The 42,064-nt window shown below is 33.1% G+C and carries 32 protein-coding genes and 1 tRNA gene; 20 read left to right on the top strand and 13 right to left on the bottom strand.

All coding sequences use genetic code 11. The annotated features are described in order from the left end of the window. The 3 genes from ACOYLP_RS01235 to accD all read left to right on the top strand — a co-directional run. A partial coding sequence (locus ACOYLP_RS01235; protein WP_422854351.1) for a BamA/TamA family outer membrane protein occupies window positions 1-974 on the top strand: 974 nt, incomplete at its 5' end. Between the two features lie 73 nt (window positions 975-1,047). Further along, complete coding sequence (gene fbaA, locus ACOYLP_RS01230; RefSeq protein WP_422854350.1) at window positions 1,048-2,115, top strand: class II fructose-bisphosphate aldolase; 1,068 nt, start codon at window positions 1,048-1,050, stop codon at window positions 2,113-2,115. 64 nt (window positions 2,116-2,179) lie between these two features. After that, the gene (accD, locus tag ACOYLP_RS01225; RefSeq protein ID WP_422854349.1) at window positions 2,180-3,034 is read left to right on the top strand and encodes an acetyl-CoA carboxylase, carboxyltransferase subunit beta; all 855 of its coding nucleotides are present in this window, start codon (window positions 2,180-2,182) and stop codon (window positions 3,032-3,034) included. 132 nt (window positions 3,035-3,166) lie between these two features. Here accD and ACOYLP_RS01220 read toward each other — a convergent pair whose 3' ends face one another. Continuing rightward, a complete protein-coding gene (locus tag ACOYLP_RS01220; protein WP_422854348.1) occupies window positions 3,167-4,423 on the bottom strand; it encodes an ABC transporter permease in 1,257 nt (418 codons plus the stop codon). A 196-nt stretch (window positions 4,424-4,619) separates the two neighbouring features. On the opposite strand from ACOYLP_RS01220, the gene purH reads away from it, so the two are divergent. From purH to rodA, 6 genes are read left to right on the top strand one after another with little or no spacing between them, the layout of a single operon-like run. After that, a complete protein-coding gene (purH, locus tag ACOYLP_RS01215) occupies window positions 4,620-6,146 on the top strand; it encodes a bifunctional phosphoribosylaminoimidazolecarboxamide formyltransferase/IMP cyclohydrolase (RefSeq protein ID WP_422854347.1) in 1,527 nt (508 codons plus the stop codon). A gap of 53 nt (window positions 6,147-6,199) precedes the next feature. After that, complete coding sequence (locus ACOYLP_RS01210; RefSeq protein WP_422854346.1) at window positions 6,200-7,228, top strand: rod shape-determining protein; 1,029 nt, start codon at window positions 6,200-6,202, stop codon at window positions 7,226-7,228. Between the two features lie 56 nt (window positions 7,229-7,284). Next, the gene (gene mreC / locus ACOYLP_RS01205) at window positions 7,285-8,112 is read left to right on the top strand and encodes a rod shape-determining protein MreC (protein ID WP_422854345.1); all 828 of its coding nucleotides are present in this window, start codon (window positions 7,285-7,287) and stop codon (window positions 8,110-8,112) included. Then, window positions 8,105-8,611 carry a rod shape-determining protein MreD gene (locus tag ACOYLP_RS01200; RefSeq protein ID WP_422854344.1) on the top strand — a complete coding sequence of 169 codons (507 nt, stop codon included), beginning with the start codon at window positions 8,105-8,107 and terminating at the stop codon, window positions 8,609-8,611. Before mreC ends, ACOYLP_RS01200 begins: the two co-directional genes overlap by 8 nt. Then, window positions 8,608-10,548, top strand: a complete 1,941-nt coding sequence (mrdA, locus tag ACOYLP_RS01195) for a penicillin-binding protein 2 (RefSeq protein ID WP_422854343.1) — start codon at window positions 8,608-8,610, stop codon at window positions 10,546-10,548. The genes ACOYLP_RS01200 and mrdA overlap by 4 nt, the downstream gene beginning before the upstream one ends. An 11-nt stretch (window positions 10,549-10,559) precedes the next feature. Continuing rightward, entirely contained in the window at window positions 10,560-11,819 is a 1,260-nt protein-coding gene (gene rodA / locus ACOYLP_RS01190) for a rod shape-determining protein RodA (protein ID WP_422854342.1), read from the top strand. A 35-nt stretch (window positions 11,820-11,854) separates the two neighbouring features. Here the strand turns inward: rodA and ACOYLP_RS01185 are convergent, their stop codons facing one another. Further along, window positions 11,855-14,125, bottom strand: coding sequence for a carboxy terminal-processing peptidase (locus ACOYLP_RS01185; RefSeq protein ID WP_422854341.1), 2,271 nt, complete (start codon window positions 14,123-14,125; stop codon window positions 11,855-11,857). Window positions 14,126-14,331: 206 nt separating this feature from the next. Here ACOYLP_RS01185 and surE point away from each other — a divergent pair, with 206 nt between their 5' ends. The 4 genes from surE to ACOYLP_RS01165 all read left to right on the top strand — a co-directional run bounded on the left by surE (window position 14,332) and on the right by ACOYLP_RS01165 (window position 18,996). After that, window positions 14,332-15,102 carry a 5'/3'-nucleotidase SurE gene (surE, locus tag ACOYLP_RS01180; protein ID WP_422854340.1) on the top strand — a complete coding sequence of 257 codons (771 nt, stop codon included), beginning with the start codon at window positions 14,332-14,334 and terminating at the stop codon, window positions 15,100-15,102. Window positions 15,103-15,174: 72 nt separating this feature from the next. Continuing rightward, window positions 15,175-16,296: a lipid-A-disaccharide synthase gene (gene lpxB, locus ACOYLP_RS01175; RefSeq protein ID WP_422854339.1), complete on the top strand. Its 1,122-nt coding sequence runs from the start codon at window positions 15,175-15,177 to the stop codon at window positions 16,294-16,296. A 39-nt stretch (window positions 16,297-16,335) separates the two neighbouring features. Continuing rightward, window positions 16,336-16,926: a C40 family peptidase gene (locus tag ACOYLP_RS01170; protein ID WP_422854338.1), complete on the top strand. Its 591-nt coding sequence runs from the start codon at window positions 16,336-16,338 to the stop codon at window positions 16,924-16,926. Between the two features lie 351 nt (window positions 16,927-17,277). Then, window positions 17,278-18,996: a ComEC/Rec2 family competence protein gene (locus tag ACOYLP_RS01165; RefSeq protein WP_422854337.1), complete on the top strand. Its 1,719-nt coding sequence runs from the start codon at window positions 17,278-17,280 to the stop codon at window positions 18,994-18,996. A 15-nt stretch (window positions 18,997-19,011) separates the two neighbouring features. On the opposite strand, the gene ACOYLP_RS01160 is transcribed toward ACOYLP_RS01165, so the two are convergent. The 7 genes from ACOYLP_RS01160 to ACOYLP_RS01130 form a co-directional block, all read right to left on the bottom strand. After that, window positions 19,012-19,476: a thioredoxin family protein gene (locus tag ACOYLP_RS01160; RefSeq protein ID WP_422854336.1), complete on the bottom strand. Its 465-nt coding sequence runs from the start codon at window positions 19,474-19,476 to the stop codon at window positions 19,012-19,014. A 52-nt stretch (window positions 19,477-19,528) separates the two neighbouring features. Continuing rightward, window positions 19,529-21,334 (bottom strand): peptide MFS transporter, encoded by a 1,806-nt coding sequence (locus tag ACOYLP_RS01155; RefSeq protein WP_422854335.1) that lies wholly within the window; start codon window positions 21,332-21,334, stop codon window positions 19,529-19,531. A 3-nt stretch (window positions 21,335-21,337) separates the two neighbouring features. Continuing rightward, window positions 21,338-22,837: a peptide MFS transporter gene (locus ACOYLP_RS01150; protein WP_422854334.1), complete on the bottom strand. Its 1,500-nt coding sequence runs from the start codon at window positions 22,835-22,837 to the stop codon at window positions 21,338-21,340. Window positions 22,838-22,908: 71 nt separating this feature from the next. Then, window positions 22,909-24,432 (bottom strand): peptide MFS transporter, encoded by a 1,524-nt coding sequence (locus tag ACOYLP_RS01145; protein ID WP_422854332.1) that lies wholly within the window; start codon window positions 24,430-24,432, stop codon window positions 22,909-22,911. Between the two features lie 26 nt (window positions 24,433-24,458). Continuing rightward, window positions 24,459-26,627, bottom strand: a complete 2,169-nt coding sequence (locus tag ACOYLP_RS01140) for a S9 family peptidase (protein ID WP_422854331.1) — start codon at window positions 26,625-26,627, stop codon at window positions 24,459-24,461. Window positions 26,628-26,779: 152 nt separating this feature from the next. Next, entirely contained in the window at window positions 26,780-27,268 is a 489-nt protein-coding gene (locus ACOYLP_RS01135; protein ID WP_422854330.1) for a hypothetical protein, read from the bottom strand. A gap of 441 nt (window positions 27,269-27,709) precedes the next feature. Next, window positions 27,710-27,782 (bottom strand) — tRNA-Phe (locus tag ACOYLP_RS01130). A 97-nt stretch (window positions 27,783-27,879) separates the two neighbouring features. Here ACOYLP_RS01130 and ACOYLP_RS01125 point away from each other — a divergent pair. From ACOYLP_RS01125 to ACOYLP_RS01095, 7 genes are all read left to right on the top strand, one after another. Continuing rightward, a complete protein-coding gene (locus ACOYLP_RS01125) occupies window positions 27,880-28,611 on the top strand; it encodes a type III pantothenate kinase (protein ID WP_422854352.1) in 732 nt (243 codons plus the stop codon). Then, on the top strand, window positions 28,604-29,872 hold the full coding sequence (locus tag ACOYLP_RS01120) for a hypothetical protein (protein ID WP_422854329.1): 1,269 nt from the start codon (window positions 28,604-28,606) through the stop codon (window positions 29,870-29,872). Before ACOYLP_RS01125 ends, ACOYLP_RS01120 begins: the two co-directional genes overlap by 8 nt. A gap of 12 nt (window positions 29,873-29,884) precedes the next feature. Further along, window positions 29,885-31,183, top strand: a complete 1,299-nt coding sequence (locus ACOYLP_RS01115; RefSeq protein ID WP_422854328.1) for a tetratricopeptide repeat protein — start codon at window positions 29,885-29,887, stop codon at window positions 31,181-31,183. After that, entirely contained in the window at window positions 31,183-31,734 is a 552-nt protein-coding gene (gene lptC / locus ACOYLP_RS01110) for an LPS export ABC transporter periplasmic protein LptC (protein ID WP_422854327.1), read from the top strand. Before ACOYLP_RS01115 ends, lptC begins: the two co-directional genes overlap by 1 nt. 5 nt (window positions 31,735-31,739) lie before the next feature. Further along, window positions 31,740-31,937 (top strand): LPXTG cell wall anchor domain-containing protein, encoded by a 198-nt coding sequence (locus ACOYLP_RS01105; protein ID WP_422854326.1) that lies wholly within the window; start codon window positions 31,740-31,742, stop codon window positions 31,935-31,937. Window positions 31,938-31,940: 3 nt separating this feature from the next. After that, the gene (locus ACOYLP_RS01100; RefSeq protein WP_422854325.1) at window positions 31,941-33,200 is read left to right on the top strand and encodes a hemolysin family protein; all 1,260 of its coding nucleotides are present in this window, start codon (window positions 31,941-31,943) and stop codon (window positions 33,198-33,200) included. A 107-nt stretch (window positions 33,201-33,307) separates the two neighbouring features. After that, window positions 33,308-35,407: a peptidylprolyl isomerase gene (locus ACOYLP_RS01095; protein WP_422854324.1), complete on the top strand. Its 2,100-nt coding sequence runs from the start codon at window positions 33,308-33,310 to the stop codon at window positions 35,405-35,407. Between the two features lie 56 nt (window positions 35,408-35,463). Here ACOYLP_RS01095 and ACOYLP_RS01090 read toward each other — a convergent pair whose 3' ends face one another. The 4 genes from ACOYLP_RS01090 to ACOYLP_RS01075 form a co-directional block, all read right to left on the bottom strand. Further along, the gene (locus ACOYLP_RS01090) at window positions 35,464-36,378 is read right to left on the bottom strand and encodes a GYDIA family GHMP kinase (RefSeq protein WP_422854323.1); all 915 of its coding nucleotides are present in this window, start codon (window positions 36,376-36,378) and stop codon (window positions 35,464-35,466) included. 46 nt (window positions 36,379-36,424) lie between these two features. Then, window positions 36,425-37,762: a hydroxymethylglutaryl-CoA reductase, degradative gene (locus ACOYLP_RS01085; RefSeq protein ID WP_422854322.1), complete on the bottom strand. Its 1,338-nt coding sequence runs from the start codon at window positions 37,760-37,762 to the stop codon at window positions 36,425-36,427. 116 nt (window positions 37,763-37,878) lie between these two features. Beyond that, complete coding sequence (locus tag ACOYLP_RS01080; RefSeq protein WP_422854321.1) at window positions 37,879-40,785, bottom strand: alpha-amylase family glycosyl hydrolase; 2,907 nt, start codon at window positions 40,783-40,785, stop codon at window positions 37,879-37,881. Window positions 40,786-40,856: 71 nt separating this feature from the next. After that, window positions 40,857-42,002, bottom strand: a complete 1,146-nt coding sequence (locus ACOYLP_RS01075) for a SusE domain-containing protein (RefSeq protein ID WP_422854320.1) — start codon at window positions 42,000-42,002, stop codon at window positions 40,857-40,859. Between the last annotated feature and the right edge of the window lie 62 nt (window positions 42,003-42,064).

Here is a 42,064-nt window from a genome sequence, read left to right as displayed (position 1 = left end):
TTGTAAAAAATATAAATCCGAGTAACTATTTTAATGTTTACCGTTCGTCTTATAAAGCTTTAAATCAATTAGCAATTATTTATGGCGCTGATCCAAGTTATTTCGACACCAATGGCAATTTAATAATTAATGATGGCGTCAATAGTTTCCTAAACGACGTCAAAACTGGTTTAATCGTTCCTTCAAACAATGATGCTAAATCTATTAACAGTATTGTTGAGCAAAAATCAAGATTGACCGAAGATAACTTAATTTTTGCTTCAAGTATTTCCTTTTCAAAAACTTCTCAAAAAGATTTATCAGACAATAATTTTTATGCAATCAAGGCAAAAATAGAATCAGCCGGAAATTTAATGTCGCTAGTAGCTGGCGCATCTAAACAAACACAAGAAGGTTCTAAAACCTCTTTTGGTGTAGCTTTTTCGCAATATATTAAAACCGAGTTTGAATTTGTCAAACATTGGGATTTAACACGTAAAAAAGTCCTGGCTGCTAGAGCATTTTGCGGGGTAGCCATTCCTTACGGAAACTCGAACAGCGTTCCTTTCTCCCGAAGTTATTTTGCCGGAGGAACAAACGACATAAGGGCATGGCAATCCTATGGTTTGGGGCCAGGAAAAACAGGCTCGATAAATGATTTTAATGAAGCCAATATGAAGCTGTTATTTAGCACAGAATTCCGTTTTAATATTTTTTTAAAGTTAAATGGAGCTCTTTTTGTCGACGCCGGAAATATTTGGAATGTGAGCGATATTGCAACAAATCCTGATGCTATTTTTTCGGGCTTGAAATCTTTAGAAAATATTGCAGTTGGTTCTGGATTTGGATTTAGGTATGACTTTAATTTTTTCGTAATCCGAATAGATTTAGGGTTTAAAACCTTCAATCCTGCCAATCCTGAAAATGAAAAATGGTTGAAAGAAATGCGTTTTGACAAATCCGTTTTAAATATTGGTATAAATTATCCTTTCTAAAATTAGAAATTATTATTTTTGTAGCCCAATCCCAAAACGTCGGATTGAGATTAACTTAGAAACAACACAATCAATGGCTCATAATATTAAACCCGGAGTAGCAACTGGAGATGAAGTTCAAGCAATTTTTGCTTACGCCAAAGCAAAAGGATTTGCCCTACCTGCGGTAAACGTAATAGGATCGAGCACTATTAATGGTGTTTTAGAGACTGCGGCTAAGCTAAACGCTCCGGTAATTATACAATTTTCAAATGGTGGCGCACAATTTAATGCCGGAAAAGGACTTTCAAATGTGGGCGAAAAAGCAGCAATTGCAGGTGGAATTGCGGGGGCAAAACACATTCATACCTTAGCTGAAGCTTATGGTGCAACCGTGATTCTGCATACTGACCATTGTGCTAAAAAATTATTACCATGGATTGATGGGTTGTTAGATGCCTCCGAAAAATATTTTGCCGAAACAGGAAAACCTTTGTATTCTTCTCACATGATTGATTTGTCTGAAGAGCCTTTAGAAGAAAACATTGAAATTTGTAAAATCTATTTGGCAAGAATGAGCAAAATGGGAATGACTTTAGAAATTGAATTGGGAATTACAGGAGGAGAAGAAGATGGCGTTGATAATTCAGATGTTGACAGTTCAAAACTATATACTCAGCCTTCAGAAGTATCCTATGCCTATGAAGAATTGTTGAAAATTTCACCCAGATTTACTATTGCCGCATCTTTTGGAAACGTACATGGAGTATACAAACCGGGTAATGTAAAATTGACTCCAAAAATCCTAAAAAATTCTCAGGATTATGTTCAAAATAAATTCAATACAGGTCACAATCCTGTAGATTTTGTTTTCCATGGTGGTTCCGGTTCTACAATAGAAGAAATTAGAGAAGCTATTGGTTATGGTGTAATTAAAATGAATATTGATACCGATTTACAGTTTGCATTTACTGAGGGAATTAGAGACTATATGTTGAATAAGATTGATTATTTAAGAACCCAAATCGGAAACCCAGACGGAGCAGATTCTCCAAACAAAAAACACTATGATCCAAGAAAATGGATACGCGAAGGCGAAGTGACTTTTAACAAAAGATTAGAACAGGCATTTGCTGATTTGAATAACGTTAACACATTATAATTAACAATTGATAATTGACAATTATTAAATATCCATTGTCAATTATCCATTATCCATTAAAATTATGGCTTGGTTTAAAAGGACAGAAAAAGGTATTACTACCGCAACCGAAGACAAAAAAGACGTTCCAAAAGGGCTTTGGTATAAATCGCCAACAGGTAAAATTATTGACCAAGACGAATTAGCTAGAAATCTTTGGGTTAGTCCTGAAGATGATTTTCATGTTAGAATTGGCAGTAAAGAATATTTTGAAATCTTGTTTGACAACAATGAATTCATAGAATTGGATGCTAAAATGACTTCCAAAGACCCATTGAGTTTTGTAGATACCAAAAAATACTCAGATAGATTAAAAGACGCTATCGACAAAACAGGATTGAAAGATGCTGTCAGGACAGGTGTTGGAAAATCAAAAGGAAAAGACTTAGTAGTTTGCTGTATGGATTTCGCTTTTATTGGAGGTTCTATGGGTGCTGTAGTAGGAGAAAAAATTGCTCGAGGTATTGACTATGCTATCAAACACAAAATTCCGTTTGTAATGATTTCAAAATCGGGTGGTGCTCGTATGATGGAAGCTGCTTATTCCTTAATGCAATTAGCAAAAACGTCAGCAAAATTGGCCCAATTAGCTGATGCTAAAATTCCTTACATTTCGCTTTGTACAGATCCAACAACCGGAGGAACAACCGCTTCTTATGCGATGCTTGGTGATGTTAACATTTCTGAACCTGGCGCTTTAATTGGTTTTGCTGGGCCAAGAGTTGTTCGTGATACTACCGGAAAAGATTTACCAGAAGGTTTCCAAACCGCTGAGTTTGTATTGGACCATGGCTTCCTTGACTTTATTGCACCAAGAAAAGAACTGAAAGACAAGATTAATTTATATCTCGATTTGATTTTAAATCAGGATATCAGATAACTATTTACCACAAAGGAAACAAAGAATAGAAAGACACAAAGTTTACGCTTTGTGTTTTTTTTAGGAATGAAGAAACTCTTGTCAATATAATTTATAAAAACTGAACACTGCGACAGCAAACTGAACACTCAATTACATCCCGCTTCTAATCGCTTCTACAGGATCTAATCTCGAGGCAGAAATAGCAGGCAGAATTCCGGCTAACAAACCTACTATCATAGACAGGCCAAAACCTATAAGAATATTCAGAAAACTTAAAACAAATTCAAATTCCAATACATTTGTGAGCAACATTGACAAAAGCCAAACTATCAGCAGTCCAATAATTCCACCTATTAAACATAGGATAATTGCTTCGAATAAAAATTGAAAAAGGATAAATTTATTTTTTGCGCCTAATGATTTTTGAATTCCTATTAAATTGGTTCTTTCTTTCACGGAAACAAACATAATATTAGCAATTCCGAAACCTCCAACTAAAAACGAAAAAAGACTTATAATAATTCCTCCGAATCGAATTTGGCTTATTAATCCGTCTAACAAATCGGTAAACCCTGAAAGCACACTGATAAAAAAGTTGTTAATATCACCTTCCTTTACACCTCTGAAAGATCGTAATTTTTGAGAGATTTCAGCTTTCAATTCGTCAATATCAATGTTTTTTTCAGGTTTTATTATTATCAAGGCAGATACTTTTGAGTTGTTATCGCCATAAATTCTTCTTAGAAAATTAGAAGGAAAAAAAGCAGAAACATCATCGCCTCCTCCAAATTCCAAAGTGGATTCACCTTTCTTTTTAGTAATGCCAATCACCGTAAACTGTTGCCCATACATACGAATCGATTTCCCAATTGGGTCAAGCTCACTAAAAAGCGATTTTGCTATTTCATGTCCAATCACTACCACTTGCTTTCCTGAATTGGATTCTGAATCATTAAAAAAACGCCCGGAGGAAAACTCCATTCGCTGGATATCTGTAAACTCAGAAGTTACGGGAACCATATTTACATTATCAACTGTATTAGCTTCAAATTTTAGAGTTTGGTTTAAAGTCATATACTGGTAACACAAATCTTCTACATTGTTCAACGAAGATTTTAAAAATTGGTATTCTTCATAACTGACTTTTGGAAATTGGTCCCTCTTCCATCTCGGAATATCACTTGGGCCAAAAGACCTATTGGTTAAATAAATCGTGTTTTTATCCAATGAACTCAAATCAGCTTTAATTTTTCTATCTAAAGAATCAACCGCTGCCAACACAGCAATGATGGAAAATATTCCAATAGTGACACCCAATAAAGAAAGCATCGTTCGCAATTTATTGATGCGTAGCGCATTCATAGCAAAAGTAAAACTTTCTTTGAGTAGTCTTAAATAAAGTAACATTAAGGTTGGTTTATGGTGTTATAAATTTTGATAAATATAATGAAAATCACCACTATTTTAAAGATTGCTTTATTGGTGTGGAAAAATAAAATATTGTTACACTTCTTACTTGAATTTTGCATTCAAAAAAACTACTTTTGTTCCTTATTCGAGGACGCTTTTGTCCGAACTGATCGAAGCTAAACACAACTACACAATGAGCACAACAAAAACCATCCAATCGGCTCTGATTTCAGTCTTTTCAAAAGACGGATTAGAACCGATAGTTCGCAAACTACACGAACAAAACGTAACAATTTATTCCACTGGTGGAACCGAAGAATTCATTAATGATTTAGGGATTCCGGTAGTTCCTGTTGAAGAAGTTACTTCCTACCCTTCTATACTTGGCGGCAGAGTAAAAACGTTGCATCCGAAAATTTTTGGAGGCATACTAAACCGTCAGGAGAATGAAACAGATGTACAACAAATGCGTGAATTTGAAATTCCACAACTCGATTTAGTAATAGTAGATTTATATCCGTTCGAAAAAACAGTGGCGTCAGGCGCAAGCGAAGCTGAAATCATTGAAAAAATTGATATCGGTGGGATTTCATTAATTCGGGCGGCAGCAAAGAATTTTAAAGACACCGTTATCGTAGCTTCAGTAAATGAGTATTCAACTTTACTAGATATTATTTCGGCACAAAACGGAAGCACAACATTAGAACAAAGAAAACTTTTGGCAACAAAGGCATTCCATGTTTCTTCACATTATGACACTGCAATTTTCAATTATTTTAATGAAGATGATACTTATTTCAAAACAAGTATTTCTGAAGGTCAGATTTTAAGGTATGGCGAAAACCCACATCAGAAAGGATTTTTCTTTGGCGAATTTGACAAAATGTTCAGCAAATTACACGGAAAAGAATTGTCATATAATAATTTGTTAGATGTTGATGCAGCGGTGAATTTAATTTTAGAATTCAAAAACAACGAACCGACTTTTGCCATTTTAAAACATAATAACGCCTGTGGATTAGCTACAAGAAGCACTATGGCAGCAGCATATTTAGCAGCTTTAGCAGGTGATCCAACTTCGGCTTTTGGTGGGGTTTTGATTGCTAATGGGAAAATAGATACAACTACAGCAAAAGAAATTAATTCACTTTTCTGCGAAGTGGTAATTGCGCCTGCATTTGATGAAGAAGCTGTTTCCATTTTATCTGAAAAGAAAAATAGGATTATTTTGGTGCAGTATGATGTTGAATTACCAAACAGTCAAGTGAGAACTTGTTTAAATGGATTATTAGTACAAGAAAGAAACAATATTACTGATGAAAAAGACCATTTAAAAGTGGTTACTAATTCGGCTCCAACCGCACAGGAAATAGACGATTTAATATTTGCTTCAAAAATTTGTAAAAATACCAAATCAAACACTATTGTATTTGCAAAAAATAGTACATTAGTAGCATCAGGAACCGGACAGACTTCAAGAGTAGATGCGTTAAAACAGGCAATTGAAAAAGCGACAACTTTTGGTTTTGATTTGAATGGTGCTGTGATGGCAAGCGATGCTTTTTTCCCTTTCCCGGATTGTGTTGAAATTGCTCATAATGCTGGAATTACTGCAGTTATTCAGCCTGGTGGTTCTATAAAAGATGAGTTGAGTATTAATTTTTGTAATGAAAATAAAGTTTCAATGGTATTTACCGGAACTCGTCATTTTAAACATTAATTTGTTTAACTTTGTATGTTAAATTTTTATAAACATTAACCCTAAATAAATCTATGGGATTTTTTGATTTCATGACTGAGGACATCGCCATCGACCTTGGTACCGCAAACACTCTGATAATACACAATGATAAAGTTGTAATTGACAGCCCGTCAATCGTTGCTAGAGACCGAATAACGGGAAAAATTATCGCTGTTGGTAAAGAAGCCAATATGATGCAGGGAAAGACACATGAAAATATAAAAACCATACGTCCTTTAAAAGATGGGGTTATTGCTGATTTTGATGCGTCAGAGAAAATGATTAGTATGTTCATCAAAAGCATACCGGCCTTAAAGAAAAAAATGTTTACACCAGCACTTAGAATGGTGGTTTGTATTCCATCCGGAATTACCGAAGTAGAAATGCGTGCCGTAAAAGAAAGTTGCGAGCGTGTAAACGGAAAAGAAGTATATCTTATTCACGAACCAATGGCTGCGGCAATTGGTATTGGTATCGATATTATGCAACCAAAAGGAAACATGATTGTAGACATTGGTGGAGGAACTACAGAAATTGCGGTTATTGCTTTAGGTGGAATTGTATGTGACAAATCTGTTAAGATTGCCGGTGACGTTTTCACTAATGACATTGTGTATTACATGAGAACGCAACACAACTTATTTGTAGGAGAAAGCACATCAGAAAAAATAAAGATTACTATTGGTGCTGCTACTGATGATTTAGAAACACCTCCAGATGATATGTCAGTTCAAGGAAGAGATTTATTGACTGGTAAACCAAAACAGGTTGAAGTTTCCTATAGAGAAATCGCAAAAGCTTTAGACAAATCGATACAACGTATTGAAGATGCGATTATGGAAACTTTATCGCAAACGCCGCCTGAATTAGCAGCCGATATATACAACACTGGTATTTATCTTGCAGGTGGAGGATCTATGTTGAGAGGATTAGACAAACGTATTTCTCAAAAAACAGATTTACCGGTATACATTGCAGAAGACCCTTTAAGAGCTGTTGTTCGTGGAACTGGAATGGCGCTTAAAAATATTCCGAAATTCAGAAGCATACTTATAAAATAGTTTTCAGTACTTCGTTTTCAGTATACAGTTTACATTTATATTTATACAGCTAAACCATGCAGCAAATAGTTAATTTTGTACTTAAAAACAGTAATCGCTTACTGTTTTTGCTGCTTTTGACACTATCTATTTCGCTGACAATTCAATCACATTCCTATCACAAAAGTAAAATCATAAGTTCGGCCAATTTCTTTACCGGCGGGATTTACGAAAGGATAAATAATATTGATGAATATTTTGGATTAAGAAAACAAAATGAAGAATTAGCTAAGGAGAATGCTCGTTTAAAATCGCTTTTATTTAATCTTAAAGACACTACTAAGCTCCCACAAATTGATTCTATCAAAGGAGTTAAGAAAACAGATATCATTATTTCCAAAGTAATTCATAACTCATATAGTATTCTTGAAAATTATATTACCATTAATAATGGTCAATCTTCAGGAATCAAACCTAATATGGGTGTAATTAACAGTGCTGGTATTGTCGGAATTGTAGACAAAACTTCGAAAAACTATTCCACCATCATCAGTGTTTTAAATGTGAAATCGCAAATCAATGCAAAAATCAAAAAATCAAATCACTTTGGTTCTTTAGTATGGAATGGCAAAAGTACCGGCTTTGTTCAATTGATAGATGTTCCAAGATTGGCCGGTGTTCGTAAGGGTGATACGATTGTAACAGGTGGTCAATCTATCATATTCCCTGAAAACATTGGTATTGGAACTATAGAAAAAGTATATATTGACAATGAAACCAATTACTATACTCTGGACATCAGACTATTCAATGACATGACCAACTTAGGACATGTATATATCATTAAAAATAAAGACACTGAAGAAATTATTAATTTAGAAAGTCAAAGTAAAAAAGATGAATAGTGCCTTATTAGGAAATATTACTCGTTTTATTTTGTTGCTTGCAGCTCAGATTCTGATATTCAATAGAATTGATCTTTTTGGCTTTATCAATCCGTTTCCTTATATCCTTTTTATAATTCTTTATCCCGTAAACGGAAACAAAAGTGGATTATTAGCAGCTAGTTTTTTGTTAGGATTACTAATGGATATGTTTTGGAATTCAGGTGGAGTTCATGCAGCTGCTTGTTTAGTACTTGCCTATTATAGACCTGCTATCTTTAAATTTTCTTTTGGTCTAAGTTATGAATATCAAACTGTTAGACTAAATGATGCACTAACACCAGAACGATTTTCATTTTTACTAATTGCTATCGTATTACATCACTTTGTGTTGTTTGTACTAGAAGTTTTTAAAGTAAGTTTCATTTGGGATATCTTGGTTCGAACTTTATTGAGTACCATTTTTACAATTATAACTTGTATTATCATTATCTATATTATTAAGCCAAGTAAGCGATGAGAAAGGTTTTGCTACCCACTATTATTTTTGTTGCTACTATTTTACTTGTTTTGCGTCTTTTTTACTTACAGGTAATTGATGATACGCTAAAATTAAAATCGGATAATAATGCCATTAAAATTGCTTATGATTATCCGGAGCGTGGTTATATCTATGATAGAAATGGGAAACTTCTAGTTGCCAATCAACCTTCCTATGACATTATGGTTATCCCAAAAGATGTCAAAGATTTAGACACAACAGAATTCTGTTCCTTATTAAAAATTACCAAAGAAGATTTTCTTAAAAAAATTGCTAAAGCTAAAGTTTACAGTCCTAGACTTCCTTCAGTTTTTCTATCTCAACTAAATAAAAAAGAATACGCTGCCTTTCAAGAAATTCAAAGAAAGTTTGTTGGCTTCTATATTCAAAAAAGATCTTTAAGAGATTATCAAGTGGCTTTTGGAGCTAATGTTTTTGGATTTATCACTCAAGTAAATGATAAAATCATTCAAAAAAACAAGTATTATAATTCCGGAGATTTAATTGGCAGACAAGGTGTTGAAGAAAGTTATGAAGATTTTTTACGCGGGATAAAAGGGGTAAAATATATTCAAAAGGATAAATACAATCGGGATATTGGCTCTTATAAAGAAGGGAGATTTGATACAATTGCTGTTCAGGGAAGCGACATTAATTTAAGTATTGATGCCGAACTTCAAAAATATGGAGAAGAATTAATGATTAACAAACGTGGTGGAATTGTAGCTATCGAACCAAAAACAGGTGAAATCTTAGCATTAGTAACTGCTCCATCTTATGATCCTGCAATTTTAGTTGGAAGACAGCGTTCTAAAAATTACACTACTTTATACAAAGATTCTATTGCAAAACCATTATATGACAGAGGTTTGTTAGCAGAATATCCTCCTGGATCACCATTTAAAATATTAACTGGATTGATTGGTTTACAAGAAAAAGTAATCGATGAACAAACTACTTTCATGTGTAATCATGGATTTAGTTATGCAAGAGGAAGGTTCATGAAATGCCATGGATCAGGACCTCATCAACTGCATAACGGAATTTATAATTCTTGTAATGCCTATTTTGGAAATGTGTACATGCGAATAATTAATAAGTATTTGAAACCGGAATCCGCGGTTAATATTTGGAGTAATCATGTGAAAAGTTTTGGATTAGGTCAATTTATGGGATACGATTTACCAACAGGGAAAAAAGGGAAAGTTCCAACGGGAAAAACTTATAATAGAATGTATCCTGGATGGCATTGGGATAGTAAAACCATTGTTTCCAACGCAATTGGTCAAGGGGAAGTTTTGATGACGCCTGTACAATTAGCAAATATGATGGCGGCAGTTGCCAATCGTGGTTATTATTACACGCCTCATATCATCAAAAAAATAAAAGGACATGTTATTGATAAAAAATTCACCACTAAACACGTAACTACTATTAATAAAAAATATTTTGAATCCATGATTAGTGGATTATTTGATGTTTATAATTTGGGGACAGCACATGGTTTAAATGTTGAAGGTATTGATATTTGTGGAAAAACAGGAACAGCAGAAAATTTTACCAAAGTAGATGGCAAAAGAGTACAATTAAAAGATCACTCTATTTTTGTAGCTTTTGCTCCCAAGGATAATCCGAAAATTGCTATTGCCATACTAGTAGAAAATGGTGGATTTGGAGCTACTATAGCAGGACCTATAGCCAGTTTAATGATTGAAAAATACATCAAACATAAAATAACACGCAAAGATTTAGAAACGAGAATTCTTGCAAAAGACTTACAACCCGAATATAACCGTTTTATTGCCAAACCCATAAAAGACACTTTGATAAATATCAAAGTTTCAATGCAGGAAAAAGTTAAAGTTACTGTGAAAGATACCAGTGAAATTAAAAAGAGAACTACTCTAAAACCTTAATTTCTCAAAAAATGAAAAATCAAAGTGTAACCAATAATCTAGACTGGATAAGCATAGTCATCTATTTCGCCTTAGTGATTATGGGTTGGCTAAATATCTATTCGTCTTCATTATCTTCAATTGAACAGGAAACTTCGATTTTTGACTTTAGTCAAATTTATGGGAAACAATTTATGTTTATCATCCTGACGATTCCACTAATTTTTATCGTTTTATCTGTTGAAGGAAAGTTCTACGAAAAATTTTCCAGTATCATATATGTAATCGGATTACTTTCTTTAGCGGGTTTATATGTATTTGGGAAAACCATAAAAGGTCAAGCCAATTGGTACTCTTTTGGTTCCTTTGGCATACAACCATCCGAATTTGTAAAAGTTGCAACTGCTATGGCTTTAGCCAAATATTTGAGTGATGTTCAAGTAAATCTGAAAGATTTAAATAGACAGATTCAAGCATTAGGAATACTTTTTCTGCCAATTTTGTTAATTGCTCCACATGATCCTGGAAGTGCCCTAATTTTTTGTGTCTTTATTTTGGTTTTATACAGAGAAGGTTTGCCTTCATGGTATGTTTTGACAGGATTTATTACCTTAATTTTATTTGTATTAGCATTAATTATAAAACCATTAATCCTAACTGTAATAGCTTTAGTTGTTATACTATTTGTTTATTATAGAAGTCGAATCATAAACAGAAATTGGATATTGAGTGCCTTAGTATTTGTGATGATTGGTGGTTTTGTCTTTTCAGTAGATTATGTTTTTGTAAATGTTTTTAAACAACATCATAGAGACCGATTTAATATTCTTTTAGGCAAAGAAGTCGATATGAAAGGTATTGGTTATAACACAAATCAATCTGAAATTGCAATTGGGTCTGGCGGTTGGTTTGGCAAAGGATATCTAGAAGGAACACAAACAAAAGGTGGTTTTGTGCCAGAACAACACACCGATTATATTTTTACAACAGTTGGCGAAGAATGGGGATTTTTAGGATGTCTTTTTATAATTGGTCTTTTCCTCTGTTTAATAATGCGGATTATCTATTTATCCGAAAGGCAAAAAACCAAATTCAGCCGAGTCTATGGGTATAGTGTTGCCGCTGTTCTGTTTATACACTTTTTTGTAAATATAGCCATGGTGGCAGGTATATTCCCTACCATTGGTGTTCCACTGCCATTTTTCTCATACGGAGGTTCCGGACTTTGGGGTTTTACCATATTACTTTTTATCTTCCTAAAAATGGATGCCAACAAAGTAAACGAGTGGTAATTTAAATAAATTACTTCTTTATTAGGTATTTAAAATTACGATTTAACAAGTTTTTCTTTTTTAACTTTTGATGTTAAACCTTTGGTATTTTCCAATTGTAAATCGTTTAGAATATGAATAGCTTCTTCAATATAAATGTCTTTTGACAAACTTTCATGCCATCTCTCACGTTTTTCTTTAAGCACTAAATCTTTGTTCATTTCATCAACTTCATAAGGAAGCGAATTAAAATCAAAATTGTTTTTATAGTCAACGATTGGCTTGTATTTTTTATTCTTTTCGTCTAATGCTTTTTGTTCCGCTTTGAATTTATCTATGTTTAAGCTATAAATGTTTTCTTTATTTCTTTCATCCAGCCATTTTGCATTATCATCAATCAGATTCAATTGAGCATTATTACTCATTCGTTCCTTGCTTTTAGAAATAGTTAAATCAAAATTGTTTTGTTTGTCCCACACTTTGTAATCAGCGGCATCAATCTTATCCCATGGCATGGCATTATCTATATCTCTTTCACCCATTTTTAGATAGGAATATCTATCTGGGATAGCGATATCACTTTTCACTCCTTCCAATTGAGTTGAGCCTCCATTTATTCTATAGAATTTTTGAGTTGTTGTTTTCAAAGCGCCCAAATCTCCGAAGGTATTACCGCGAACAAACTGATTTAAATCTATTACATTTTGTACGGTTCCTTTTCCGTATGATTGTTTGCTTCCAATAATTACACCTCGCTTGTAGTCTTGAATGGCTGCAGCTAAAATCTCTGAAGCCGAGGCTGAAAATTCATTAATCATTACTACCAACGGACCATCCCATTGTACTTTGGAGTCTCTATCATAAAGAACTTCCTTTTTACCCGCTGCCGATTTAATCTGAACAATTGGGCCTTGCTCAATAAACAATCCTGCAATATCAACGACAGTTTTTAAGGAACCTCCTCCATTATCTCTAACATCCATTACAATACCCTGAACGCCTGCTGCTTTTAATCTTTCAACTTCTTTAGCGACATCTTTTCCTGCATCGCGACTGTTCTGGTCATCAAAATCGATATAGAATTTTGGTAAATAAATTATTCCGTATTTAAAGCCGTCTTTTTCTACAATACTTGATTTTACATAGGTTTCTTCAATTTCAACCTCATCGCGAATAATTGTAATTACTTTAATCGAACCATCTGTTTTCTTTACAGTTAAACGAACTTCTGTCCCTTTTGGTCCTTTTATTTTTTTAACGACATCATCTAATCGCATGCCAACTACATCAACAGGTTCCGCATCTGCTTGAGCTACTTTTAAGACAATATCTCCAGCCTCAAGCTCTTTTCCTCGCCATGCCGGACCGCCAGAAATTAATTCTGTAATTTCTGTGAAATCATTTTTCTTTTGTAAACGAGCACCAATTCCTTCTAATTTTCCGCTCATGCTCACATCAAATTTTTCTTTATCATTTGGCGCAAAATAAGAAGTATGTGGATCAAAACGAGAAGCTATCGCATTTATATAAATCGAAAACCAATCCTCTCTATTCAAATCTTTAATGAAATTAAAGTTGTCATTCAAAGAATTTAATGTGCTTTCTCTAGTCTCCTTTTCTAATTGCTCATATGTTTTTGGCGCTTGATTTTTTCTTTTCTCAAAATCTGAAATAAATTTCTTTTCTGATTCAGGGCTTAGTTTGTCACCTTGAGTTTCTCTATACTCATTTAACCTTTGCTCTAAAGTTTTGCTTTTGTCTTTTACTAAATCCTCTTCTAATTTTTGTTTTTCAACTAAAGATGATAAAGTAGATAATTTAACTTGTAAACGCCATCTTTCCTTTAATTCTTGAATATTTTTCGAATATGGTAATTTCTCGTAATCAGTATTTATAGATTCTACTTTTTTGTAATCAAATGGATTTTCTAAAGCTAATTTATAATACGATTTGCTTTCTTCCATTCTTTTCATTAATCGAGTATAAGTCAAATCAAAAAAAGTCAAATCTTTACTTTTAATTTGGTCATCAATTTGAGTCTCATATTTGGCAAACTCATCCATATCTGATTGTAAGAAGAATCGTTTGGAAGGATCTAACGCATTCAAATAATCTTTATAAACCCCTTTTGAAAAAGCATCATCGATCATTGCAGGGCTATAATGTCCTTTTTCAATTACAAACGTCAATAATTCTATCAACATTTTATCTTTCTCAGGATCAGAAGATTTTTCTCTTGGTATAAAACTCCATAAACCTATACATAACGCTATTATTACAATTAGTATTTTGTAGTTCCTTCTCATAAATTGAATTATTTTATTCATTAATTATTTGGTCTAAAGTAAACAAAAAAATAGGCTTAGAATTTCTTGTCTAGATAAATTTTTGTTAAAATCATTAAAGTGTATTACATAAAATTGGTAACATTTTTCAAAGTTATAAAAATGTAGCTGTTTAAAACCTTAAAAATAGTTAATTTTGCCAGTGCATAAGACGCAAAAAAACTGTGCTAGTTACATAATTTCAAAATATGATATCCAAGCCAACAATTTTAATTACTAATGATGATGGCATAAATGCCCCAGGAATACGTGCCTTAATTTCAGTCATGGCAGAAATTGGCGAAGTAATTGTCGTTGCACCGGATAGTCCGCAAAGTGCAATGGGTCATGCAATTACTATCAACAGTACGCTTTATTTAAATAAAATTTCAGCCAAAAATGCTGCTATTACTGAATATAGCTGCTCAGGAACGCCAGTAGATTGTGTAAAATTTGCAGTTAATGAAATTCTAAAGAAAAAACCAGATTTATGTGTGTCAGGTGTTAATCATGGTTCTAATTCTTCGATTAATGTTATTTATTCCGGGACGATGAGTGCAGCCGTTGAGGCAGGAATAGAAGGAATTCCAGCCATTGGATTCTCTTTGTTGGATTATGATTGGAATGCTGACTTTGAGCAAATAAAACCTTATATCAAAAAAATTGCTTTAGAAGTTTTGGCAAAAAAACTATCGGAAGGAACTGTTTTGAATGTTAATTTTCCTAAACTAAAATTTGAAGAAATTAAAGGAATTAAAATTTGCCGTCAAGCGAAAGCGATTTGGATGGAGAAATTTGACAAAAGACAAACTCCTTATGGCAAAGATTATTATTGGTTAACAGGAGAATTTGTTAACCAAGACAAAGGAGAAGATACTGATGAATGGGCACTTTCAAATGGATACATTTCTATAGTTCCAGTACAGTTTGATTTAACAGCTCATCATGCTATTCAACAATTAAATTCTTGGGGTTTTTGATTTTAAATCTATAAAACTGACGCGAGCATTAGCGACTGCATTTTACACCAATATCAAACAAATACACGTAAAATGAAATATTACATCATTGCCGGAGAAGCTTCTGGAGATTTACATGGTTCGAATTTAATGAAAGCCCTTTTAAAAGAAGATGATGCTGCGGATATTAGATTTTGGGGTGGCGATTTGATGCAAAATGTTGGAGGAACTTTAGTAAAACATTACCGTGAATTGGCTTTTATGGGTTTTTCTGAGGTTGTTATGAACCTCAAAACCATTCTCAATAACATAAAAATTTGTAAAACCGACATTGAAAAATTTAATCCAGATGTAATAATTTTTATTGATTATCCAGGTTTCAATATGCGGATTGCCAAATGGGCAAAACGTAAAGGAATAAAAACGCATTATTATATTGCGCCACAAATATGGGCATGGAAAGAAAACCGAATCAAAGCCGTAAAAAGAGATTTTGATAAATTATTTGTCATTCTTCCTTTTGAAAAAGATTTCTTTGAAATAAAACATCATTTTCCGGTTGAATTTGTTGGTCATCCATTAATTGATGCTATTCACAATCGCATAAAAACTGATGAAGCAACTTTTCGAAAAGAGAATAATCTAAACGAAAAACCAATCATTGCAATTCTTCCCGGAAGCAGAAAACAGGAAATTTCCAAAATGTTAAGCGTTATGTTGAGCATAGTCTCTGATTTTCCTGAATATCAGTTTGTAATTGCCGGTGCTCCAAGTCAGGAATATCATTTTTATTCACCATTTTTGACCAACGAAAACGTGAAGTTTATTTCTAACAAAACCTATGATTTACTTAGTATTGCTACTGCAGCTTTGGTAACTTCAGGAACGGCAACTCTGGAAACTGCCTTATTCAAAGTGCCCGAAGTTGTTTGTTATAAAGGAAGTTGGGCATCGTATCAAATTGCTAAAAGGATTATTACCTTAAAGTATATTTCGTTAGTCAATTTGATTATGGATGAACTAGTTGTTACTGAACTCATTCAAGAAAAATTCAATTCTAAAAATTTAGAGCAAGAGCTTTCCAAATTATTAGAAGAAAATCACCGAAAAGTGTTGTTAAAAAAATATGACGACTTGGAGTCTAAACTTGGTGGCGTTGGTGCCAGTGAAAAAACCGCAAAAATAATTGTTAAAGTGTTAAAAAATTTGGCTTAAGTGTTTAAAACACTATATTTGCCCCCCTTACCTAAGTGAATGAAAAATATATTTAAAATAGCTCTTTTTTTGATTGTATGCGGCTGCACTTTTGCCTCAAACAATAGCATACATAATGTTATTTTAAACGAATTTTCTACTCTGGGCACATCGATAAATGGTTTTAATACCGACCCAAAGAAAAAAAATACTGTTCTCAATGACAATAATGCAACCGATATTTTTATCGAAAATAATACTGAGAGTTATCTTGCATTACAGCTCATTAATGTTGCATCAGATAAGTTAGGTACTGGTTATCGTTCTGGCGGAACAACTACAGCAGGTTTTGACTGCTCAGGTTTAATGTATTCCACATTCAAAAAATTTGACATTACGCTTCCTCGTTCCTCACACGAAATGGCTAAAATTGGCATAGAAATAAAACCTGAGAATGCCAAAAAGGGAGACCTTATTTTCTTTATCAATCGCGGGCAACATCGAATAAATCATGTAGGTATGATTGTCGAAGTAAATGGCGACGAGATTAAATTCATTCATTCTTCAACCCAAAGCGGTGTCATTATTTCTTCTTTAAAAGAATCGTATTACGAGAGAACTTTTAAACGAATCAACAGAATTATAGAATAATTTTCTTGCAGGAATTGAATTTTTACTTACTTTTATTATGTGAAAATCTTACAATTTCCTTTAGCGAGAATATTTATTGGATTTCTATTTGGAATACTTTTGTGTCGGATAGTAAGTCCGAATTCTATTTTTATATTTAGTTGCTTATTATTTGGTATAATTGTCTTATACATTTCTTCTCTTTACAGTCAAAAGAATAGTCTTTACAATATACTCTTTGGAATTTTTGTTTTTCTAGCATCTTTTTTACTAGGAATTTCAACATCTCTTATACATAAAGAAAACTCAAATCAATATCATTATACCAATCAAATTAAGTATTAAGATAAAGCTCATGTATTAGATTTACTTTTGGTTGAAAAGCTAAAAAGCACTCAAAAAAATAAACGATATATTACTGCCGTAAAAAATATTGATCTCGAAAGAAGTTTTGGAAAAGTTATTCTAAATATTCCTAAAGAAGATAATAGTAAAAATCTGAAAATCGGTTCTCGTTTAGAAGTAATTGGGATCGTTTTTAAAAACAAAAATCCATTAAATCCAAGCTTATTTGATTATGGTAAATACCTTGAAAATCAAGAAATATATGCGCAAGTATATACAAAACCAAATCAAATAAAAATTACAAATTACGAAGCAAGTTTGTGGGCAGGTTTCTCAAATTTTAGAGAAACTATAATTTCAAACTTAGAAAAATCTGCTATTTCAAATGAAGAATTAAATGTGCTAAATGCATTAATTCTTGGGCAGCAACAAGACATTTCCCCCGAAGTTTTGAAAGATTATCAATATGCCGGAGCGATTCATATTTTGTCCGTTTCGGGTTTGCATGTTGGTTTCATTTTGCTTTTTATTACTTTTTTACTAAAACCAATTAGTAATTCAAGAAAAGGCTCTCTGTTGAAATTAACTTTAGTTGTTTTGTCGCTTTGGTCATTTGCTATTTTGGCTGGTCTATCTCCATCAATCGTGCGTTCGGTAACTATGTTTTCCTTTCTGGCAATCGGAATTCACTTAAGAAGAACAGTCAATATTTTTCATACGCTAGTAGTTTCTATGCTACTGATTTTGCTTTTCAAACCGTCTTTTTTATTTGATGTAGGATTTCAATTGAGCTATCTTGCTTTGTTTTTTATACTTTGGTTACAACCTATTTTAGCTAACATTTGGCAACCAAAAAATAAAATCATTACCTACTTTTGGGATATTATCACCGTTTCTTTTGCAGCACAAATAGGCGCAATGCCATTAAGCATTTATTATTTTCATCAATTCCCGGGATTGTTTTTTGTAACCAATTTGCTTATTCTGCCTTTACTCGGTATAATTATGGCGGTTGGTGTTGTAGCTGTACTGATTACTACATTTCATACTGTTCCTGAATTCATTGCAAAAGCTATTGAGTTTTTGATTGCTCTTCTAAATAGTATTATTCATTGGGTTGCTTCATTTGATGTTTTTGTTTTTAAAAATATTTCGTTTTCGACAGCAATGCTGTGGAGTTCCTATTTGGTAATTATTCTAATTATTCTTTGGATTAAAAGACCCGCTTTTAAGCGACTAACAATAGTTTTTGCAAGCATTCTTCTAATGCAGATTATATTTATTATTAAAAAAAAAGAAAGTCAAAATAATGAAGAGTTAATCGTTTTTAATTATAAAAAGAACACAATAATTACAGAAAGAAATGGGAATGCAGTAACTGTTTATAGTAATGATAGCATTCGTAAAAACCTGTATTCTAATTTACTTATTCAATCGTATTTGGTTGACAATTTTTGTGAAGTTACAGCAAAAAAATCATTGCAAAATCTAATGTATTTCAAACATCAGAAAATATTAGTCATTGACAGTTCGTGTATTTATCAAAAGGAAATTTATCCTGATATTTTAGTAATTATTCAATCGCCAAAACTCAATATGCAGCGCTTGATCAAGACATACAAACCCAAAGAAATCATTGTTGATGGTTCAAACTTTAAAAGCTATATTCGGATTTGGGAGGCAACTTGTAAAAAAGAAAAAATCCCTTTTCACTATACCAATGAAAAGGGATTTTATAAGATTTAATGTTAGTTGAAATTACTATTTTTTATTACCTAAAATTTGATTTGCATTTGCTAACCAAGCAGATGGTCCGCCCGCAAGATATCCCGTACTTCCTAATTTTTCAAGATTAATTTTACCGTCTTTTTTGCTTGCATTAACAAACCAAACGGTTGGATATCCTTGAACGCCAAAAGTTTGTTGTAATTCAGCATTTTGTTTTTGAATTTCTGGTTCTTGAGGAGTTCGTCTTGGGAAATCTAGTTCAACTAGTACAACATTATTTTTAGCCCATTTTTCAAATTCGGGAGTTTTAAAAACTTCTTTTTGTAAACGAATACACCATCCGCACCAATCGCTTCCTGTGAAAAATAAAAATAATGGTTTTTTAGATTTTTTTGAAATCTCCATGGCTTTATTTATATTAGTTTGCCATGTTAACTCTTGCGCTTGTATTGTTAACGAACCCAAGATTAGAAATAAAGTAATTACTATTTTTTTCATCGTTTTAAATTTTTTTTCAAATATAACAAAAAGAATACCAACATAATGTCAATTACCTGACACCATGCATCAATTTTTTAATAATTGGAGACATGACTATGGATAATAGCGCGATAACTACAGAAATTATTGTCAAAATCCAAAAGAAATAACTCAACCCGTGTTCATCAGCAATCTTGTCGATGTTTTCCCCGAAAATTCCAGCTCCTTTCATACCTATTGCAACAGCCAAATACCATATTCCAAACATAAGGGCAATCATTCTAGCTGGAACTAATTTACTAACATAGGACAACCCAACAGGCGAAATACACAATTCTCCCATAGTATGAAAAAGAAATACTAAAATCAACCAAATCATACTTACTGATGCTGTTTTAGCTCCGGGCTCAATTCCGCTTGCTCCTATTGCAACACATGCCATTCCGATTCCAAGAAATAACATTCCGATTCCATACTTAACAGTAGCAATTGGATTGTATTTACTTTCCCACCATTTAGAAAACAATGGTGCTAAAGAAATAATAAATAACGAGTTTAAAGTTGAAAACCAAGTCGCCGGAACTTCGGTAAGTGGCGAAGTAACTTTATCAATTTTTAATAAATTCAGCGTACTGTCAGAAAGTGATAGAACACCAGCTGTGTAATAGTCTTTTGCCAACATCCAAATAGCTATGCTCCAAATAATGACAAAACTTAAGCTTAATATGATGTTTGCAACAGCATAATTTTTGAATGTCTGACTGAACATCTTTAACATTAACCAAGTAATAATGGCTAATGGTAAAATAGTAATTAAGGAATTGACAATTAAGAAAATTATGCTCCAATTTCCTTCCAAAACTCTGTTGGTATAATCTTTTGCGAAAATGGTTAAACTATTAGGCGATTGCTCAAATATGGCCCAAAAGAAAATGGCCAGGAAAGCAAAAAAAGTCACTGCCATTAATTTTTCACGGGTAATTTTAGAATATTGTGTTAAACGATAAATCAGTAAAATAATGAACAATCCTAAAGCACTCAAAATAGCGGTTGAATTTCCATTACTTCCCAAAAATCCGAAGACATCGATTTTTCCTCCTGATATTTTAGAAGCTGGAGCGTTGATTATCCAAAGTAATCCCAAAGTAACTGAAATAGCAATAACGACCAACTGCCAAGATGTAAATGGATTTCTTTTGTCGTCATCCAAAGTTTCCTTTTTAGCTTTGCTTTCTTTATTTGGTTTTAAACCAATTTCACCAAATATGCTTTGTGATAACCAAAATTGAATCATTCCGAAAAACATAAAAATACCTGCCAAGCCAAAACCATAACCCCAACCTACTTTTTCACCTAAATAACCGCAAAGTAAAATTCCAAAAAAAGCACCGGCGTTAACCCCCATATAAAAGAGCGTATAAGCTCCATCTTTTTTCTCTGGTCGGTCTTTATACATTTCTGAGATTATAGAAACCATATTGGGTTTAAAAAATCCATTTCCAAAAACCAATAAAACCAATCCTAAATAAATAGAAAAATGAGTTTCAACTGCCATGGCGGCATGACCCAAAGTCATTAAGAAAGAACCAAGCATAACTGCCCAGCGGAAACCAATAACTTTATCGGCAAAATAACCTCCAAGCATGGTTGACAAATAAACCAATCCAACATAGGATCCAAATAAGGAAGATGCATTTTCACGAGTCCATCCCCAACCACCATCAACAAATGAAGATGTTAAGAATAAAATTAATAAAGAACGCATTCCGTAGAATGAAAATCGTTCCCACATTTCTGTAAAGAATAAAACAAATAATCCAGAAGGATGACCTAAAACGGTACTTTTAAAAAACTGATCGGTTGAATTTTGACTCATAACTTATTTTACTTCTTGCATTAATTTTTTAATCAATGGCGTGAAAATTATTAATATTAATCCAGCGATAAGTGCATAAACAGCCAGTTGATAATATCCTTGTGTATATCCATCCAACTTGGTGATTGATGAAGCATTTTCATCCGGCGATGACATTCCGGCGCCTAATAAACCTGCTGCATATTGCCCATAAGCACTAGCTAAAAACCACATCCCCATCATCATTCCCGATAATCTTTTAGGAGATAATTTTGTCATGATTGACAAGCCGATTGGAGACAAACACAACTCTCCAAAAGTGATTACAAAATAGGCTAATGTGAAAATATTTAAGGAGGTTAAACCCTTTTCATCTGCGAAAAATTTGGTGTAATAAAATACATAAAACGCCAATGCTAAAAACAAAAATCCCAGTCCAAACTTAATTACCGTATTGGGTTCTATTTTCTTTTTTGCCATAGCGATCCAAACTAATCCAAGAATTGGGCTAAAAATAATAACAAACAAGGAATTTGCTGTGTTATTTATAATATTCGGATTAGAATCAAATCCCAATAAATTGTGATGTAGATTGTCTTTTGCAAATAATGCTAATGAACCTCCGCTTTGTTCAAAGAATGCCCAAAATATGACAGAGAACAATATAAATATAAAAGCAGCTATCAATTTTCGCTGCGATTTAGTATCTTTCTCTAGGTAAGTTTCATATAAAAAATAAAGTATTGCTAAAGGTCCAATGGTGTACATAAAGTAATCTGTATAATCAGTATTTTTTATCATCATAAAAATAAATGGAATACTTATCAAAGCACCTATGTAAACTAATATTTCTTTGGTTGTTCTTTTGGTTGTTGGCAAATGTAAAAGTGGAGAATCTCCAATTGGACCTAACGATTTTTTAGTAAACACAAATGTCACCAACCCAATAAGCATTACTAACGCAGCTGCTAAAAAGGCATAACTCCAACCATAGTCTTCACTAGTTCCGAAATAGACACAAACGGCTCCGCCTAGTAAGGCTCCGATATTTATACCAGAATAAAACAATCCGAAACCGGCATCCCTTCTGCTGTCACCCTCTTTATAAAGTTCACCAACCATTGAAGAAATATTCGGCTTGAAAAATCCTGTCCCGATAATAGAAAGGGTTATTCCCACATAAAACATGTCTTGCGGTGAAAAAGCTATCAGCAAATTTCCAATTATCATTACAACTCCTCCAAAAAGAAGCGACTTTTTAAATCCTAAAATCTTATCCGCAAAAATACCGCCCAAAAAAGTGAAGGCATATACAAATGCTTGAATCGCTCCATATTTAAGATTTGCCTCTTTATCGGACAATGCCAATCCTAGTAATTTGTCTGCCATAAAAATGGTCAAAACACCCCGCATTCCATAAAAACAGAAGCGTTCCCACATTTCTACGGTAAATAAATACCATAATTGTTTTGGATATTTCCCTTCGAAGTTTTGAATTTGTTCTAAAGTCAGATTTTGTTTCATATAGCGTTTAAATTAAAAAACCTCCAAGTATCTTGGAGGTTAGAAAGATATAAAAATATTTTTAAAACAATTTATCTATTCTCAACTTCTAAATTAACCCCTTCAACATGGTCATTATGCATTCTTTTTTCAAGCCAAGAACTTAAGACAAATAGTATAGCCGCGGCAGTTCCGGACATAATAATAAATAACACAAAAAACTCATAAAGGTTAGTAATTTCAAATCCTAAAAAGTGAGTTGAACCACCAGTTCCGTCTTCGCCACCTGGAATTAAAGCACTTAATGTTCCAGCAAATTTATTGGCCGCTGCATTTGCTAAAAACCATGTTCCCATCATTAAAGAAGACAAACGTAATGGTGCTAATTTAGAAACCATTGACAATCCGATTGGCGATAAGCATAATTCTCCGATTGTATGAATCACATATAAACCAATTAACCACCACATTGACACTTTATCTCCTAAACCTAAACCTTTTACAGCTATTGCTATTACAACATAGCCCATTGCCACTAATCCTAATCCAATTGCCATTTTTTTAGGTGATGATGGCTCTAATTTTCTTGCATATAAAAATCCCCAAACAATAGTCATAATTGGTGCCAATGCAATAACTCCTAATGGATTTACCGATTGAAAATAAGACGCCGGCATTTCCCAACCAAAAAGTGTTCTTTCTGTTTGTCTATCAGCAAATAAAGTCAAAGAAGCTCCTGCTTGTTCAAAGGCTCCCCAAAAGAAAATAACGAAAAAAGCCAAGATAAAAATTACGGTTATTCTTTGGGTTTCGATTTTAGACAAACTTTTATCGCTAAAAATCAATATAGGCATTGCCACCATCGAACCATAAATAAAGTAACTGATAACATCTACATCGCTACCTACAATTTGTTTGAAATTTAACATAAAGAAAATAATTGCAATTGATCCTACAATCATCCCAATGCTTTTTAAGTCTAATTTCTTAACTGGTAAACCAATGTGCTTTCCTTCTTCAGAAATCAAGTATTTTTTTTGACCTAGAACAAACGCAACTAGACCTATTAACATTCCAACTCCAGCTGCTAAAAATCCCCATTTAAAATCCATAGAACCACAAACTAAAGGCGAGAAGAAAGCGCCTAAATTTATTCCCATATAAAAAATAGTAAAAGCGCTGTCAATTCTTCTGTCATTAGCAGGATATAATTGTCCAACCATGGTTGAAATGTTTGGTTTAAAGAAACCATTTCCTATGATAATTGCTGTCAATCCCATCCACATTAATAAAACACCTCCATTAGCACCAGCAGAAGCACTAAAAAACATAAAAAACTGACCAATTGCCATAAGCAATCCTCCAATAATAATACTTCTTCTGTTTCCAAGGAATTTATCACAAAGATATCCTCCCAAAAGTGGCGTTAGATAAACTAAGCCTGTATAGCTTCCATAAATTTGAGATGCATCAGCATCTTTCATTAATAATACTTTTGTCATAAATAGGATGAAAATGGCTCTCATTCCATAATAACTAAATCGTTCCCACATTTCGGTGAAGAAAAGGAAGTATAATCCTTTTGGATGTCCTGTTTTTACTTTAGTTTCATTCATATTAAGTTGTTTTGGTTATTGGTTAATTATAATTTTTCTTTAATAAAATTTGTCATTTTGTTATACAATTGAATTCTGGTTTTTCCTCCATAAATGCCGTGATTTTTATCAGGATAAATAGCCCAGTCAAATTGTTTGTTGGCTTGTACCAAAGCTTCAACCATTTGCATACTGTTTTGAACATGCACATTATCATCAGCACTTCCGTGAATTAATAAAAAGTTTCCTTTTAGTTTTGAAACAAAATTTATTGGCGAATTGTCATCATAACCACTAGCATTTTCTTGAGGCGTTTGTAAATAACGCTCTGTATAAATGCTATCGTAAAATCGCCAGTTGGTTACAGGTGCTACAGCTATTGCCATTTTGAAAACTTCGGCACCTTTAAACAAACAATTACTCGACATGAATCCACCATACGACCAGCCAAATATACCAATTCTTGTTTTATCAACATACGAATAGTTTCCTATGACTTTTGCAGCGTCTATTTGATCTTCTACTTCTAATTTCCCTAGTTGCTTTTGGGTTACTTTTTTGAAAGCTGCTCCTTTAAAACCGGTTCCTCTTCCATCTACACAAACAGTGATATACCCTTGTTGTGAAAGCATCATAAACCAATAGTCGTTTGCAGTATTCCATTTGTTATCGACTTGTTGAGATCCAGGACCTGAATATTGATACATAAAAACTGGGTATTTTTTGTTAGCATCAAAGTCTTTAGGTTTAATCATCCAAGCATTTAATTTATTGCCTTTTTCAGTAGTAAGTTCAAAGAATTCTTTAGCAGGCAGATTGTATTTTATAAGTTTATCAGCTAAAACTTTGTTGTCAATAATGGATTGAATTTGTTTTCCATCTTTAGTATAATTCAGAGTGTAAATTGTAGGTTGTGTGGTACTAGAATAGGTATTGATGAAATATTGGAAATTGGGACTAAAAGTAGCTGAGTTGGTCCCAATTTGAGAAGATAGTTTTACTTTATTTTTCCCATCCAACCCTATTCTGTATACATCTCTAATTGTAGAACCATTTTCTACCGATTGATAGAAAACTGTTTTTGTCTTTTCGTCCAAACCATAATAAGCGGTAACTTCCCAATTACCTTTTGTGACTTGATTTTTCAACTTACCTGTTTTATCATATACATAAATATGATTAAACCCGTCTTTTTCAGATGTCCAAATAAAACTGTTATCCTTTAAGAATGTTAAATTATCGTTAACATCAATGTAAGCTTTATCTTTTTCATTTAATACTACTTTTGAAGTTGCGGAAGTACCATCAATGAAAAGCAAATCCAGATTGTCTTGATGTCTATTTAATACTTGAGCACAAAGAACATTAGCATCGTTGGTCCATTTCATTCGTGCGATATAAAAATCATTATAGTTTCCTAAATTAACTTCTTTTGAACTACCCGTATTTACATCATGAACAAACAAAGAAACTTCAGAATTCTTTTCTCCTGCTTTTGGATATTTAAATGTTTCTATTTTTGGATATAATTCTTTTTGAAAAATAGTCATCGAAAACTCGGGCACTTGACTCTCATCAAAACGGATGTAGGCCAATTTTTTACTGTCTGCACTCCAATCATAAGCTCTAACGAAAGCAAATTCTTCTTCATAAACCCAATCAGTAATACCATTAATAATGCTATTCTTTTTCCCATCTGTAGTAACTTGGGTAATTTTTTCTGAGGCAATATCGTATATAAAAAGATTGTTTTCTTTGGCAAAACCTATTTTTAAACCATCAGGAGAAAAGGTTGGCTCCTGCAATTGGGATGCTATTTTTGTCAATTTTTTAGAAGCCAAATTGTAGAGAAAATAATCAGCTGTAAATGAATGTCGAAATATTGCATTGGTGTTAATGGCAATTAAAAGTTGTTTTTCATCTTTACTGAAAACAAAACTATCAATACCGTCAGCAAGTGCAGGGAAATTTTTAGTATCAACAATAGTGTTTATCTTCTGAAGTGTTGCAAAATCATATAAATCAAGTTGCATACTTCTTGAACTCCTATCAAAGTTGAGTACAGCATATTGATTACTGTTTTTCATGGCGAAGAGTTCGTCCATGGTCTCGGTTCTAAAGGCTCCCGAATAAATTTCTTCTACTGTAAGTTTTTGTTGGGCTATTAAATTAAAGCCTGATAAAAATAATATTACGAATACTAGTTTTGATTTCATTAAAATTGTAATTTTAAAAAACGGTCAATTTTAGTGAAAAAAATATAAATAATGACACTTTTTTATATTAAAAGTAGTTTTAAACAAAAAACCCATCAACTTTTAGGCGATGGGTTTTTGTATGGTAACTTGAGGAATCGAACTAACTATCGCTATTTAATGAGATAAAAATTTGCGAATGCTTTAAATAACGCAAGAATCATTGCCTTGTCTAAGGTTGAACTTATGGATTCAAAAGACTTGTCGAGCAATGCCTTGTTGCCTATTGGAAAGCCAAACCAATAGGTTTTATTCCATACTCTTGAAAGTGCATTACAAACATAACCAACTAAAATATTCTCATTGTTAACGACTTTGTAAATTGGGATCAACTTGATGTCGTAGGCGCCATCCACGAATAAAATATCATTCCCGACAGCATACCCTTTTTTCATATCGAGCCCACTTGATACTTGTATTTGGTAGCCTTTTGTGATGTAATTGTATTCTTCCTCAGTAGTTATACTAGTTTTCTCTGGCATCAAATTGGTTTTTTCAGGTGCTGCCGAAGCCTTAGAAGAGGTTGTACTATTTTTTGTTTGTGCAAAAGAAATATTAGCAATCATAAGGAAGAACACAATGGTGCATTTCAGTTTTTTCATATTAAAATATTTATTTTGTTATTATATTTTTCAAATTTAATATTTAAAATTAAATAATTCTTTTTTACAACTCAGATTCAACCACCAAATGCAAGTTTTTTTTCGTTACTATATTATCAAAAAAGGTCACTAGATGTTTTATAACCCAAAATTTTTTCTTGGCCTAGTGTTTAACCTACTCATCACTAAAACATTATCTCAATGACTGAAGAAGAAAATTGTAATGTAATAGTTTTACTTCCATATCTACAAAATATCCATAGTAGAATCAAAAAGGAAACAATTCCTAACTATTATTTAAATTTATTAACTCTCGAACGTAATGTTATTGAGGTCTGAAAAAAAGATTAAAAAGCTATTGTTTTACACTTTGTTTTACACTTTCAGAAATAAAAAACACCTTAATTGTTTTGAATCAAACAATTAAGGTGTTTTTTTTTGTGGTACCTCCAGGAATCGAACCAGGGACACATGGATTTTCAGTCCATTGCTCTACCAACTGAGCTAAGGTACCTTTTTAATGCGGGTGCAAATATAGAATGATTTTTAATTTATCCAAAACAAATACTAAAAAAAAACTATTCGTAACTTTGATGACCAAAAACATTCCTATGCTTTTAACCATTGATGTTGGAAATACTCGAATTAAAGCCGCTGTCTTTGAACAAAATACACTTGTAGAACTTTTTGTTTTAACCCAAGAGACAGTTTTGACAGAAACTAAACGTATCCTGAATACGTTTCCAAAAATCAAAAAATTAGTGGTCGCTTCAGTAGGAAACATAGAAAAAGAATTGTTTTTTACTTTAGAAAGCATAGTCGAAATTGATTTTATAACGCACGAAAGTAAATTCCCATTTACTAATTTATACTGCACTCCATCAACACTAGGAATCGACAGAATGGTTTTGGCGGCAGGTGCTGTTTTACAATTCCCAAATCAAAATCGATTAGTTATCGACACTGGAACCTGTATTACGTATGACTTTATTGATGAAAATGACAATTATCTCGGTGGCGCCATTTCTCCCGGCCTTCGTTTGCGTTATGAAACATTACATCAACAAACAGCAAAATTGCCTTTGTTAACAAAAAAATATCCGGATAGTTTTATTGGAAATTCTACTCAAGAATCAATTCATTCTGGAGTAATTAATGGTGTTGTTTTAGAAATTGATGGATTTATTGAACTTTACAAAACCCAATACACTAAATTTATCATAATTTTAACGGGTGGCGACACAGATTTTTTGGCTATGCGATTAAAAAATGCCATATTTGCCAATTCAAATTTCCTGTTAGCAAGTTTGAACCAAACATTTCAATACAATCAAAATGATTAAAAAAATTATAGTAAGCATCTGTTTACTTTTTTCATTGGCAATTTTTGCTCAAGAAAGTACATCTTCCCCTTATTCTTTTTACGGAATCGGCGATATTAAATTTAAAGGATCTGTCGAAAATCGTTCCATGGGAAGCGTTTCTGTTCTTCCGGACAGTATTCATATAAACATTCAAAATCCGGCTCAATTGGCATGTTTAAAACTAACAGGACTTGCTCTTGGCGGAACATATGCTAATACAAAATCTAAAACAGAAACTCAAGAAGCAAAAGCGCGAAGAACATCTTTAGATTATATGATCGTCGGGGTTCCGGTCGGTAAAGTTGGAATCGGATTTGGGCTTATTCCTTATTCTTCCGTTGGATATAAAATAGGAAGAACAACCTATGTTACCAACAACAATAATGACACAATTAGAAGCATTATTTCAAGATATAATGGAATTGGCGGAGTTAACAAAGTTTTTTTAGGTTTTGGATATCGTCTTACTAAAAATATAAATATTGGTGGTGATTTACAATATAATTTTGGAACTATAGAAACGAATAGTTTACAATATCAGACGGATTTGCAATATGGATCAAGAGAAAACAATGTGTCTGATTTGCGAGGCGTTAATTTTGATTTAGGTATAACCTATCAGAGAAAAGTAAACTCAAAATATTCTTTCTTTAGTAGTTTGGCATATACACCAGAAGCGGTATTAACCTCCGGTAATACTCGTAATATAGAGGTCGTGTTGGTGACGATTTCAAGCGTTCGTCCAGTCGAAACACAAAACATTGCAGTTGCGGATACCAAAATAAAACTTCCGTCAAAATTAAGTTTCGGTTCCGGTTTTGGGGAAGTAAAAAAATGGTTGGTCGGCGGAGAAATTACGTTTACACAAAACAGTGTGATGTCTAATCGTTTTACTGACATTGATGGCGCTACTTTTGAAAATTCTGTTCGTTATAGTCTGGGTGGATTCTTTATACCTAATTATAATTCCTACTCTAGTTATTACAAGAGAATTGTTTACCGTGGCGGCGTGCGTTATGAAAACACAGGTTTAGTTATACAAGATAAATCGATTACTGATTTTGCAGCCAATATTGGCTTAGGAATACCATTAAGCGGTACCTTTACCAACATTAATATCGGACTTGAAATTGGTAAAAGAGGTACAAAATACTACAACTTGGTAGAAGAAAATTATTTTAACTTAAGTGTTGGTTTATCATTAAGCGACAAATGGTTTGTGAAACGTAAATTCGACTAAAATTCATAATTTATGAAGGCAATTATTTTTTTACTTGGCGTTATGTTTATTACAAATAGCAATGCTCAAAAATTTGATTGTCCAACTAAAATGACCGAATATCAAGAGCTTTTTAAGGCAAAAAAAATTGCTGAATCATTCGATACTTGGACTGCTGTCAGCAAAAATTGCCCAAAAGAAAACGAAGCGGTTTATACGGATGGGATTGAAATTATTCAATACAAAATTGACAATGCAGCTTCAGCAGAAGAAAAAGAAAAATTAGTTCGTGATGTCTTAAAATTGTATGACCAATACAATAAGTACTTTCCTTTAACAACTCAGGATTTTGAAGTGAATAAAGCCATGACTTTGGTTGATAATAAAATTGATGCCAAAGAAGAAATTTTTAGCCTATTAGATCGTGGCTTTACCAAAGCTTCTAATAAAGTTACCGCTGTCAATGCAATCTTTACTTATTTCAGTATGTATTGTGAAAAGTTCAACAATGGTGATAAATCAATAACGTCGAATTCAGTTTTAGAAAAATATACTTTGGTTAATTCCTTACTTAACCAATTGCTAGCTGCAAAACCGGACTCGAATGACAGTGAACAAGCGAAGCAAAACAGAGATTATAAAACGGCCCAAACAGCTATTAATAAATTGATAAAAGATTTGGCAACCTGTGAAAATTTAGATGCTTTTTACACTAAAAATTATTCTGACAATCAAGAAAATGGAGATTGGATAACTTCAGCTTTACTAAGTCTTTCAGGCAAATGCATTGCAAAACCAATCTTTAACACTTTGGCAGAAAAACTTTATGCAATGAAGGTTACGACTCAATCAGCTAATTTCATGGCATTGGCAAAACTTCAACAAAGAAAGTTCCCTGAAGCAATTAAATTTTATAACGAATCTGCCGAATTACAAACAAATCCGATAGAAAAAGCCAAAATATATTACACACTTGCTACCGGTTTATTGGCTAACGATTTACCAAAATCAAAAGAATACTTAAAAAAAGCTTTGTCTTCTGATCCAAAAATGGGGAAAGCATATTTGTTTTTAGCGCAACTTTATTCCAACAGTTCTAACGATTGTGGCAAAACTGATTTTGAAAAGAAAGCTGTTTATTACTTAGCAATTCAAACTGCTCAAAAAGCTGGAGTTGCTGAACCGAGGTTGAAACCAACAGCTGATAAAGCAGCTAAAGATTATGAAGCTAAATCGCTTACTGCTGACGAAATTTCCAAAGCAAAAATGAATGGTAAATTAGTAACCATTGGATGTTGGATTAATGAAACCATTACTTTTCCTGCAAAATAATGAAGTACCCTACTAGAAATTGTATCCCATATATTGTAGCAATTCTTTTTTGTTTTTTTGAAATGGGTTGTGAAAGCAACTTTCGCGATGTTCAAAAAATGGGTTTTGCCGAATTTTCACCAAGTGGTGATGCTGATGGTATTAACTTAAAATATACTGATTCAGGAAGAATTACCGCCAATTTGATAAGTCCAAAAATGCTGGATTATGCTACAGTCGAATTTCCATTTACCGAATTTCCAAAAGGCATTCATTTAACATTATTTGATAAAAACGGGAAGCAAACCTATATTGATGCTATGTATGCCGTATCTCATAAAAATACTAATATTATTGATTTGCAGAACGCCGTAAAAATATCCAATCAAAATGGCGAATTGCTCGAAACAGAGCAATTGTATTATGACCAGAAAAACGAATGGTTTTTTACCGAAAAAAAGTTTAAATTTACTTCGCCGAAAGGTGTATCTTATGGTGAAGGAATTGATTTTAGTAAAGATTTCAAAAAAGTAAACTCACAAAAAATATCTGGAGAAGTCCAGTCAGAATAATAACTATGAACTATTTAAGATTTACCCAATACGCCTATTTACTTGCTGGATTCATTTTTGCATTTGATGCCTTTCAGAAATTTGAATCAGGCGAAACAAACAAAGCCTATTTAAGTGCTGGTTTTGCCCTAGTCGGTGTTTTCATGTTCTTATTTAGAAGAAAATTTTCAAAAAAATTTGACGACCACAACAAAAAAACCTAATTCATGGAAATTGGAATAATCATTCTATGCTTGATACTTTCCGCTTTTTTCTCTGGAATGGAAATAGCTTTTGTTTCTTCCAATAAAATTTACCTTGAAATTGAAAAAAAACAAGACGATTTTATTTCCAAAATCCTAACCAAACTTACCCAAAAACCATCCAAGTTTATTGCCACTATGTTAGTGGGGAATAATGTTTCTATGGTTGTCTACGGGTTCTTTATGGGTGAATTGCTTATGAGATGGTTTGTAAATTTGGGATTCCATTTAACTGACTTTTCAAATTTATTATTGCAGACAACCATTTCAACACTTATTGTTTTAATGACTTCCGAGTTTTTGCCAAAGGTGTTTTTTCAGATTTACGCGAATACTTTTATCAAATTCTTTGCCTTGCCGGCTTATTTTTTCTATAAACTCTTTTATTATATTTCGTCGTTTCTAATTTGGATTTCCGATTATGTACTGCGAAAGTTTTTCAAAACCGAAGGCGACCAAATCAATTTATCCTTCAGCAAAGTGGAATTGGGAAATTATATTTCGGAACAAATGAATTCCGTTCAAGATCATGAAACTGTTGATTCTGAAATTCAGATTTTTCAGAATGCACTAGAATTTTCTGGTGTGAAAGCTAGAGAAATTATGACCCCAAGAACAGAACTCGTTGCTGTTGATTTGCACAGTTCCATAATTGATTTAAGAGACCTTTTTATAAAAACAGGTTATTCAAAAATAGTAGTTTACAACAATACATTAGATGATATAGTAGGCTATGTCCATTCGTTCGAACTATTCAAAAAACCACGTAGTATCAAATCGATTATGATTCCGGTAGAATTTGTCCCTGAAACAATTTTGATAAAAGACGCCATGAATTTATTGACCAAAAAACGAAAAAGTATAGCAGTAATTTTAGATGAATACGGTGGCACTTCGGGCATAGTGACCATGGAAGATATAGTCGAAGAACTGTTTGGCGAAATTGAAGATGAACACGATTCTGAAGAAGAATTAGTAGAAAATAAAATAGATGATTTAAATTATATTTTTTCAACACGTTTGGATGTTCAGTACATAAACGAAACCTACAAATTGAATGTACCGGAAAGCGATTCTTATGAAACTTTGGGCGGATTTATTGTAGATTTTTCAAAAGAAATACCGCAAAAAGGAGCTCAAATAACCATCGGAAATTTTGTATTTATTATTGAAGAAGCTACTAATAAGAAAATTGAATTAGTAAAAATGACGATATTAGATTAATTTCTGAAAAAAATTAAAATTTAGATGAAAATATAACGGCGTGATTATTATTATTTCACAGATAATTGTATTTTCGCAGACTGAATTAAAAATTAACAAAAATAGAAATGGCAGTTTTATCAAAAATTAGAAAACGTTCGGGCTTACTTTTATTAGCGATAGGTTTTGCTTTATTAGCATTTGTAATACAAGACATATTCAACAGTGGAATGAAAAGCATTTCCACCGACGTAGGATCTGTAAATGGAAAAGATATTTCATTTGACGAATTTAGAATAAAAGTAGCAAACACAGAAAAGAATGCTCAAAACGGTCAACAAATGACTTCTATGCAAGCTTCAAACCAAGTTTGGAATCAAGAAGTTCAAGTTGCTTTGCTTAACGCTGAATTCGAAAAATTAGGAATACGTGTTGGCGAAAAACATATTATAGAAGCATTCAAATCTGACCCAAATATCGGACAGAACCAAATGTTCTTGAACGCTGCCGGAAAATTTGACTTAAATAAGTTTAAAGATTATTTCAAAGAAGTTCCAAACGGAATGCAAATGTTGAAAGAGCAGGAAAAAAATGCTGAGTTAAGAGCAAAGTATGAAATATACAATTCTTTGATAAAAGGCGGAATGTATGCTACTCAAACCGAAGGAAAATTCAAATACGAAGCTGAATCTAACAAAGTGAGCTTTGATTATGTAATGGTACCTTTTTCATCTATAAAAGACAGCGATGTAAAAGTAACTGATGAGGAAATTACGGCATACATGAAAACGAAAGAGAAAAAATTCAAATCGGAAGAATCTCGTGAGTTGGATTATGTCTTAATCTCGGAAAAACCATCAGCTGCTGATGAGGCTGAAATAAAGAAAAATGTAGATGCTTTATTATTACCAAGTGTTCGTTACAATAAAGAAACAGGTAAAAATGATACAATTCAAGGATTTAGAACTGTAGCTGACAACGCTGATTTTGTTAACGCAAATTCAGATATTCCGTTTGACTCAACTTATATTTCAAAACAAGACTTACCAGCAGAACACGCTGAACAATTATTTAATTTGCCTGCAGGCGAGATTTACGGACCGTATATGAAGGGTAATTACTATTGTCTTTCAAAAGGATTAGGAAGAAAAGCCGGAGCGAAAGCAAAAGCAAGTCACATCTTAATTAGCTGGGAAGGAACCCAAGTTCCAAACAAAAAAGAAAAAAGAACAAAGGAACAAGCTAAAGCTAAAGCAGATGGTTTATTAGCGCAAGCACAGGCCAATCCTGGAATGTTTATGATGTTAGCCATGTCTAACTCAGATGATTCATCTGCACAACAAGGTGGAGATTTAGGACTTTTTGGTCCAGGGCAAATGGTAAAACCTTTTAATGATTTTGTTTTTGGAAATCCTATCGGAAAAATCGGCTTGGTAGAAACACAATTTGGTTACCATATTATCCAGGTAACTGATAAGCAAGATGCTGTTAGATTAGCAACTATTGCTCAGAAAATTGAGCCATCTGAAGCAACTAATGATAAAATCTACACACAAGCAACCAAATTTGAAATGGATGCCGCTGATAAAGATTTTGCTAAACTTGTTAAGGATAACAAATTAACTTCAATTCCAGCGGTAAGAGTAAAAGCCATTGATGAAAGTTTTGGTTCTATAAGCAATCAAAGACAAATTGTGAAATGGGCTTTTGAAGGTGATACCAAAATTGGTAGCGTTAAACGTTTTGAAATTGTAAATGTTGGCCATGTAATTGCTAAATTAAAAAGCATTGCTCCAAAAGGATTAATGTCGGTTGAAGAAGCAAGACCGCAAGTTGAGCCAATCTTAAAAAACAAAAAGAAAGCTGCAAATATAATCGCAAAGATTAAAGGTGGCTCTTTAGCTTCAATTGCAGCATCTAATAAAGTTACTGTTATGAATGCTATTGACTTAACGATTGAAAATCCTTCTGTACCAAATGCCGGCTATGAACCTAAAATAGTAGGATTGGCTTTTTCATCTAAAGTTGGTCAAGTATCAAAACCAATTGAAGGAAATTCAGGAGTGTATGTAATCGCTACAAAAGTTGTTACCAAAGCACCAGTCATTAAAAAATATGATGATTTTATTGCTAAAGTAAAACAACAAGCCGTTGGAAATTCAGGCAGATTTATGCAAGCGCTAAAAGAAGATGCTGACATAGTAGATAATAGAGCTGATTTTTATTAATTAGCAATCACACATAAATAAAAAAACCGTCTTGTTAACTACACAAGACGGTTTTTTTATAGAATCATTTCACCATAAGGAATCACAGTCTCAAAACCTTTTGCCTTAAAATAATCGGTTGGGTTTTCTTTAGAGATACACATCACAAAATCGCCACCCCAAGCACCAAGGCTTTTTATCACACCATCAAAATCGGGAAACAATGCTTCTTTAACGGTTGTTAATTCCAGAATGTTACTCAATTCAATTTCGTGATATTGTAAGGCGAGGGCAAATTCTTTTAAAGTTACTGCTTCAATTACCCTTTTTGTAAACGAATTAATGGTTTCCAAGTCAGTTTGGACATTACCATGTTTACCATAATAAGACGCAATCGCACTCTTGCTATTTTGTTTCTTATTTAGATAAACAAAAAAGATATTTTCTAAAAAATCAGGTTTAAAATTTACTGTGTTAACCACTGGCTTTTCGTTGATCAACTGATATAAAATAGGGCTGTTATTTTGAGCGCAGGCTAAATCGTAACCGCTACCTCCAAAACTTCTTTTTAAGAGCTCAAATGCATCTATTTCGAGCCATTGAGCAATGTTGTTGATTAAGGTAGAAGAGGTACCTAAACCCCAAAATTTCGGAAAAGTCAATTCGGTTCTGATTGTATATCCTTTCGAAGAAGTTATAAAATCAGAATTCATCAAATATGCTTCATGCAAAATCTCAATTAAGGTGTTTTTTATGTTCTTGGTATAATCAAAACGCTCTTTTTTAACAATAGATAAAAACGGAATAGTATCCTCAAACCAAATGTTTCCATCGCTGTCAATACTTTTCCAATGGATAATTTGTCCTTCGATTTCTTCAATGATTAAATTTTGACCAAACTTAGTAGGCAACGCAAAAGCTTTGGCGCCATCAAGCACTAAATATTCTCCTGTGATGAGTAATTTTCCGTTACTGTAAAAAGTTTGCTTCATTTTTTTTCAACGAATGCACGAATTTATTTTATAAAATAGATGCTGATTATTTTCTTAATGTTTCAATAAATTCAACAACTGAAGCATGCGAAATCGAATTGTTTTCAAAATGGGTTTTAATTATTTTTCGTTCTTCTGCTGTGGTTTCAAACTGATTGAGAATATTATTGATGTGCATTTTCATATGTCCTTCCTGAATTCCGGTTGTAGTTAGCGAACGCAGTGCTGCAAAGTTTTGGGCTAAACCTATTACAGCAGCGATTTGCATTAATTCCTGTGCAGAGGGTTTTCCTAAAATTTCGAAAGCCAGTTTTACTAATGGATGTAATGATGTTAATCCACCAACGGTACCTAATGCTAGCGGAATTTCCATCCAAAAAGTAAATATTCCGTCTTCGATTTTGGCATGTGACAAACTAGAATATTGACCATTGCGTGAAGCATAAGCATGTACACCCGCTTCAACGGCACGGAAATCATTCCCGGTTGCTAAAACAAGCGAATCAACACCATTCATTATTCCTTTATTATGCGTAACGGCTCGGAAAGGTTCAATCTCTGCAATACGAACAGCTTGAACAAATTTCTCAGCAAACTCGTTGGGGTTTCTTATTTTACCTTGCTTTCCGGCAGACAGGTTTTCGGCGAGTTCTTCTACTTTACAGGAAACTTCGGCACGAACTATACAATTAGGGACATAATTTGAAAGTATGCTCATTACCACCGTAATCTCTTTTTCAGTTTCATTAAAATCTGAATAATTTTTTGCTTCTTCTTTTAGTGTTTTTGCTAATTGTTCCAAGCAGGAATTGATGAAATTCGCACCCATGCTGTCTTTAGTTTCAAAAGTCACATGCAATTGAAAGTAATTTTCTAATTCAGAATTTTTATTTCTGAGTTCTAAAGACGTAATTCCGCCACCACGCTTTTGCATTTTTTTGGTAATGCTTTCTGTGGAAGCAATCAAATTGGGTTTTATCAATGTAAAAAACTGCTCAAGTTTAGCTGTATTCCCTTTGAACATAAAGTGTACCTGCCCTATTTTTTGGGTATTTAAAACGTTGGCTTTAAATCCACCACGAGTGCTCCAATACTTAGCCGATTTGGCAGCAGCAGCAACAACCGAACTTTCTTCAATAACCATTGGCACCGAATAATATTTGCCGTTGATTAGAAAATTAGGTGCAATTCCCATTGGCAAATAAAAGTTGGAAATCGTGTTTTCTATAAACTCATCGTGCAGTTGTTGGAGCTTAGAATCGTTATTCCAATACTGTTTTATCGTCGCAACAGCTTCTGTTGGATTGGCAAAATACTCATTGGCAATCCAATTGATTTTTTCTTCTTTGGATAATTTGGAAAAACCCGCAACTTCATTATTCATAAATAGGAATAAAATATTAATTAGCTACAAAGATAAGGTTTAGCTTTTGAAAATATTACTTAAAAAAAACCACGTTATAAAAACGTGGCTCTTTAAAATAAAAAACTAATCTAACTTTATTGTTTAATTAATTTCATTGTTTTAGAACTATTGTTGCTATCAATTGCTTTAACTAAATAAACTCCGTTACTCAAATCATTTACATCAAATAGATAATTCTCTGATGAAATAGTATTAAAAGATTTTACTAACTGTCCGGTTATTGAGTATATTTCAACATTAGTAACTAAATGGTTAATGCTAAATGTTCCTAAAGTAGGATTAGGATATATACTTAGATCGTTTACAATGTCAAATTCTTGAGAACTTAAGGCTGCCTCTTTATTTCCATATACTCTAAATCCTCCTGGTTCTATTGATATATTTTGTGAAGTTGAAGTAACATTAACCGGAGTATTATCCATCAAATTATACCAAGTTCCCGTAAAAGGAAAACCACCCGAAGTATTTAACGTATTATCTGAAAAATTAGTTCTCACAAAAACATAGCTTAAAGAAGCTGTTTGTGAAGTACTTGTCCATACATCCAATCTTGGACTACCAGTTGCAGATAAATTCCAACTGAATTGACCGTTCTCAAAAACAGGTTCATTTTTCTTCAAATCAATCATCTTTGCCCAAGCATTATAAACGGTACTTCTGTTTGTATCTCCTAACCAATTTTCTGTCCATTGTGGTTGTGGCTTAGTATCTAGTTTACAATCTGGATTTGAATAAGAAACATTTCCATTATTACAAGTCCACAAAGACCTATCCCAACCTAAATCACCAAAATGCCACATCATTTTTGGCCCCGGCACTAAAAACAGTACAGCACCCATTGCAGGAAGTCTTTGATGCACTTTAAATAAATTTCCTTGTGTTTGACCTGCTTCATTTAATGCCTTATAAACCACTCGCTCTTCATCATGACTTTCGGCATACCCTATCATTCTGTCAGAAGAATCAGTAACTCCGTTTAAATCGGCAAAATTCCCTTTTAATAAATTAGCATAGGGATCGGTCATTTTACGCCATTGCATTATTCCTTTTGCATCACCATTTCTAAGATAATTAGCCCATTCTACTTCTTCTGATGCAGAACCACCAGTTCCTAAATGTTCAAAAATAACTAATGAATTTGGATCAGCTGCCCACTGATTGTCAGCATACCATTTCAATTTGGCAACTCTATCAGACTGGTAACCATTGGTACAACCTTCGTCAGATGAACCACATGCATTTGTAAACCCTTTTGTTAAATCCCAACGGAATCCATCAATCTTAAATTCATTAATCCAATATTGAATGGTACGAATTGAATAGGTATTAGCTAAATTTCCCCCTGGACCTGTTTCTCTAAAATGATTTATATCGCTACCAACATTATAAGAATGTTTAGGCGTTAAATTAATATAAGGGTTTTCTGAAGTTGTTCGTTCTCCATTTGTATTTGTATTAGCCCATCCATCATTATCTGGATCAAGCATCCACATTCTTTCAAGAGGGGAACGTCCAAAAACATGATTTAAAGCTAAATCTAAAATGACGGCTATACCATTTTGGTGGCATAAATCGATAAGTTCTTTCAACTTAGCAGGCGAGCCATAACGCTTGTCTAAAGCCATATGAAAGGCGGTGTTATAGCCCCAACTCATATTGCCTTCAAATTCCATTACTGGCATTATTTTAATGGCATTGATTTTAAGATTTTTAAAATAGTCAATTTTATTAATTACATCTTGATAGGTTCTATTAGCATCGAAATCTCTAACTAGAATTTCGTAAAAAACTAGATCTTTCTTTTTTGGTTTAACAAAATTTGTAGTTGCACTACTCCAATTGTATGAAAACAAAGTATTTGATCCAGTCTGTAGAACAGTAACTTCACGTTCTTGACCAGGTGCAATGGTTGAATAAACCGGAAGTCCGGGAAAAACTCCTAATGTTATAATCTCTGGATCATCAAATGGAGACAAAACTAAAGTTGAAAAAGGATCGGCTGTTTTAACAATTGCAGGAGAATTCGCTGGTAAGTTTACAACATCACAAACCCAATATTGGTAAGCGTATATTTGACCTGGAACTAAACCTGTTAATTCTAACCAAAATTTTGTAGAACCAGAAGTGTTATCTTTTTTCATTGCATACGCTGATGTAGGCTGCCAGTTGTTGAAACTTCCGGCAACATATACAAAACTTTTAAAAGGGGCATTTAAAACTAAAGTTGCCTTCGTAGGATCTGAAGTATTATAATTGATTCCATCAACTAATCCGGCGGGTATTTGTGCTGAAACTACAGGAGTCCCATTAATTACAACGGAAAATTTAGCTGTAAAGGTTGTATTTCCTTGCGTAATTTTTAATTCATAATTTTTATTTACTGTAACATTTGTATCTGTAAATGAATATGAAGCTGTAGTTTGCGTATTTAAAGCCGTAGTTGAACCATTAACAAATAATTGATAGGTTGCATTCCCGTTAGTGTTGTTTGCAGTAATAGCAACGTTTGAACCACTTGTTATAATATTACTACTATTTAATAATGGTGCTGTTAAAGTATATTGAAAAGCTCCTACAGGAATGAAAATATCTGGTCTTGTTTGCAAAGCTCCATCAGCTGATCTAAAAACAACACAAATCTGTGTTATAGAACTATTAGTTGGCACTCCAAAATACGTATATAAATCTGGTGTAATTGTTAAGGTGTAATTTGAAGTAGTCCCGACTTGTGTCAACTGAGGATGAAGCGGACTAACAAAATTAGGACTACCTTTAATGTTTTGAAATGCAACTCCATTAACGGTAACGCCTATGTAGGCATAAATTATCCCTGTATATGGGGCTAATTCTGTACCGGTTTTATTAAATGTAATTGTAACTGGTTGATCTGCGAGAACTGTAGTTGGAGATGTTGTTACTTGCCCGAAAGACACATAAGAAAAAACTACCAGGAGTATCAGGATAAAATATTTTCTTTTCATAACTTTAAAGATATAAAATGGACTGAGAATAAATTAATCTCAGTCCATCATTTTTTTATAATTATTTATAATTAATCTACTGATATAACTTTTGTAATAGTGTTTATTTTAAATAATCTAACTCCAGTTGGACCAGTGTATTTAAAATTAGAATCTCCATCATTAGCATTAATTAACTCAGAGTCGATTGTGTAACCGTTAGATACATACCAAGGATAGTTTCTATCTCCTAATCCCCAACTATCGCCACCATTGTTTCCTAAAAACACTCTAAAAGTATTGTCTGATGTTAATTTAAGAGCTACTTCATAAATACCTGTATTAACTAAACCTAATTCTGTTTCGTTGTTACCTGACCATGACCATCCACCAGGAGTTGCAGCGCCTACTAACCAATTTGACGTTGGTTCAAAAGCACCAGTAGTAGTTCTAGGAGCAACATTAATAGTTTTATTATTACTATCGATTGTTAATTTATATTTCCCAGCAGGACCAACATTTCTAAAGTTTTGATCACCATCAGCAGCATTTACGAGAGTTGAAACAATTTTATAATTCAAACCTGTATAGTATGGATAGTTTTTTCCTGTACTCCAGTCGCCTTGAGTTGTAAAGAAACGAAAAGTATCACTAGGTCCATTTAAAAAATCAGCTGTCATAGTTAGAACTCCGTTATCACATAATAACGTTCTTGGACTATTCCAATTCCAACCTGATTGAGGTAATCCTTGACCGACTGCATATTGGTTTAAACAACCATAAGCCGTCACTAAATATACGATAGAGTTAGAATAAACTGGCTGCGCTCCAACTGTTCCGGAAGTTGATTTAACTCTAACATTTATAGCTGTTTGTACAAAAGGGACTGCCCCAGCTGTCAAACATTTTAGATTGAAATCCATAGATTGAAAAGTAGCAAAAAGATCTGTTGTTGTTCCTAAATCAATTGGTTCCGCAAAATCAGTACCGTCTTTGGCTATCTGAACTGTATAACTAATAACTGCAGGTGTTGTATAATTCATAGGATTCCATGTTAATGAGATTCCTGGATTTGTAGGAGTAGTTTCAGATAGAATAATAGAGTCCCCATTTAAAGGGGTTTTTATTAAAAACGTTTCGGTTGTTGGGTCTGATATTTTTAGATTATTCTCATCTGTGCAAGATGATATACCAACAAAAGCAATAGCTGCAATAAGTATTTTGAATGTATTTTTCATTTTTTTCATTTTTTTATTAATTATTAATAACCTGTATTTTGTGTTAAGTTTGGATTGGCATT

It is taken from the genome of Flavobacterium sp. (genome assembly GCF_049318325.1).
Classification (GTDB): Bacteria; Bacteroidota; Bacteroidia; order Flavobacteriales; family Flavobacteriaceae; genus Flavobacterium.
Note: the sequence above shows the minus strand (reverse complement) of the source record. Positions and strands in the feature narration are given on the sequence as shown.

Excerpts from the sequence above, each read along its gene's own strand:
- ACOYLP_RS01095 (WP_422854324.1), top strand. The coding sequence starts at position 33,308 with ATGGCAGTTTTATCAAAAATTAGAAAACGTTCGGGCTTACTTTTATTA.
- purH (WP_422854347.1), top strand. The coding sequence starts at position 4,620 with ATGAGCACAACAAAAACCATCCAATCGGCTCTGATTTCAGTCTTTTCA.
- accD (WP_422854349.1), top strand. The coding sequence starts at position 2,180 with ATGGCTTGGTTTAAAAGGACAGAAAAAGGTATTACTACCGCAACCGAA.
- ACOYLP_RS01200 (WP_422854344.1), top strand. The coding sequence starts at position 8,105 with ATGAATAGTGCCTTATTAGGAAATATTACTCGTTTTATTTTGTTGCTT.
- ACOYLP_RS01160 (WP_422854336.1), bottom strand. The coding sequence starts at position 19,476 with ATGAAAAAAATAGTAATTACTTTATTTCTAATCTTGGGTTCGTTAACA.
- ACOYLP_RS01120 (WP_422854329.1), top strand. The coding sequence starts at position 28,604 with ATGATTAAAAAAATTATAGTAAGCATCTGTTTACTTTTTTCATTGGCA.
- ACOYLP_RS01220 (WP_422854348.1), bottom strand. The coding sequence starts at position 4,423 with ATGTTACTTTATTTAAGACTACTCAAAGAAAGTTTTACTTTTGCTATG.
- ACOYLP_RS01115 (WP_422854328.1), top strand. The coding sequence starts at position 29,885 with ATGAAGGCAATTATTTTTTTACTTGGCGTTATGTTTATTACAAATAGC.
- ACOYLP_RS01155 (WP_422854335.1), bottom strand. The coding sequence starts at position 21,334 with ATGAGTCAAAATTCAACCGATCAGTTTTTTAAAAGTACCGTTTTAGGT.
- ACOYLP_RS01090 (WP_422854323.1), bottom strand. The coding sequence starts at position 36,378 with ATGAAGCAAACTTTTTACAGTAACGGAAAATTACTCATCACAGGAGAA.
- ACOYLP_RS01135 (WP_422854330.1), bottom strand. The coding sequence starts at position 27,268 with ATGAAAAAACTGAAATGCACCATTGTGTTCTTCCTTATGATTGCTAAT.
- mrdA (WP_422854343.1), top strand. The coding sequence starts at position 8,608 with ATGAGAAAGGTTTTGCTACCCACTATTATTTTTGTTGCTACTATTTTA.
- ACOYLP_RS01150 (WP_422854334.1), bottom strand. The coding sequence starts at position 22,837 with ATGAAACAAAATCTGACTTTAGAACAAATTCAAAACTTCGAAGGGAAA.
- lpxB (WP_422854339.1), top strand. The coding sequence starts at position 15,175 with ATGAAATATTACATCATTGCCGGAGAAGCTTCTGGAGATTTACATGGT.
- mreC (WP_422854345.1), top strand. The coding sequence starts at position 7,285 with ATGCAGCAAATAGTTAATTTTGTACTTAAAAACAGTAATCGCTTACTG.
- ACOYLP_RS01075 (WP_422854320.1), bottom strand. The coding sequence starts at position 42,002 with ATGAAAAATACATTCAAAATACTTATTGCAGCTATTGCTTTTGTTGGT.
- ACOYLP_RS01210 (WP_422854346.1), top strand. The coding sequence starts at position 6,200 with ATGGGATTTTTTGATTTCATGACTGAGGACATCGCCATCGACCTTGGT.
- ACOYLP_RS01145 (WP_422854332.1), bottom strand. The coding sequence starts at position 24,432 with ATGAATGAAACTAAAGTAAAAACAGGACATCCAAAAGGATTATACTTC.
- ACOYLP_RS01100 (WP_422854325.1), top strand. The coding sequence starts at position 31,941 with ATGGAAATTGGAATAATCATTCTATGCTTGATACTTTCCGCTTTTTTC.
- ACOYLP_RS01105 (WP_422854326.1), top strand. The coding sequence starts at position 31,740 with ATGAACTATTTAAGATTTACCCAATACGCCTATTTACTTGCTGGATTC.
- ACOYLP_RS01080 (WP_422854321.1), bottom strand. The coding sequence starts at position 40,785 with ATGAAAAGAAAATATTTTATCCTGATACTCCTGGTAGTTTTTTCTTAT.
- lptC (WP_422854327.1), top strand. The coding sequence starts at position 31,183 with ATGAAGTACCCTACTAGAAATTGTATCCCATATATTGTAGCAATTCTT.
- ACOYLP_RS01140 (WP_422854331.1), bottom strand. The coding sequence starts at position 26,627 with ATGAAATCAAAACTAGTATTCGTAATATTATTTTTATCAGGCTTTAAT.
- rodA (WP_422854342.1), top strand. The coding sequence starts at position 10,560 with ATGAAAAATCAAAGTGTAACCAATAATCTAGACTGGATAAGCATAGTC.
- ACOYLP_RS01185 (WP_422854341.1), bottom strand. The coding sequence starts at position 14,125 with ATGAATAAAATAATTCAATTTATGAGAAGGAACTACAAAATACTAATT.
- ACOYLP_RS01125 (WP_422854352.1), top strand. The coding sequence starts at position 27,880 with ATGCTTTTAACCATTGATGTTGGAAATACTCGAATTAAAGCCGCTGTC.
- surE (WP_422854340.1), top strand. The coding sequence starts at position 14,332 with ATGATATCCAAGCCAACAATTTTAATTACTAATGATGATGGCATAAAT.
- ACOYLP_RS01085 (WP_422854322.1), bottom strand. The coding sequence starts at position 37,762 with ATGAATAATGAAGTTGCGGGTTTTTCCAAATTATCCAAAGAAGAAAAA.
- fbaA (WP_422854350.1), top strand. The coding sequence starts at position 1,048 with ATGGCTCATAATATTAAACCCGGAGTAGCAACTGGAGATGAAGTTCAA.
- ACOYLP_RS01170 (WP_422854338.1), top strand. The coding sequence starts at position 16,336 with ATGAAAAATATATTTAAAATAGCTCTTTTTTTGATTGTATGCGGCTGC.